Genomic DNA, 55,910 nt, shown 5'->3' on the forward strand with positions numbered 1-55,910 from the left:
CCACGCGCATGGGCCCCATCTCGAACCGCGCCCAGTACGACAAAGTGCAGCGCATGATCGAGACGGGCATCGCAGAAGGCGCGCACGTGGCGGCGGGCGGCCCGGGCCGCCCGTCCGGGCTCTCGCGCGGCTTCTACGCGCGGCCCACGATCTTCGCCGGCGTACACAACGACATGGCGATCGCACGCGAGGAAATCTTCGGCCCCGTGCTCGCGATGATTCCCTACGACGATGAAGAAGACGCCATCCGGATCGCGAACGACAGCCCCTACGGGCTTGCGGGCTATATCGCGACGAGCGATCCGCAGCGTGCGCGCAAGGTGGCGGCGCGACTGCGCGTAGGTTCGGTGCGCATCAACGGCGCGATGCTCGATGTGACCGTGCCGTTCGGCGGCTACAAGACCTCCGGCAATGGCCGCGAGTACGGCGCCGAAGGGCTGGCCGAGTTCCTGGAGTGCAAGTCGGTGACGATGTAAGCCTTAAAGAGAAACGGGACCGTTCACGGTCCCGCTCTTCCCGCACATGCTGGATCGAAGCCTTAGAACGTCGAAAGCGTCAGCGTGTTCTCCACCGTGGTCACGCCAGCCACGCCCTGGACGATCCGCGTCGCCTGATCGATCTGCGCCTGCTCCGGCACCCATCCCTCCAGCTTCACCGCCCCATTGCTCGCGCGCACGGTAATGCCGCCCGCGCGTAGTCCCTTCGCTTTCGCGAGCGCGTTCAGCACGCGCCGGCGCAGCGAGCGGTCGGCTGCCTTCTGCGAAGTCGGCGTTGCGCTGGTGGCTGAAGAAGAAGCTGCCGCGGCGGGAGCAGCGGGCGCGGAAGACGCCGCTCCGCTGTCCTGCGCATGAGCCTGCAAAGAGGCAGCAAAAAAAGCAGCAAAAAGCGTGGCCACGGCTAGCGCGCGGCCGTTGCGAATGACATCCATCCTGGTCCCTCCTCGTTGATTGCGAATTGCGGCCGCGCCGAAGCGCGGCGTTGCCTTGTCAGAAGCGATGCGTCATACCGAGCACCGCGAGCACCTGTTTCGTATCTGCGCTCGTGACCGCAACGCCTGGCCAGCTCATCGTCGCGGTGCCGTTGTTCTTCAGGTAGCCCGCGCGCATATAAAGCGACGTGCGCTTGGAAAGACTGTGGTCGTATCCGATCTGCACGCCCGGCGTGTTGTCGTGCGCGCCGCGCACGTTGCGCTCGATCCCGGCGATCTCGACCGTGTCGGCCGGCGAGGCCTGAATCGTCGCGCCGAACTCCATGACGCTCGACGACTTGCCCGCGCCGAGCAAGGCCGCGAACGAGTGCGCCGGCGCGTCGTGCGGTTTGTTGTACGAATAATTGAACTGCAGGTTGACGATGCCAATGCGGTAGCCAAGCGCGCCCGTGTAGTGCTCGGTGCCGAGCAAGTTGAGCGGGCCGGGCAACCCGGCGATCGTCTCCGTGCCGGGATGCTGATACTGGTAGGCGATGCCCGCGTAGAGCCCATAGGCCGAATACGAGAGACCAAGATCGAGGAAGTTGCCTGAAGTCTGCGGCACCGGTTGGGTGATGGTGGCCGAGAAGGCGTACATCGCGTACAGCTGCAGGCCCGCGAGATTCGGCGATTTGTAGAGGACCGAATTGCTCGTGCGGCCCGTGACAGACTGACTGGCGAGCGTATTGCGATCGACCGCGAGCACGGCGGCGGAAAGCGGCGAAAGCACTTCGTTGCCGCGAAACGGATCGGTCGGATAGACGACCCAGAAGGTCGGCTGATACTGACGCCCGAACGTGAGCGAGCCGTATTTGTCGTGCGTGAGTCCCACCCACGCCTGGCGGTAAAAGAGCGTGGTGGTATCCGCGAACAGACCGCCGTTGTTGATGTTGTATCCGGTCTCGACATCGAACGCGGCCTTCAACCCGCTGCCGAGATCTTCGTTACCCTTCAGGCCAAACATCGACCCGGTGTTCCCGCCGCTTCGCAGCGAATACGAATGATTGCCACCGTTATCCAGATATTGCACGAACGTATCGGCCACACCGTACAACGTCACGCTCGACTGCGCCGCGGCGCTACCCGCCACCACTGCCAGCGTTGCTCCGCAAATTCCCTTGCTGATAAAACGCATGCACGTCTCCTCATTATGATTGCCGCGTGCAACATGCGCGGCGAATGTGTAACCCGTTCGGCACCGCGAGCCACATGCGGCGCAGTTTTGCAGGGACATTCAGGGGGGCAACTACCCAAACGGAGTGGGGACGGGAATACCCCGAGCGGCAAGTGCTTCGCGGTTCATGACGCGAGGTGGCTGGAAACTGGCCACCCGCGCGGGGTGGGGACACCGCGCCGTGCGCCAGGCATCATCGCGATATCGCGCCTGTCGTTGCTCTGGCGCATTCAGGAGCGCAATCGCATGTCTCAAAATGCCACTGCAAGCGCGCCGCGCAAGGTGGCGCACGTGCGCCAGATCGTCTGCCCCGGGTACGCGCGCGAAGACGACCTCTACGCCATCGAAGCCCGCGTGACGGACACGAAAGGCCGTGACTCGGCCTTCCTGTTCAAGGACGTGGCAACTCGCGGCGCGATTCACGACATGTGGCTCCGGTCGATGCGAACCTCCTGATCCGTGCCGATGTCTAGCCGCTCTCGCCTGCACGTAACGCACCCCGTTGCGCTGCGACAAAACAGCACGGTTCGCCGGTCGCGCTCGCCCGCGTGGCCGCGCAAGCGCACGCGCTACAATAGCCCGATCCTCGTTTCGTCATCGGGCGTGCGCATTCATCGCGGCGCCAGGACTGCAAAGCGCACGCGAATATGCCGCAACGCTGGCCCGATTCCCCTTCCGTCGCTGCCGGCGCAGCGTCCCGCGTGATGGCGCCGCGCAGCAAAACACGCGTCGTCGCGCGCGAGCGCGTGGTCGGCCAGTTGATCGAGGCACGGCGCAAGCGCTGCATCGTGCTCCAGGGTCCTGCCGGCTGCGGCAAGACCACCACGCTCCTTGCCTGGCGCGAGGCGCTCCTGCCGCTCGGCTTCGACCTCGCCTGGCTCACCCTCGCGCCGGAAGACGACGACCTCTCGAGCTTCGTCGACGGTCTCGTGGCGAGCCTCGCCCAGGTCGATCCGGCCATCTGTCGCGAAGCCGCGATTCTCGGCGGCCGCGGCGCGGACGACGAAGCCGTCGAGCGCACCGTGATCGCGCTCGTGCGCGCCATCGCCTCCCGCTCCTGCGACCTCGCCCTCGTCATCGACGACCTCGATCACGTCACCAATGCGCGCAGCCATCGCGCGCTCCAGTGGCTCATCGACTACGCGCCGCAAAACCTGCACCTCGTGCTGGTGTCGCGCGGCAACGTTCCCGTGTCGCTCGGCCGCCTGCGCGACCAGGATCTGATGCTCGAACTCAACATGCGCGACCTGCGCTTCACCTTTGCCGAATCCGCGCAATATCTGCACGCGCAACTCGGCGAGGTGAGCGAGCGCGACGCGCGCGCAATGCACGAGCTAACTGACGGCTGGGTGGCGGGTCTGCAGCTCTTCGCCATCCAACTCAAGCGCCGGCGCACGACGGCCGGCGCGGCGGACGTCACGGCGTCGCTTGCGAGCACGCATCTGCACGACGCGCGTGCGTTCGGCGAGTACTTCGAAGGCGCGGTGCTGTCGCGTCTTTCCGCCAGCGAAGTCGAGCTGCTCGTGCGCACGTCGGTTTGCGCGCGGCTGTGCTCCTCGTTGTGCGTCGCGCTCGTTGGCGACGAGCAGCCTGCGAACGAAGTCCTCGCGCTGCTCGCGCGCCTCGAGACCGACAACCTCTTCATCGCGCAGATCGAACGCGTGGGCAACGAGACCTGGTACCGGCTCAACCCGCTCTTTCGCGAAACCTTGCTCGAGCGCCTGCGCACGCGCAGCGAAGCCCTGCAGCGCGCGGTGCATCACGCGGCCTGGTGCTGGTTCCGCGATCACGGCCTGCCCGAAGAAGCGGTGCGCCACGCGCTGCACGCCGGCGAATCGGCGGCGGCCGCCGACCTCGTGCTTGCCGTGGCGCGCGACCTGCAGATTTCCGGCGATTTGCGCAAGCTCGTCTCGCTCATGCACCTGCTGCCGCACGCCGAGATCGAGACGCGCGTGGAGTTGCGCCTGTGGCGCCTGCAGCTCGAACTGTATGCGCGCGACTTCGAAGCCTGCGCCACGACCCTCGCGCGCCTCGAAGCCGACATTCCCGAAGAGAACGCGCATGCGCGCTACCGGCTCACGCTGCTGCGCGCCGCCGTCGACGTACAGCGCGACGACGCCGACAGCGTAGCGGCGCGCCTGCCGCAGATCCTCGCCGCGCCCGCGGACGCCACCAGCATGTCGATCGGCGCGCGCAACAACCTGCTCTCCTGGCTCTACATGCGCCTGGGCGAATACGACGAAGCGCGCGCGTTCCAGACCGACGCGACGCGCCCGCTGCTCGCCGGCTCGCCGTTGATGGGCACCTCGGCCGGCGTGCTCAACGGCCGCTGCATGGCCGGCTTCAGCCACGCACTCGAAGGCCAGTTCCTGCAAGTCGAGCGCATCAGCCGCGACGTCCTCGCCGAGGCGGACGAGCGAGGCAGCAGCGCGGCGGAGCCCGCGTGTCTCGCGGCCGCGCAACTCGGCGAGGCGCTCTACGAATTCAACGACATCGCCGGCGCAAGACGCCTGCTCGAAGACCGCGTCGACGTGCTCGAGCGCGTGTCCATACCGGACTCCGTCGTGCGCGTGCTCACGGTGCTTGCGGCCGCGCATTGGGCCGAGGGTCATCGGCTCGACGCGTTCGCGTATCTCGAGCGGCTCGAGGAGTACGCGAGCCGGCACGGCCTGCCGCGCCTGCTCGCGCATAGCCTCGCCGCACAGGTCCTGCAACATCTGCAATGCGGCCAGTTCGACGACGCGGAGGGCCAGCTCGCGCGCCTCGACACGATCGCGGCGCGCCTGCGCCCCACGCGGCCGCACGCGTGGTACGACGTCCACGCGCTCGCGCAGCGCTCCCATGTGAACTGGTGCATCGCGCACGAAGACTTCGAGGGCGCGGCCCTGCGTTTGCCGGCGCTCATCGCGCTTTGCGGCGAACGGGGCTGGCAGCATCGCGTCGTCCAGCTGCGCATGCAGGCGGCTCTCGTGGACCAGCGGCGCAAGCGCGCAGACGCGGCACGCGAAAACGCGCTCATGGGCCTGCGCCTTGGCCACCGGCTCGGCCTCGTGCGCAGCGTGCTCGACGCGGGCCCGGACATCGTGACGTTCGCCGAACAGGTCGTGCGCGGGATGCCGGGAGTGTCCGCCGATCAGAACCCGCAGGAAAACGGCGGCGACCCGGTGCTGGCGTTTTACGTCGACCGGCTACGCGCGGCACAGGAATCGACCGCTGCGCTCGTAAGCACGACGAACGAAACGGCGCTTGCGCGAGGCGCGGCGCCGAACGTCGCCGAAACCCTCAGCGAGCGCGAAACGAAGGTCGTGAGCCTGCTCGCCCAGGCGCTGCCCAACAAGAAGATCGCCCGCACGCTCGGCATCTCGCCCGAAACGGTCAAGTGGCACCTCAAGAACATCTACGGCAAGCTCGGCGTGTCGAGCCGCGATGAGGCCGTCGCGCGCGTGCGCGACCTCGGCATCGACACCTGAGCAGCATGGCGCGGGCTCGCGCCCAGGCGCTACCCGGTTCGGGTGGTACGACCCGCCTCCCCACCCGCTATGCTTGTTTTAAGGGGTGGCGCCCAGCGGTACCCCTCCCGACAAGTTCAACGTAGTGCGCCCGCCAGGTCGCACACAAACGTTCAGGAGACACGGCTCAATGAGTACGCTCACGGCCAGTCATTCGCCGGCGGTCGCCGTCCGGCCGGTCTGCATGCCTCACCGCCAGACCCTCGTCGAGCGCCGCAATGACGGCAGCCTGATCCTGCGCTCGGCCAATCCGCCCCCCGCCATCACGCAAGCGAGCTTCGCGGACTTCATCGAAGACTGGGCAAAGACGCGTGGCGAGACGGCCGCCTTCTGCGAACGCGGCAGCGATGGCGCCTGGCGGTGCGTGAGCTGGCGCGAGCTGTGGCAGCAGGTCCAGTGCGTGGGCGCGGCGCTGCTCGAGATGGGCCTCGATCAGGCGCACCCGCTCATGCTGCTCTCGGGCAACTCGATCGAACAAGCCATCGTGCTGCTTGCCGCCGAATACGTGGGTATTCCCATCGCGCCGGTGTCTCCCGCTTACTCGATGCTCAGCCAGGACTTCGCACGCCTGAAGGCCGTAGTCGAACTGGTGCCGCCTGCCGCACTGTTCGTGCAGGATGCCGCGTCCTTCCAGCGCGCGCTCGCCGCGCTCGCTCATCTGGACGCACCGGTCATCGCCGTGCGCGGCCCCCGCGCAGATCAGATCGACTGGGCGACGCTCGCGCAGACTGAGCTGACCGAGCCGCGCCGTGCGGCCGTTGCCGCCGCGCGCGCGGCAATCGCACCCGAAGACACGGCGCGTGTGCTTTTCACGTCGGGCTCGACCGGCACGCCCAAGGGCGTCAACCTCACGTACCGCAATTTCAAGGCGGTGGCCTCCTATTTCGCGGACAACCTCGCCTTCCTGCGCGACACCGAGCCCGTATTCCTCGACTGGCTGCCCTGGCACCACGGGCTGGGCGGCGTGCTCAACCTGGGCCGCTCGATCCAGTTCGGCGCGACTCACTACATCGACGACGGCCGCCCCGTGCCCGGCATGATCGAGCGCACCGTGCGCAACCTGCGCGAGGTCGCGCCCACGATCTTCACGAGCGTGCCGTCGGCCTGGGCCGTGCTCGCGAACGAGATCGAGCACGACGCCGAACTCGCGGCGAACCTGTTCTCGAAAGTTCACTTCTTCGGCTACGGCGGCGCGAGCCTGCCCACCGAGGTCTGGGAACGCATCCAGCGCGTCGCGGTGAAGACCATCGGTCAGCGCATCGCCTTCGTGAGCGGCCTTGCCTGCACGGAAACGGCGGGCATGGGCACCTTCTGCGGCTGGCCCACGGATACTGTCGGCAACATCGGCACGCCGGTGCCGGGATCGGAAGTGAAGCTCGTGCCGCTCGAAGGCGAAGATGCACGCTACGAGATCCGCATGCGCGGCGCGAACGTGTTCGGCGGCTATATCAAGCATCCCGAACTGAGTGCAGCGGCGTTCGACGAAGAAGGCTTCTTCCGGCTCGGCGACGCCGTGCGCTTCGCAAATCCGGAAAATCCGTCCGAAGGCCTGCTGTTCGCGGGGCGGGTGGTCGAAGACTTCAAGCTCGCCAACGGCACGTGGGTGCGCACGGGCGCCATGCGGCTCGGCCTGCTCGATCGCTGCGCCCCGCTTCTCACCGACGCCGTGATCTGCGGACACGATCACGCATACGTCGCCGCCCTCGCCTGGCCAAACGTGGCCGCATGTCAACGTTTCGCGCCGGAGCTCGCCGGGCTCGACGCTGCCGCGCTCGTGCGGCACCCCGTTCTCATCGCCGCGCTGAGCGAGCGCCTGCACGGACAGCGCGGCCAGGGCGCTAGCGTTCACGTCGAGCGCCTCATGTTGATGGCCGAGCCGCCTTCCATGGACGCCAACGAAATCGCCGACAAGGGCTACGTCAATCAGGCCGTCACGCGTGCGCGCCGGGCCCACCTCGTCGAGGCGCTCTTTCACTCAGAACCCGCCGCGCATGTAGCACGCGCACGGTAATCCACCCTCGACTCATACTGCTTACGTTCACCGAATCCTATTAACGCTAAGGACTCCGATATGCATATCAACCGCAACGTCTTCCGCGACGACCACGAAATGCTGCGCACCACCGTGCGCCGCTTCCTGGAAAAGGAATGCGCGCCGAAGCAGGCCGAATGGGACAAGGCCGGCAAGGTCGATCGCGAGACCTGGCTCAAGGCCGGCCGCGAAGGCCTGCTGTGCGTCACACTGCCCACCGAATACGGCGGCGGCGGCGGCGATTTCGGCCACGCGGCTGTCCTCAACGAGGAGATCAACCGGGCCGGCGTCAGCGGCCTTGGCTTCTCGGTTCACTCCGACATCATCGCCCCGTATATCGCGCGGCTTGGCAACGAGGAACAAAAGCAGCGCTGGCTGCCGAAGGTCTGCTCAGGCGAATCTATCCTCGCCATCGGCATGACCGAGCCGGGCACGGGTAGCGACCTGAAGGCCGTGCGGACGACCGCCATCCGCGACGGCGACGACTATGTGATCAACGGCAGCAAGACCTTCATCAGCAACGGCCTGAATGCGGACCTCATCGTCATGGTCTGCAAGACCGATCCGGCAGCGGGCTCCAAGGGCGTGAGCCTGATCGTGGTCGAAGCGGACCGCGAAGGCTTTCGGCGCGGCCGCAAGCTCGAGAAGGTGGGCCAGCACGCGCAGGACACCGCCGAGCTTTTCTTCGACAACGTGCGCGTACCCGTATCGAACCGCCTCGGCGAAGAAGGCAAGGGCTTCGCCTACCTGATGGCCGAGCTGCCGCAGGAACGCCTCTCGATCGCCATCGGCGCCGCCGCGAAACTGGAAACCTGCCTCGAGCACACGCTGAACTACGTGAAGGACCGCCGCGCGTTCAACCAGACGGTGTGGGACTTCCAGAACACCAAATTCAAGCTCGCGGACATCAAGGCCCAGGCCGTTGCGGTACGGCTCATGGTCGATCACTACTTGTCCGAACACGTGCGCCGCCGTCTCACGCTGGAAGAAGCCGCCGTTGCGAAGCTCTTCGCGACCGAGGCGCTCGGCAAGGCGCTCGACGAGATGGTGCAGTTGCATGGCGGCTACGGCTACATGCTCGAATACCCGGTGGCCCGCGCATTCGCCGACGCGCGCGTGATGCGCATTTACGGCGGCACGAGCGAAGTGATGCGTGACCTCATCTCGCGCAAGCTCTAAAGAATTTCCACTTTCTCAGGACTACTGATATGACTAAAAACGTATATGTCGCCGGCGTCGGCATGATTCCCTTCAAGAAGCCCGGCACGAGCGACACCTACGACACGATGGGCGCCACCGCGATCCGTCAGGCGCTCAGCGACGCAGGCCTCGACTACACCGACGTGCAGCAAGCCTACGCCGGCTACGTCTATGGCGACTCGACCTGCGGACAGAAAGCGCTCTACCACGTCGGCATGACGGGCATTCCCGTCATCAACGTGAACAACAACTGCGCGACCGGCTCGACCGCGCTATTCCTCGCGCGTCAGGCGGTGCAAAGCGGGGCCGTGGACTGCGCGCTCGCCGTCGGCTTCGAGTTCATGGGCCCGGGCGCCCTCAAATCGGTGTGGACGGACCGCTCGAGCGCGCTCGAGCGCGCTAACGTCATCGTCGACGAACTCGTCGGACGCCAGGAAGGACTCAGCAACGCCATTCGCCAGTTCGCGGGCGCGGGCATGTCGCACATGAAGAAGTACGGCACGAAGCTCGAAACCTTCGCGAAGATCCGCGCGAAGGCGAGCCGCCACGCGGCGCGCAACCCACTCGCCGTGTTCCGCAACGTCGTCTCGACCGAAGACGTGATGGCCGCGCCCATGCTCTGGGAGGGCGTCCTCACGCGCCTCATGGCCTGCCCGCCCACCTGCGGCGCGGCGGCCGCGCTCGTCGTCTCCGAGGCGTTCGCGAAGAAGCGCGGTCTGCGCACCGATGTGATCATCGCGGGCCAGGCGCTCACCACCGACACGCCGAGCACGTACGACGCGCGCGACATGATCCGCGTGGTGGGCTTCGACATGACGCGCTCGGCGGCGAAGAGCGCCTATGAGCAAGCTGGCATCGGACCGCGCGATATCGACGTGATCGAGTTGCACGACTGCTTCGCGCAGAACGAGCTGATCACCTACGAAGGGCTTGGCCTGTGCGCGCAAGGCGAAGGCGAGAAGCTCGTCAACGACGGCGACAACACCTATGGCGGCGAATGGGTCGTCAATCCTTCGGGCGGCCTGCTCTCGAAGGGCCATCCGCTCGGCGCAACGGGGCTCGCCCAATGCTACGAACTCACGCATCAGTTGCGCGGAACCGCGAGCGAGCGCCAGGTGGACGGCGCGAAGGTCGCGCTGGCGCATAACGTGGGGCTGGGCGGCGCGTGCGTCGTCACGGTCTACAAGTCCGATCGAGCTTAAGCATGGCTAACGATATGGAGCGATCCTCATGATCGACAGGCAACACATCGGCAGGACGCTGCCCGCATTTCGCGCGGTGGCCGAAGCGGGCCGGCTGCGCTTCTTCGCTAAGGCGATCGGCGAAACGAACCCTGTGTACTTTGACGAATCGGCAGCCCGCGACGCGGGCCATCCGGGCCTACCGCTGCCGCCCACGTTTCTCTTCTCGCTCGAATTCGAGCAGCCCGATACGTCGTGGCGCGACGAAATCGGCATCGAGCTGCCGCGCATCCTGCACGGCGAGCAGTCCTTCACATATCACCGGCTCGCCTACGCTGGCGACGTGCTGCTGTTCGAATCTCGCCTTGCCGACATCTACGAAAAAAGGGGCGGCGCGCTGGAGTTCGTCGTGCGTGAGACGCGCGTGACGAACCAGCGCGGCGAACACGTGGCCGATCTGCGCAGTGTGATCGTGCAACGCAACGGCTGAAGGGAGACCGCGAATGACTATCCAATACGACACGATTCAGGTGGGCGATACGCTTCCCGCGCTCGAACTGCCGCCCGTCGACCGCAAGACGCTCGCGCTCTTCGCGGGCGCTTCGGGCGACCACAACGCGGTGCATATCGACATTGACTATGCGCGGCGCGCAGGCATGCCCGACGTGTTCGCGCACGGCATGCTCTCCATGGCGTGGCTCGGACGCCTGCTCACCCAATGGGTCGATCAGCGCCAGTTGCGCGAGTTCGGCGTGCGCTTCGTGGGTATCACGCATATTGGCCATCGCATCGTCTGCACGGGGCACGTGGTCGAAAAGTTCGAGGCTGAAGGCGAGCGCCGGGTGCGCCTCGAAATCCAGAGCGCCAACCAGTATGGCGAGCCGCGTGTCGTGGGCGACGCCGTGTTTTCACTGTAAGCAATCCGAATCAAACAATCGAAGGAGATAGCAACATGGGTAAGCTCGATGGAAAAGTGGCGCTCGTCACCGGTTCGGGACGTGGCATTGGCCGCGCGATCGTGGAAAAACTCGCCAGCGAAGGCGCGCGCATCGTCGTGAACGACCTCGATGCCGATCCGGCGCACGAGACGGTCGAAGCGCTGAAGAAAACGGGCGCCGAAGCGGTGGCCTGCGTGGGCAACGTCACGGCGCCTGACTTCGCCGAGCGTTTCATCAACACTGCGATGGGCGCGTACAAGGGCATCGACATCGTCGTCAACAATGCCGGCTACACGTGGGACGACGTGATCCAGAAGATGACGGACGAGCAGTGGTACGCAATCCTCGACTGCCACATGACCGCGCCGTTCCGCATTCTGCGTGCCGCATATCCGCACGTGAAGGCGCTGCATGCCGCCGATGTCGCCGAGGGGCGCGAGGTGTATCGCAAGATCGTGAATATTTCGTCGGTGTCGGCGCTCAACGGTAACGCGGGGCAGATGAACTATTCGTCGGCCAAGGCGGGTGTGATCGGCATGACGCGCGCGCTCGCCCGTGAATGGGGGCGCTTCAACGTGAACGTCAACGCCGTGGCGTTCGGCCTGATCCACACGCGCATGACGACGGCAGACGCGAAGGCCGGCGCGACCGTGAAGATCGAAGGCCGCGACATCCGCGTGGGGCTGAACCCCGAGTTGCTCAAGACGCATGCGCAGCGCAATCCGCTTGGCCGCGGCGGCACGCCTGAGGAAGCGGCGGGCGGCGTTTATCTCTTCTGCACGCCTGAGTCGAACTACATCACCGGGCAGACGGTTGCCGTGGCTGGGAATCTTCAGTAAAGCGAAGAAAACAGTTGGTCATAGCGGGAAAACCCGCCATTGCGCGGGTTTTCCTTTTTCGGCCTGAATTGGGACCTGCCTCGGGTCCTGCGCGCCCTACTCGCCGCCAGCGTCGAGGCCGATGCCGCGCGCCATGCCCGTCGCCGCGATCACCATCACGACGAGCAGCAGCGTTTGCCATCTGCCGATGCGCGCGTATTTCGGCGCTCCGGTGAGATCCGGCACGTCGCCACGCCGCACGGCGAGGCGCCAGCGCAGGAGCGCCATCATGGGTGCGATTTCGAGCAGAAGGATCAGCACGAGCGCACCCATCTTCACGAGAAAGAGCGGTTCGTGGATGTAGTACGGGGCGCCCTTCTCGAAACCGCCGAACGCACGCATCGCGCCCGTCACGATCAGGACAACCGCCGAGCCGCCCCAGCCGTTGTCGGCGCTGAAGATCATCGGCAGGTCTTCGGTGGAAGTGCAACGGCGCAGGCCGCGCGTGCGCCGCAGGATCGACGCGAGCGCGAAGCCGAAGGCGAGCAGATGAACGGCGGCGAGCAACCAGCGTATCAGCATTGCGACTCCTTCGAGTGGACGACAGGAACGGCAAGCAACGGTAAAGCGGCTCAAGCGCGGACGCGGCGCGTCTGCGAGCAGTGCGTCAGACCTGCTTCAGCGCGGCGTCGAGCGCGCGCGCAGCCGTGCGGTCGCCTTCGGAGGCGAGCCGCGCGCGAAACACAGTCTGACGGTTGTGGCCCGCAGCAGCCGGTGAATCCCAGAGCAATTCGATCTTTGGCCGGCGCGCGGGCTTGTCCCCATGCGGCGCCGCTGATCCCACGGCATCCGGCCGCGCCGCGGCAGATGCAACGGGCTCAGGCGTGGCCGCAGACTGCGCAGTCCCTTGATCTGCGGTGGAATCCGAAGAATTCGAAGCGGCAACCGTTTCGGCAACGTCAGTAGCGCTCGCAGGAGCGTCGGCCTGCACCGGCGCGGGCAACAGCGCGGGGCCGGGCGCAATCGCCCCGCCCTGCGGCGCCCCGGAGAGCCAGCGCACCGACAACTCGCGTGCATCGTACTGCCCGACCTTGCGGCTCTCCCGCCAGACGACCGTCGTGCGCGTGGCCGCATCGATCGACACGGCGAAGCGCCCGATCGCGAAACGCCGCGCCGCGAAGTTGCTGCGCCAGAGCGCGCGCGGCCGGCAAATCCAGACTACGGCGGCGTAGAGCGCGGGCGCGGCAACGAGCCAGCCGTTGGTATCGGCCACGGCGTGGAAGGTGCGCCGCCAGCCGGCGGTCCAGACAAACACGCCGATCGAGCCGATCGCGAACAAAAAGCCGAGCACGCCGAAAAAGCGCAGCGCCTGGCGCAGCCACTGCGGCAGCGGGTGAAACGGCCGCTCGACGCGCGCCTTGGCGCCCGGCAGCACGATCAGCAGAAACAGGAAGACGAGATTCAGGCTCGCCGCGGGCGACGACGCCATGCCTTCGAGCGCGGTAAGGAAATTCATTTGCGCCATGGAGTGCAGCCAGCGCGCCAGGATCACGAGCCCGATCGCGCGCAGCGCGAAAAGCGTCCCGGCACCGGGTACGGTGACCGTGGGCGTCGGTCGGGTTCTGGCCAAGGGACTACTCCTCATCTCGCTTGCGTGGGCGCCGCGGATTTTACGGCACGGCCATTATAGGGACATTAAGCGTGCGCCTCACTTGCCGCCGCCGCGAATGTGACAACGCCCCGGTGCACGGGCATCGGGGCGTTGGGGAAAAGCGGGAAAAGGGCGCGCCGCAGCGCGTCCGTTTTCAGTACATACCTTAGCCGGCGTTGACTTCGCGCAGCACGGTGCGATGCTTCTGACGCAGCAGATCTTCGTACACAGCCACGTAGTTGCGCGCCATCACCTTCGACGAGAAGCGCGCTTCGAACGCGGCGCGCACCTTCTCGCGCGACAGCGTCGACAGGCGCTTGACCGCTGCGACGGCGCTGATTTCGTCTTCGACGACGAAGCCCGACACGCCATTCTCGATGACTTCCGGCACCGAGCCGCGCTTGAACGCGATGACCGGCGTACCGCAGGCCATGGCTTCGATCATGACGAGGCCGAAGGGCTCCGGCCAGTCGATCGGGAACACCAGTGCATGCGCATTGCCAAGGAACTCGCGCTTTTCGTGCTCGCCGATTTCGCCGATGTACTCGACGTGCGGCAGCGCCATCAGCGGCTTGATGACTTCTTCATAGTAGGCACGGTCGGCCTTGTCGATCTTGGCGGCGACCTTGAGCTTCATGCCTGCCTGCCCGGCGATGCGGATCGCGCGGTCAAGCCCCTTCTCCGGCGAGACGCGGCCGAGGAATGCGAGGTAGCCGGGCTCGACGTTCGGAATCGGCGTGAGCACGTTTTCCGGCAGGCCGTGGTAGACGGTCTGCTGCCAGTTGGCTTGCTGCAGCGGAATGCGCTGGTTGTCCGAGATCGAAACGACCGGCACGTCGTTGAACGCGTTGAACACCGGCTGCAGTTCCGGCAGATCCAGACGGCCGTGCATGGTCGTGACGAACGGCACCGGCTGGCGCTGGAACAGCGAGAACGGGTAATAGTCGATGTGGAAGTGCAGCACGTCGAATTCGTCCGCGCGGCGGCGAACTTCTTCGAGCAGCAGCATGTGGGGAGCCATCACGTCGCGAATCGTGGGGTCGAGGCGCAGTGCCTGCGGCCAGAACGCTTCGAGCTTTGCCGAGGTGATCGAATCGCCGCTGGCGAACAGCGTGACATCGTGGCCCTGTTCGACCAGCGCTTCGGTCAGGTAGGAGACCACCCGTTCCGTGCCGCCGTACAGCTTGGGAGGAACCGCCTCGTGCAACGGAGCGATTTGAGCGATTCGCATAGTGGTGAACTCCTTCCTCGTAATAAATCGGGCAATAGACTGCAAATTTGACAATCGACCTATGCAGGCTGCGGCTTCCTTGTCGCCACGCGCCTTACAGGCGTTCCGTACCGCTAACCGCGCCGGAAATCCGGACACAGAGCCGACGCAGTTGTGAAGCGGCAAGAGAGCGCACACGCGGCGGTTCAGGCGGTAAACGCGCAGGGTTCGCGGCCGTTGACACAAAAGCTGTCAAATTCCCTACGCCGTCCGAGTCGGCATTATCCCGGTCCAGGGTAAATGCCGGCTAGATCATTTCAAAGTCTTTACGTTGTTACAAACCGGAAACACTCCGCAACCCATTGTTTTCCAAGAGAGTTCTAGATTGGGGGCTGCGCTGCGGAAAACAACTGCGGGCGATTGTCGCGGCACGGTGCGCATCAAACGATCGCGCTCGTACGGTTCCTGATTCGCTACCGGCGGACAGCGCGTGGCGAGCGAGCACAGCGGCGCTTTTCCGAATGCAATCCGTAATTCTATCTCTAAAACACCCATCTCTAAAACGGTCCACGATTCCTGTTGAACCTCCGCTGCAACAACGTGTCCCCAATCTGTATCCCGCGCTATCGTGTCGCGATATGATGCGCGTCCGCCGGGCACAGGCGGTGCGCGAGGCGCATGGGGTGTTTACAATGCGGTAAGTCCGCCTTCGTTGCCGCGCGCCCGAAGCGTTCGTCACCGTAGCGCGCCAGCTATCTTTCTTTGAACTTGCACGGACGAAGTTCCGTCAGACCGACCACCCGATCAATTGGAACATCTGACCACCGCCCAGCGTAACGCCCACAACGCAAAGCTCGCGAGCTATGCGCGGCGCCCGCTCGCGTTCCTTTTCAGCTACATCAAGCGCCATCCGTTCGCCCACAGCGTGGTGCTCGCCAGTGTGTTCGCGGCCGTAGGTTGCGCGCTTGCGTCGCAGTACGCCATCAAGCATCTGATCGACGTGCTCGGAGCCGGACGCCATCATCCGGGCCCACTGTGGACCGCTTTCGCCATCCTCGTCGGCCTGATCGCCGCCGACAACCTGCTCTGGCGGGTCGGCGGCTGGTTCGCCGCGCACACCTTCGTCACCGTGACGGGCGACCTGCGGCGCGACCTCTTCCAGTACCTGAGCGGCCACTCGCCCACTTACTACGCCGAAAAGCAGCCCGGCACGCTCGCCAGCCGCATCACCGCGACATCGAACGCCGTCTACACGGCCGAGAACACCACCGCGTGGAACGTGCTGCCGCCCTGTATCGCCGTGGCCGGCGCGATCGTCATGATCATTGCGGTCAACCCGCTCATGGCGGCGGGCCTCCTGCTCTGCTCGGCCATCCTTTCGGTGATCCTCTTCAAGCTGGCCGGGCGCGGCTCGTCGCGCCACCACACCTTCGCCTCGAAAGCGGCCGCGGTGGACGGCGAGCTCGTAGACGTAATCGGCAACATGGCGCTCGTGCGTGCCTTCGGCATGACGTTTCGCGAGCAAAAGCGCTTCGGCTCGACCGTCAAGGCCGAGCTCGACGCCCGCCGCTCGAGCCTGCTCTACCTCGAAAAGCTGCGTCTGCTGCACGCCGTGATCACGGCCATGCTGTCCGCCGGCCTGCTCGGCTGGGCGCTGTGGCTCTGGGATCAGGGCAAGGCGACGTCAGGCGACATCGTGCTCGTGAGCTCACTCGGCTTCACGATCCTGCACGGCACGCGCGACCTCGCTGTGGCGCTCGTGGACGTGACCCAGCACGTGGCGCGCCTTGCCGAGGCCGTGCAAACGCTGCTGGAGCCGCACGGCATGCCCGACCGCGACGACGCCAAGGAACTCATCGCCCAGGGCGGCCGCGTCGACTTCGAGGGTGTGACCTTCGCGTATCCGCACCGCAAGCCGATCCTCGATCATTTCGACCTGCGCATCGAGGCCGGTCAGCGCGTGGGTCTGATCGGCAAATCGGGCGCGGGCAAGACGACGGTGCTCGCGTTGCTGCAGCACTTCTACGACACGCAGGGTGGCGCCATCAAGATCGACGGCCAGGACATCGCGCATGTCACCCAGGACAGCCTTCGCCATGCCATCGCGCTCGTGCCGCAGGACATTTCGCTGCTGCACCGCTCGATCTACGAGAACATCGCCTACGGCCGCCCCGAGGCGAGCCGCGAGGAAGTGGTCGCTGCGGCCCGCGAGGCGCGCTGCGCCGAATTCATCGAGGCGATGCCCGAGGGCTACGACACGATCGTGGGCGACCGCGGCGTGAAGCTGTCGGGCGGCCAGCGCCAGCGCATCGCGATCGCGCGCGCCATTCTCAAGAATTCGCCGATCCTGCTGCTCGACGAAGCCACCTCGGCGCTCGACAGCGCGTCCGAAGAGGCCATCCAGCAGGCGCTCGACCGGCTCATGGTGGGCCGCACGGTGATCGCGATCGCCCACCGCCTCTCCACACTCAACAACTTCGACCGCATCATCGTGATGAGCACGGGCAAGGTGATCGACGACGGCACCCCCGAAGAGCTGCGCAACCGTCCGGGACTCTACCGCGACCTCCTCGCCAAGCAGTACGGCAAGCACTCCACGCTGCATCTGGGCAGCAAGAAGGCCGACGAAAAACACGTGGCCTGACACCGCCCGGGCGGGCGCCTCGCCCGCCGCGTTTTGCCGCAGACACCCGGACGTAAAAAAGCCGCTTCAGTGCATCGACTGAAGCGGCTTTTTTCGCTCTCGCCCAGGCGCGCGAGGCGTGGGCGCTCAGCCCTGCGCGCGCTCGAGTGGCGGCAAACTCACTCCTTGCCGCACGCTGACCTGCCCGAGATCGCGCATGAAGCGATCGCGCCAGACCGAGACGTTGTTCTCGCGCAACTGGGCCATCATGTCCTGATAGCGCGCGAGCCGCTCGGCGAGCGGCATGGAGAGCGCGGCACTGAGCGCGTCGGCCATGCCGTCGATATCGAGCGGATTGACGATCAGCGCGCCAGAAAGCTCCTGCGCCGCGCCGGCGAAGCGTGAGAGCACGAGCACGCCCGGATCTTCGGGGTTCTGCGCCGAGACGTATTCCTTGGCGACCAGATTCATGCCGTCGCGTAGCGGCGTGACGTAGCCGACGTTCGACGCCCGGAACAGCGCGGCCAGCACCGCCCGCTCGTACTGGCGGTGGATGTACCAGATCGGTGTCCAGTCGAGTTCCGCGTAACGGCCGTTGATGCGCCCCGACTCCGCCTCGAGGCGCAACCGGATGTCCTGATACGCGTGCAGGTCGGCGCGGGTAGGCGGCGCGATCTGCACGAACGAGACCTTGTTGCGCTGCGCCGGCGCGTGGTCGAGCAGGCGTTCGAAGGCGCGAAAGCGCTCCACGAGCCCCTTCGAGTAGTCGAGCCGGTCAACGCTCATGATGACCTTGCGCCCGTGCAGCGTGGCCTTGAGCGTGCGCACCGGCTTGCCGCGCTCGCCGGCTCGGGCGAGTTCCGCGATCTCATCGGGATAGACGCCGATCGGGTAATCGCCTGCGCAGAGCGTCTGCCCGAACGCTTCGATGCGCGTGAGGCCGTCCGGCTGCATCGCAGTCGTACCGCCTGCCTCGTTCACGATGTAGTCGCAGAACGCACGCAGATCGGGCCTGGTCTGGAAGCCGAGCAGGTCGAACGCGCATAGCGCCTGAACCAGCTCGCGATGCGGCGGCACCGCCAGCAGCACCTGCGAGGCCGGAAACGGAATGTGCAGGAAGAAGCCGATGCGGTTCTTCACGCCCGCCGCGCGCAGCGCCTGGGCGAACGGAATGAGGTGATAGTCGTGGACCCAGATCACGTCGTCTTCGCGCAAAAGCGGTACGAGCTGCTGCGCGAGCCACGCGTTCACGCGGCTATAGCCCTCGTACTCGTGGCGGTCGTACTGGACGAGATCGGCGCGGTAGTGGAACGCGGGCCAAAGGGTTGCGTTCGAGAAACCGCGATAGTACTGGTCGTAGTCACGCCGCAACAGGCCGATGGTGGCGAACGTCACGGGTCCGCGCTCTTCGAGCGCGATCTGCGGCTGGCCGGAGGTGAGGACGTCCCCGCTCCATCCGAACCACATGCCGCCGGTTTCCTTGAGCGCGTCGTACACGCCCACCGCAAGGCCGCCCGCGGCCGGACCGCCCTCGGAAATCGGCGCGACGCGGTTCGACACGATGATCAATCGGCTCATGAGGGGCGGGGTCCGTACAGGAAATCGGGAAGGCGTGGCGCGCGCGAGGCACCGCCTCGCGTGATGCAATCTACGTGGGGAGTGAAGCGAGGCATGCGCGCGGTCACCGGGCGCCCGGCATCGCCGCGACGAGCGATGCGAGCCAGCCGATCAGCGCGTCGACCGAATCGACCCGCGTCTGCGCGATGGTGTCGCCGCCGCCGACCTTGATCGACAGCCCGCCCAGCGCATTGACGACGGCGAAGCCCTTCTCGTCAGTCAGATCGTCGCCGGCGAACACCGGGCGGCGCCCCGCGAACGGCGGCTCGTCGAGGAACGCGCGCAGCGCGCGGCCCTTGTCGACGTCCTTCGGCTTGATTTCGTAGACCATCTTGCCGGGCTGCAGCACGTAGGCGTCAGCGTAATCGGCGGCGAGGCGCTCGGTCGCGGCGCGCGCGGTACCCTCGTGTTCCGGGGCGTTGCGGTAGTGCAGCGCGAGCGACGCGCCCTTGATCTCGAGCAGCATGCCCGGATGCGTGCGCACCACCTCCGCGAGCACCTGCTCTATGTGCAGCAGACGCTGATCGTTAAAGCCGACACGCTGCGTGTCGCCGTTGGCGTCGCGCCGCTCGGCGCCGTGCAGGCCCGCCACGGGCAGATCGGGCATGCCAAGGAAACCGTCGATGCTCTCGATGCCGCGCCCCGAGACGATCGCCACGGCGCCGTGCGTCACGCGGCGCAACTCGCGCAGCAGCGCGAGCATGTCGGGGCGTACGAGCACGCCGTCGGGCGTGGGCGCGAGATCGACGAGCGTGCCGTCGAAATCGAAGAAAAATGCCGTCTGGTCAGGCGGCAGGACTGCCGGAAGTGCTTGCATTGCGTTCTTTTCACCCATCGGCCCGCTGGCCGGGTATGGCCCCGGGCTGCGCCCAGGGAAAGTGTGCGAATCTTACCGCGCCTTGGATCGATTATCGAGAAAGTAAGGGGCTGACCGGCTGCACAGGCTTGGCCGGACTCGAATCGACTTGTCTGCGGTCCGATTTTTCGAGAGTTGGACACTCCGCCAGGGCGGCCATTCAGCCGATGCGGCATATCGACGCGTGCGATCCGCACGACCGGGGCGCTCGCGACGGAGCGGACCCAATTTTGCTACAGTCGCAGCGACAAGCCGAGCCCAGTGGTCTGATCGAGCGCGGCCAACGTAATCCAATCGAGTCGACGAGATTGCCTTTGTTCCTCACCTTCGGGCCCACGCTGCGCATGTTCCACGCCCGCCTCTGCGGCGGTGCGCGCAGCCTGCGGCACGCGGCGCTCGCGGCGGCTGCCTTGCTGCTCGTGGCATGCTCGCACCCGGGCGAGCCGTGGCAGCTGACGAACGTAAGCGGCCACTTGCCCGACCTCGACTTCGCGCTCACGGCCGACAACGGCCAGCCCGTGACAGGCGCGAGTTTTCGCGGACGCACGACGCTCGTCTACTTCGGCTATACGCATTGCCCGGACGTCTGCCCGGAGACGATGGCGCGCCTGATGCAGGTTATAGCGAAGCTCGGCCCCGATGCGCAGAAAGTGCGGATACTCTTCATCAGCGTCGATCCGGCGCGCGACACGCCGCAGGCCTTGCACGCCTACGTCGGCGCATTCGATGCTCAGCATGCGCGCGGCCTGACCGGCAGCGACGGCCAGATCGAGTCGCTCGCGCGGCGCTACCGCGTGGCCTACCAGATGGAAAAGCGAGACCCGGACGGCAGCTACGAAGTCACACACAGTTCGGCCGTCTACGTGTTCGACGCTCAGGGTCACGCGCGCCTGCTCGCCACCGACCACGACACACCGGACGCGATCGCGCATGACCTGCGCCGCGTCATCGACGACACGGCGTGAACGCACGCCGCCTCGCGGGTCCAATCCTCGAGTCTTGACGAAACAGCAATCGCAACAGGAAACCTTATGACGAAGAACCTCAAGTCCCTCACCGTCTCGCTCGGCTGCGCGCTGAGCACCTTCGGTGCGCTCGCCGTATTCGCGCCCGCCGCAAACGCCGCCGCCGGCGCGCTGAGCACGCAGGACGCGTGGGTGCGCTGGCTGCCCAACGACCTGCCGGCCGCGGGCTATGTGACGCTCAAGAACGATGGCGACCAGCCGGTCGATCTCGTGAGCGTATCGAGCGACGCTTACGGCATGGTCATGCTGCATCAGACGGTCTCGAATGGCTCGACGCAAAAGATGGTCATGGTGCACAAGGCGACGGTGCCTGCGCACGGCACGCTTGCGATCGCACCGGGCGGCTACCACCTGATGCTGGAAAAGGCGAAGCACAAAATCGCGCCGGGCGACACGGTGAACGTGAAGCTGCAGTTCTCGGACGGCGAGACGCTCGACACGCCGTTCGCAGTCAAGTCGCCCTCGGGGCAGTAACGCCGCAGCAAGACAAACGCGCGCATTCTCTGTGGTTGCGCGCGCAAGCATGTTGAATCCGCGATGAGGCCGCCGCCATGCTCGCGATGACCCTGCTCTACTGGCTCCAACCGTGGGAGCCCTCGCCGACCGTGATGATCTGCACCCTGCTCGCGGCGGTGCTGTTCGTGCGCGGCAAACGGCACGCGCGGGTGTCGCTCGCGCGCCAGATCTCCTTCTGGTTCGGGCTCGGCGCGCTCTACGTCGTGCTGCACACTCGGCTCGACTACTACTTCGAGCACGAGTTCTTCATGCATCGCGCGCAGCACCTCGTGCTGCATCATCTGGGGCCGTTCTTCATCGCACTCGCCTACCCGGGCGCGGCGCTGCGCGCGGGCATTCCGTTCAAATGGCGGCAGCGCTTCGTGCGCCCCGTGCTCGCCGCGCGGCCCGTGCGCGTGGCGCTCGACATCGTCATGCACCCCGTCGTCGCGGTCGGACTCTTCGTCGGGCTCATCTACTTCTGGCTCTTTTCGCCGATCCACTTCATCGCGATGCTCGACTGGCGCCTCTACCGCGTCATGAACTGGAGCATGGTGATCGACGGGCTGCTGTTCTGGTGGCTCGTGCTCGACTCGCGCCCCGCGCCACCCGCGCGCCTCTCGCCGGGCAAGCGCGTGCTCGTCGTGATCGCGGCGATTCCGGCGCAGATCGTGCTCGGCGCATTCATCTTCTTCACGCCGCGCGAGCTTTATCCGGTCTATTCGATTTGCGGCCGCGCGTTCACCTGGCTTTCGCCCATCCGCGACCAGCAGATCGGCGGGCTGCTGCTGTGGATTCCGGGGTCAATGATGAGCGTAATCGGCGCGCTGGTCGCGCTGCGCCACTGGATGCGACTATCCGCGCGCGGACGTTTGCAGCAGGACCGGCGCGCCGGCGTGCGCGCCGCAGAGGGTGCGCCCCCGAAGGAAGGGCGCACGCTGCGCACATGAATTCCGGCGCAACCTGCGACAAACATCGAATCAGGCCAAGCGCATCCACACATGAGGAATGCCGTCTTCGTCGTGAATCCCGCCAACGGGTGAAAAGCCGAACGCGCCGTAGAACTTCTGTAGATGCGCCTGGGCGTGCAGACGCATCGCGACGTCCGGCCATTGGTGCACGATCTGCGCGATGACGCGTTCGAGCAGCGCGTTGCCGAGCTTGATGCCGCGATGGTTCTGCGACGTCACCACGCGGCCGATACGCACGTCAGCGTCCTGCGCGTCGGGCAGCAGCACGCGCAAATAGCCGGCTAGCTCTCGCTCGCCGCCCTGCTCGCTCCATGCGAACAGATGCCACGCGCCGAAGTCGAGACCGTCGATATCGCCATACACGCAGTTCTGCTCGACGACGAACGCATCGGAGCGCAGTTTGAGCATGGCGTAGACTTCACGCGCGTCGAGCGCATCAAAAGCTTTCCATTGCCAGTCGAATTGGGGCGGCGGCAAGGCGGTGGACTGCACGGTCATGGTCTGTGATTTCCATCTAAACATCGTGAATGGCCACGATTATGCCGCGCGCCGCGCGCGCCACAAAACCGCCACTCAGGTAGCACTCAGGTACCCCTCACTTTCGCCGGCGCGGTTGCTCGTATTTGCGCCAGTACTGGAACGGATCTTCATGCAGATCGATGTCGAGATCGACGATGCGCGCCTGCATGCTCTCCTGCGCGTCGGCAATGGCCTTGTTATAGACCGCCGGCGCGATCTCTTCGAGAAAGAAGCCCAGCAGCGCGCCCGCCGCGACGTTGCCGATCGGCTCTTCCATGTTCGCGTCGAAATAGCGCTGGATGGAGGCGATCGCTTCGCTGCGCGCGTCTTCGGGGAGTTCGATGGACATGTCGGGAAACCGGAGAGGATGGGTTCCGGCTATTTTGCGCCGCGTGCGCGGGCACGTAGCCAAAAACGCAGCAATCCGGCCGCAAAAAACAAAAGCCACCCGAAGGTGGCTTTTGTTTTGCATCTGGAGGCGCGAGCCGGAGTCGAACCGGCCTACACGGCTTTGCAGGCCGCTGCATAACCGCTTTGCTATCGCGCCAGAAGCGGACTGACCGGAATGAAGCAAACATGACGCACACTGCGTGCGCCCGCAACGACCGGACAGATTTGTTTGATGGCTTTGGGATGGCTATATACGCTGATCAAAGCCTGCCAAACAAAAAGGGAAGCGCTGCTTCCCCTTGGCATTTGGAGCGGGAGACGAGTCTCGAACTCGCGACCTCAACCTTGGCAAGGTTGCGCTCTACCAACTGAGCTACTCCCGCAAATGTCCTGCTTTACTGCGATTTTCCTGCTTCGGCGCTTCGTTTTTCTCTACTGCAAAAACGCCGCACCTTAAATTCTGGAGCGGGAGACGAGTCTCGAACTCGCGACCTCAACCTTGGCAAGGTTGCGCTCTACCAACTGAGCTACTCCCGCATATTTGCTTCAGACTTCGCCGAATTTGCACCTAACTTCAGCTTATCTTCTGCTATCTCCACCGCATCTGCCTGTTTGCTACTGCGTCGTGCAGCGGAGAAGTGAGATTATGTATAACCCTCAGAATCGTGTCAACCCCTTCGTGTGATCTTTTTGGAAAAAGACGCATGGGGTTCACAGCAGTCTGCTCACAGACTTCCCCGTTCGCGGATCTGGGGCCAAGCGAGCTTCATGTAATAGAGCATCGACCATATCGTGAGGAACGCCGCGACGTAGATGAGCCACGCGCCCCACACACGCGAGTCGAACAGCGTCACGCCGCCGAGCGTAAGCGGCGCGTAGAACAACAGCATGGGAATCGCGATCATCTGGCACGCGGTCTTGAACTTGCCGAGCGAATTCACGGCCACGCTCTTCGACGCGCCAATTTGCGCCATCCATTCGCGCAGCGCCGAAATCGCGATTTCGCGTCCGACGATCACGAGCGCGATTACAGCGTCGAGCCGCTGCAGATGCACGAGCACGAGCAGCGCCGCGGTCACCATCAACTTGTCGGCAACGGGATCGAGGAATGCACCGAACGAGGACGTCTGATTCCACTTGCGCGCGAGAAAACCGTCGAACCAGTCGGTGAGCGCCGCCAGCACGAAAAGCAGCATCGCCAGCACGTTCTGCTGCATCGGGGAAAGCATCGTCTGCGGCAGATAGAACACGCCAACCACGAGCGGAATCGCCAGGATCCGCAGCCAGGTCAGGAGAATCGGAATATTGAACGGCATCGGCTGGCGCTATCTGTCGGGGGAGATGCAATTATGGGAGATGCAATTGTGCCGCGTCGCCGCACCTGCCACAAGCAACCGTAAGGATTGGCCGGGCCGGACCCGGCCTGCGAGGCCGCCGCATCAGTGAAGCTGCTGGTAGATCTGCTCGGCGAGCGAGTGCGAGATCCCCTCCACGCTCGCCAGATCCTCAACGCTGGCCGCCATCACGCCGCGCAGGCCACCAAAGCGCGCGAGCAGCCGCTGGCGACGCTTCGCCCCCACGCCTTCCAGTTCTTCGAGCCGCGAAGTCTGGCGCGTTTTGCCGCGCTTCGCGCGCATGCCCGTGATGGCGAAGCGGTGGGCCTCGTCGCGGATCTGCGCGACGAGCATGAGCGCAGCGCTCTCCTTGCCGAGTTCAAGCGGCGCACGGCCATCGGCGAACACGAGCGTTTCGAGACCGACCTTGCGCCCCTCGCCCTTCGCCACGCCCACCAGCATCGAGGGATCGAGACCCAGTTCGGTGAACACCTGACGCGCGATCTCGACCTGCCCCTTGCCGCCGTCGATCAGCACGATGTTGGGTAGCGTGCCGCCGGGCGGCGGGGCTTCGAGGGCCTCGACGGCCTCGTTGGCTTCCACGGCGTCCGACGCTGCATTCGGGTCAGCGGGATCGGGCGCCGGGACGGGTGGCGGCGCCTCAAGGCTTTCAGCGCGCGCCGCTTGCGCGACCATCTTCTCGTAACGGCGCGTGAGCACCTGGCGCATGGCGGCGTAGTCGTCGCCGGGCGTGATGCCGGTGATGTTGTAGCGGCGATATTCGGCCGACTGCATCTTGTGATGGTGATAGACCACGCATGACGCCTGCGTCGCCTCGCCCATCGTGTGGCTGATGTCGAAGCACTCGATGCGCAAATGCGCGAGATCGTCGAGCTCGAGCCCGAGCAGTTGCGCAAGCGTGCGCGTGCGAGCCTGCTGCGAACCCTGCTCGGAGAGCAGGCGCGCGAGCGCGAGCCGCGCGTTCTGCTCGGCCATCGCGAGCCATGCGCGCTTCTGACCTTGCGGCTGACGCAGCACCGTGACCTTGTGCCCGGCTTGCTCGCTCAGTACATCGACGAGTTCGCGGTTTGCGGGCGGATGACTCACGACCAGCACGGGCGGCACGCGGTTGCCGAAATAGTGCTGCGCGATGAAGGCGTCGAGCACTTCGGATTCGATGCCGATCTCACGCTTCCTGCGCGAATCCGCTTGCGGCTCGAGCGCGGGCGTGGCGGCGGGTGGATCGGATTCGGCATCGCCTGCATCGTCGCTTGCATTGTCTTCATCGTCCGCGAGGTCGGCCGCGATGGCGAGCGGATCCGCTTCGAGCGCCGCATCGTCTCGCGCGTCGGCCTCTTGCGCTTCCTCGACATAATCCTCCACTGTCTTGCGCGCAAGCGAAGGCAACGACTTCAGCGCGCTCGCCGCGACCACGGTATCGCTGTCGATTTCCTCGGCAACGCCGCCCTCTTCGTCGGTGAGCGCGCGCTCCACATGCGCCGGGAAATACGCCTTGTCGCCCAGATGCCGGCCGCCGCGCACCATCGCAAGATTCACGCAGACGCGCCCGCCCAGCGCCACCACGGCAAGAATGTCGACGTCGCTCTCGCTACCCGTTTCGATGGCCTGCTGGTGCAGCACGGTCGATAGCGAACTCATCTGGTTGCGCACCGATGCCGCCTGCTCGAACTTCAGCTCCGAGGCGAACGCATGCATCTTCGTCTCGAGCTCCTTCATCACCTCGTTCTGACGGCCGAGCAGAAAGCGCGAGGCGTTGTTCACGTCGCGCGCGTAATCCTCTTCGCCGATCGCACCCACGCAAGGCGCCGTGCACCGACCGATCTGATGCAGGAGGCAAGGCCGCGTGCGGTTGTTGAACACCGAGTCCTCGCAGGTGCGCAACTGGAACACGCGCTGCAGGATCTGGATACTCTCGCGCACGGCCGAGGCGCTAGGAAACGGCCCGAAGTACTGGTTGTTGCGATCGACTGCGCCGCGGTAGTACGCCATGCGCGGGAACGTGTGCCCGGTGATCTTGAGAAACGGATAGGACTTGTCGTCGCGAAACAGGATGTTGTACCGCGGCGTGAGTGCCTTGATGAGATTGTTCTCGAGCAGCAGCGCCTCGGCCTCGGAACGCGTGACCGTGGTTTCGATGCGCGCAATACGCGTGACCATCATCGCGATGCGCGGCGAAAGCTGCGTCTTGGTGAAGTAGCTCGACACGCGCTTTTTCAGGTCGCGCGCCTTGCCGACGTAGAGGACCGCGCCTTGCGCGTCGTAGTAGCGATACACGCCCGGCAGATGCGGCAACTGCGTGAGCGCCTTTTTCGGGTCGAAAACGTCGGTGTCGGTCATCCAGTTTCGGGGACGGGAGTTGCGTCGAGATAGGTGAGACGTTGCAGAGCGCGCCGCCGTCGCGACGCGTTCATGGCTGTGTCCTAAAATCGCAATTTTAGATCATTCCATGCCGCACGGAATCAGTGCCGAACTTGCCAGCCGGGCGTTCTACGCCCGCTTGGGGCATGGCAGTCATGTTTCTGCGCGTCGCGCGCCACCCCACGCTACCCATGACAGAAGCTCACACTCCCGCCGCCGCTGACGATAGCACCATCGCCTGCGACCTCTTTTGCGCCGTCATCGACAATTTCGGCGACATCGGCGTGTGCTGGCGGCTCGCGCGCCAGCTCGCGCATGAGCACGGCTGGCAGGTGCGTCTGTTCGTCGACGACTTGCACGCGTTCCAGAAGCTCTGCCCCGCGCTCGACGCGAGCCGCGCCACGCAATCGGTCGAGGGCGTGCTCGTCGAGCACTGGCACGAGCCCGGGCATGCGGGCGACACGCTGCAGATCGCCGATGTCGTCATCGAAGCGTTCGCGTGCGAGCTGCCGCCCGTCTACGTCGCGGCGATGGCCGAGCGCGTGCGCAAACCCGTCTGGCTCAACCTCGAATATTTGAGCGCAGAAGACTGGGTGGCCGATTTTCATCTGCGACCCTCGCCGCACCCGCGCTACGCGCTCGCCAAGCACTTCTTCTTTCCCGGCCTTGGGCCCGGCACGGGGGGCGTGCTCAAGGAGCGCACGCTCGACGCCGCGCGCGCGGACTTCGAGCGCTCGCAAGACGCCCGTGCTGCGTGGTGGCAGCGCGCCACGGGCGGCCCGCCTCCCGGGCCGGAAGCCACCGTGATCTCGCTTTTCGCCTACGAGAACCCAGCCGTCGATCACTTGCTGGAGCAATGGCGCGACGGCCCGGCGCCGGTGGTTCTGCTCGTGCCGGAGGGCCGGATCTCTGGCGCGCTCGCGCGCTTTTTTGGGGAGCCGGCGTTCCGCGCGGGCTCTCAGGCCAGGCGCGGCGCGTTGCACGCGCACGCGCTTGCGTTCACCGAGCAGCGCGGTTACGACCCTTTGCTCTGGGCGAGCGATCTGAACTTCGTGCGCGGCGAGGACTCGTTCGTGCGCGCACAATGGGCCGCGCGACCGTTTGTCTGGCACATCTACCCGCAACCCGACGACGCTCACCTGCCAAAGCTCGACGCTGCGCTCGCGCACTACGGCCGCACGTTGCCAGAGGCGCCGCGCGCCGCGCTCGAGCGCTTCTGGCATGCGTGGAATGGCCGCGGCACGCCAGACTGGGCCGAGTTCGCGCAACATCTGCCCTTCTACGCGGCGCGCGCGAACGCCTGGGCCGCCGAGCTCGGGCAGGTTGGCGATCTCGCCGGAAATCTCGCCGGATTCGCAAAAAGTCAGTTAAAATAAGCGGTTATCCGACGGCAGCCGTCTCAAGCGCTTCGCGTTTCGCGCCCTCGTCGTTCATACGCGAATGAGGGTCGCAGTAACTGCACCAGCAGCACCAACCGAATCCGCTTGCGACGTTTGCCGTCGAGCACACTCGAAGCTACTTAAATCTGGACAGGACAGTTTTTTACTATGAAGACCGCACAGGAACTCCGCGTCGGCAACGTCGTGATGATTGGCAGCGACGCCATGGTCGTGCAAAAGGCCGAGTACAACAAATCGGGCCGTAACTCCGCCGTCGTGAAGATGAAGTTCAAGAATCTGCTGACCGGCGCGGGCATGGAAACCGTGTACAAGGCCGACGACAAGTTCGAAGTCGTGATGCTGGATCGCAAGGAAGTGACCTACTCGTACTTCGCCGACCCGATGTACGTGTTCATGGACGCCGACTACAACCAGTACGAAGTCGAAGGCGAGATGATGGCCGACGCCCTGAACTACCTCGAAGACGGCATGGGCTGCGAAGTCGTGTTCTACAACGAGAAGGCCATCTCGGTCGAACTGCCGACCGTGCTCGTGCGCGAGATCATCTACACGGAACCGGCCGTCAAGGGCGACACGTCGTCGGGTAAGGTCCTGAAGACCGCCAAGCTGAACACCGGCTTCGAACTGCAAGTGCCGCTCTTCTGCAACATCGGCGACAAGATCGAAATCGACACGCGTACGAACGAGTACCGCAGCCGCGCCTAAAGCCCTCTGCTGGCCACTGCGGTCTACTGCAGCGCAAGGACGCCTGCCCCGCTGCCCTCGCGGCAAAGGCGGCAAGCGTCGTGAAAGCGCCCCTCGGGGCGCTTTTTCTTTTTTTGCTGAACGTGTATGTTTGAGAGTGCTACGGAAAACCTTACCGGTTATGCCTAACGAATTGCGTACTTGCCGCCTTCAGCAAGCAGGCGGCGAGCAAACGCAGCGCGCACCGGTCAGAGTGACTCCCGCGGCACGGTTTCTGCTGCAAGGTGAGAGAGCATGCGTTCCACACTCTTTCCCCCTTATCAGGAGAAACACAATGAACAACGACATTGCTGAAGGCAAGTGGAAGCAGTTGATCGGCAAGGCCAAAGCGGCGTGGGGCGAGTTGACGGACGACGAACTCGCGAAAGCCGAAGGGCGCGCGGATCGGCTCGCCGGGCTAATCCAGGAACGTTACGGCAAGACGCGTGACGAGGCAGAACTGGAGGTGCGCCGCTGGTTCGACGCACACCGGCCGCTCGACTGACGTACCGTCCGCGGCATGGCCGGTACGGTCGCCGCCCACTTGCAGGCAAACAGGGGGTTGCACGCACGCCAAAGCGCCAGGCGCTTCGGGCTTGCGTTGCTGCCCGGCCGCCACGCTGCCGGGCAACGCCGTCGCGCCCCCGCTCTGGCGCAGCACAACTGGGAGGACCGGAACTGAACACCCCGCTTCGAGACATCTCCGTGGTCTCGGTGAAATCTTTCGCATCGTGCCGCGCTTACGCGCGCCGCGCGGCTGTCTGCCGGGGCGCGCACGCTACCCCGCGCGGGCAGCGCCGGCGCGCATGCGCTCATCCGTAAGCTGCTACCGCCATGCCACACGCCCTGATTGTCGAAGACGATCCCAATAGCCTGTCAGGTCTCTCTGCGATCCTGACGGCCGACGGGTTCTCCGTCGACACCGCCGCCACGCTCGCGCAAGCGCGCGCCGCACTGGCGCGCTTCATTCCTGATGTCGTACTCGTCGATCTGAACCTGCCCGACGGCGGCGGTCTCGAACTGCTGCCGCACTTGCCCGCGCAGCCGCCAGGCGGCGCGCTGCCCGTGATCGTGATGACCGGCAACGCCACGGTCGAAAGCGCGATCGAAGGCCTGCGCCACGGCATCTGGGACTATCTGCTCAAGCCCGTCAACATTCCACGCCTGCGCAGCCTGCTCGCACGCATTCCGCGTCCCTACGAGCTGACTGAGGAAGTACGCACGCTACGCACCACGCTGCGCCAGATGGGCCACTTTGGGCCAATGCTCGGACGCAGCAGCGCGATCCAGCATGTCTACGACACGCTCGAACAACTCGCGCCCACCGAAGCGGCGCTGCTCGTGCACGGCGAAGCCGGCACGGGCAAGGAAGTCGCCGCGCGTACGCTGCATCAGTTGAGCCGCCGCCGCAAGGGGCCGTTCGTCGTCTGCGACGCGCGCTCGCTCGTGGCAGAGGCGGCCGCTGGCCGCCCACTCGCGAGCGTGCTGTTCGGCCATGAGCGCGGCGCGTTCACGGGCGCGGAGCAGCGCGAGCCGGGGCTCGTCGATCAGGCGAGCGGCGGCACGCTCTTTATCGACGAGCTGACCGACCTGACACGCCAGCAGCAGGAAACGCTGCTGCGCGCGCTCGATTCGCAGACCTTCATGCGCGTAGGCGGCAACAGCGAGGTGGGCACCGATTTCCGCCTGATTGCCGCCACCCGTGCGATCCCGCGCGAAGCTGTCCAGCAGGGCGCGCTGCACGACGATCTATGGCTGCGCCTCGATGCCGCGGCGATCCCGCTGCCGCCGCTGCGCGAGCGCGACGACGACGCCGCCCTGCTCGCGCTCGCCTGCATTGACGAACTCAATCAGGAAGCCCAGGCGCGCGGTCTGGCCGGCGCGACGCGGCTCGTCGCGCCAGCGTTCATCCGCGAGTGCCTGGCGTATGACTGGCCGGGAAACGTGCGCGAGCTGCACGAACGCGTGAGGCGCGCGTGGCACGCCTCGGGCGAGGTGCTGGAAACCTTGCAGGCCGAGGAAAGCAGCGGCGCGGGGCCGCGCGACATGAACGGCGGCCGCGTGCAGGTGACCGTGGGCACGCCGCTCGCCGACGTGGAAGAGATGCTGATCCGCGCGACGCTCGACGCCGTAGGCGGCACGCGACACCGCGCCGCGTCGTTGCTCGGCATCAGCCCCAAGACGCTCTACAACAAGCTGCAGCGCATGCGGATGAACTGAGTCCGCGTGAAGTCCACTAAGCACGCCCGGCATGTTAAAAGGCGGCCCTTCGTTTCCGAAGGACCGCCTTTTTCGTTTTGCCGGCGCGGCAATCAGGGCATCAAGGCAACACGCTGCGCAGCAATGCCTGCGCCTCGATGTACCCCGGATCCGCCACCATCTTGTCCCAGCGCAGCGCCTTGCCGCGCGCGCGCATGCGCTTGATGCGCAGGCCCGAAGCCTTGGCGGCGCGGCGCGGCTCCATGGTGCGCAAGGCGTCCAGCACCTTCTCGGCCTCGTGCGGCTGGTTGCAGATCAGCACCATGTCGCAGCCCGCTTCGAGCGCGGCGCGTGCGCCCTCGGTGAGCGTACCGCCCTGGCGCGCGGCCTCCATCGAGAGATCGTCGCTGAAGATCGCGCCCGTGAAGCGCAGCCGCTTGCGCAGAATCTCCTCGACCCAGGTGCGCGAGAAACCCGCGGGCTTCGAATCGACCTTCGGATAAATCACGTGCCCCGGCATCACCGCCGTGAGCGAGAGCCCGAGCCAGTCGTAAGGCAGCGCGTCTTCGCCGAGGATCGCCTCGAGCGGACGCTCGTCGACGGGCACCGCGACGTGCGAGTCCGCCGTCGCGAAGCCATGACCCGGGAAGTGCTTGCCGCAATTGGCCATGCCCGCAAGCGATAGCCCGTGATTGAGACTCTTGGCGAGCAGCGTGACGACGCGCGGGTCGCGATGGAACGCGCGGTCTCCCACCACCTTCGACTGGCCGTAGCCGAGATCGAGCACCGGCGTGAACGAGAGATCGATTCCGCACGCGCGCAGCTCGCTCGCGAGGATATAGCCCACGGCCGTCGCGAGCTTCGTGGCGAGCAGCACGTCCTTGTCCCACAACGCGCCGAGGCGCCCCATGGCGGGCAGCACCGTGAAGCCGTCCGTGCGAAAACGCTGCACGCGGCCGCCTTCATGATCGACGGCGATGAGCAGGTCCTCGCGCACCGCGCGAATGGCGTCGGTCAGCGCGACGAGCTGCGCGCGGTTCTCGTAGTGGCGCGCGAACAGGATCACGCCGCCGGTCATCGGGTGCGCGAGGCGGCGCACGTCGTCGTCGTTCAACGTGGTGCCCACCACGTCGAGCATGACTGGCCCGGGATTATTCTTCATCGATGAGTTTTGTGTAGATGCCGCGCGACGCACGGCGATGGATATCAGCCGTTGACTGCGACGTTCACTTCCGCGATCACGAACGACACCGCGTAGTCGTGCTCGTCGGTGATGCTCACGCGCGCTGTGATGCCGCGTTCGTCGAGCCACTGCGCGAGTCCGCCCGAGGCGACGATCACAGGCCGGCCGCCGGGCTCGTTGAGGGTCTGCATGGCGCGCCAGGTCATCGGCATGCGCATGCCAAGGCCAATCGCTTTCGAGAACGCCTCTTTCGCGGAAAACCGCGTGCACAGGTACGCGAGGCCTCGCACTTCCGAGCGCGCCTTGCGCGCCTCGTAGACGGCGAGTTCGTCCGGGCCGAGCACGCGCGGCGCGAAGCGCCCGTTGGTGCGCTCCATGACTGCCGCCACGCGGCTCACCTGGATGATGTCGGTGCCGATACCGTAGATCGCCATGAGATTCCCGTCGATAGATGTCGATTGCGTGTGCGCGACGCGTGGGTTTGCAATCCGTGCAATCAGCCGCGTGTGCCGAGGCGCGCCGCGACCATGATCGCCTTCATTTCGCGCACCGCGTTCTCCCAGCCCGCGAAGATTGCGTGCGCAACGATCGCGTGGCCGATATTCAGCTCGACGATGCCGTCGATGGCCGCGATCTGCTGCACGTTCGTGTAGTGCAGGCCGTGGCCGGCGTTCACCTTCAGTCCGAGGCTGTTGCCGCAGTTTACGCCCGTCACCACGCGCTCGAATTCGCGTTCCTGCTCGCCCGCATCGTGCGCCTCGGCGTAGCGCCCCGTGTGCAGCTCGATCACGGGCGCGCCCGTTTCGTGCGCCGCGCGGATCTGCGTTTCGTCCGGGTCGATGAAGAGCGAGACGCGGCAGCCCGCATCCGCGAGCTGACGGCAGGCGGCGGCAACGGCGTCGAAGTGGCCCGCGACGTCGAGGCCGCCTTCGGTCGTCAGCTCCGCGCGCTTTTCGGGCACGAGGCAGACGTCGTGCGGCTTGATTTCGCACGCAATGTCTAGCATCTCAGCCGTCACCGCGCATTCGAGATTCATGCGCGTTTTCAGTTGCGGGCGCAGCGCATGCACGTCGGCGTCGACGATATGGCGGCGATCCTCGCGCAGATGCAGCGTGATCACGTCGGCGCCCGCCTCTTCGGCGAGAAGCGCCGCGCGGATCGGATCGGGATAAGCGGTGCCGCGCGCGTTGCGCAGCGTAGCGACGTGGTCGATATTCACGCCGAGGTCGATCACATTGGGCGAAGTGAGAAAGAAGCTCATAGGTTCTGCAAGTCGATCAGGATCTGGCGCGTCGCGAGCGGCGTGCCGCCAAGGTAAGTGTTCAGCAGGAAGCGCATGAGCGCCTTGCTCTGCGCAACCGTCTGGGCTCGATGGTAATCGTCCTCTTCCATGTCGAGCAACGTCTGGCCCGAAAGCCGGGGCCATTGTGCGGGCCATTCGTCCGATGCTTCGCGCACGCCGCGTTCCGGATCGAACACGTAGCGGCCCTCGGCCACCACGGCCTTGCGGGTCACGGTGCGGTTGAGCGCGAGCGCGTAGCCCGCCTCGCGCAGCAGCACGCGCTCGAACGAGCGCAGTACCTGCACGGGTGGCTCGTCGTGCGCGAGGCGCGTGAGCGTGACGACGTAGTGGCGAAAGAGTTCGGGGTGCGGGTCTTCGCGCGCGATGAACTTCACGAGCAGCTCGTTCACGTAGAAGCCGCACAAAAGTGCGTCGCCGGTCAGCGGTAACATGCCGCCGACCCACTCGGCGCCCGTGAGCGTGCGTACCTCGCCCTTGCCGGTCCACGAAAGCGCGAGCGGCTGGAACGTTTGCAGCACGCCGCGCAACGCCGAGTGCGGACGCTTCGCGCCCTTCGCGACGAGTGCCACGCGGCCGTGATCGCGCGACAGTACGTCGATGATGAGGCTCGTCTCGCGGTACGGATAGCTGTGCAGCACGAAAGCCGGCTGCTCGGCGATGCGGTAGTCGGGGGTCGTGCTGCGTGAAGCGCGCGGCAGTTGTGAGCGCGCGGTGGTCTTACGGGCCGGCCGCGGTTCGGCGCGGCCTTCGAGCGTGGCGTCGGCGCCCTCGGTCATCGCGTGGCGCGTGACGGCGCCTTTCGTCACCTTCGTGCTTCGCGTGCTCGTCGTGCTTTTCGTGGGCGAGCGCCGCGTGCCGCGGGAATCGGACGCTTCGCCCGGTGCGAATGCCTCGTCGGCCTGCGCTTCGTCGTGCGCGGGCCAGTCGTCGTGCAGGGTTCCGGCTGCGCCGTCACTCATACGCGGTGCCCGTTGTGCTTACTCGTAACCGTAGGCGCGCAGCCCGGCTTCGTTGTCGGCCCAGCCGCTCTTCACCTTCACGAAGGTTTCGAGATAAACAGGACCGTCGAAAAGCTTCTCCATGTCGAGGCGCGCCTCAGTGCTGATCTGTTTGAGCTTCGCGCCCTTCTGGCCAATCACCATCGCCTTCTGCGTGTCGCGCTCGACGAGAATCGTCGCGAAAACGCGCCGCAGCCGCCCTTCCTGCTCGAACTTGTCGATCAGCACCGTGCTCGTGTACGGCAGTTCATCGCCGGTCCAGCGGAACACTTTCTCGCGCAGGATTTCGGCGGCGAGGAAACGCTCGCTGCGGTCGGTGAGATCGTCTTCGCCGTAGATCGGCTCGCCTTCGGGCAGATACGGCTTGAGCGTCGCGAGCAGGCGCTTGATGTCGTCGGGGTTTTGGGCGGAGAGCGGCACGATCTCGCGGAACTCGCGCAGACCCTGCACCTGCTGGATGAACGGATACAGGGTGCCCTTGTCGCTCACACGGTCGATCTTGTTTGCGATCAGGATCGTGGGCGCATTCGGCGGAATCAGGTCGAGCACCCTCTGATCGTCGGGGCCGAACTTGCCGGCCTCGATCACGAACAGCACGGCATCGACCGAGCTGAGCGTGGAGGTCACCGCGCGGTTGAGGGAACGGTTGAGCGCCGTGCTGTGGCGCGTCTGGAAGCCGGGCGTATCGACGAAGATGTACTGCGCGTCGTCGATCGTGTTGATGCCGGTGATGCGATGGCGCGTCGTCTGCGCCTTGCGCGACGTGATGCTGATCTTCTGGCCGACCAGTGCGTTCATCAGCGTCGATTTGCCAACGTTCGGACGGCCGACGATCGCGACCATGCCGCAACGGAAACCGGCAGGAGTGGAAGTGGGAGCGTTCATGATCGGACCGAAATAGAAAAACGGGAGGCGCGCCCGCGGCGCGCCTGGGTGGAATCAGTGGCCGGCATCGGCCGCGCGCACGGGGATGGCCGTACTCGCTTCGGCATGCGTCTCGGCATCGGCGCTGGTGCCGCTGCTAGTCGCGGTTTGCGCGCGCTCGACGGTGCGCAGCGCCGATTCGGCTTTCACGGGGGCCGAGCGGTGGCCCATGGAGGCGGCGCTCGGAACGGCATCGAAGCCCGCCGCTTTGTCGGCTGGCTTGTCGCTCACTTTGTCCGCACCGCGTTCGGCTTTCTCCGCGGGCTTTTCAGCCGGCTTGTCCTTCTCCGCCACGCGCTCCTGCACGTGCGCGGCACGGATCACCGCGAGCGGCGCACCTTCGGCCGTCGCGGTTTGCGCCGGACGCTCGGTACGCACCGAAAGTCGCTCACGGCGCTCCGGTGAACGCAGATCGAGCGCGCCCTGCACGCCCGTCACGCCTGGAACGACCTCCGGCTCTGGCTTGGGAGCACGCGCGCCCTTCGAGCGGCGCGGCTTCGCAACCAGCGCCGGCGCCGCGGCCATGACTTCGTCGAGCGCCTTTTTCGCCGCGGCCTGCTCCGCCGCGCGGCGGCTCGCGCCCGAGCCCGACACCTTCACGTCCAGCTTCGGCACCGTGCATTCGACTTCGAACTGTTGATTGTGCGCCGCACCATGCGTCGCAACGACCGTGTAGGTCGGCAACGCGATCTTGTGGCCTTGCAGGTACTCCTGCAGCAGTGTCTTCGAATCCTTGCCGAGTGTGCGCGGATCGATGTGGTCGAGGATCGGCACGTAGAGGCGCTTGATGACCGTCTGGGCGGCGTCGAAGCCGCCGTCGAGGAAGATCGCCCCAAAGATCGCCTCCAGCGCGTCCGCGAGGATCGACGGGCGGCGGAAGCCGCCGCTGCGCAGCTCGCCTTCGCCGAGACGCAGGCCGTCGGCAATATTGAGGGCCTGAGCGATCTCGTAGAGCGACTGCTGCTTGACCAGATTCGCGCGCACCCGCGAGAGGTCGCCTTCGTCCAGCTTGCCAAAACGTTGGAACAATAGGGCAGCCACCGCGCAATTCAGAACCGAATCACCGAGAAATTCGAGGCGTTCGTTATGCGTGGCACTGTGACTGCGGTGAGTTAAAGCCTGACGCAACAATTCCGCATTGCGAAATTCGTAGCGCAAACGGCTTTCCAACGGAGATTGGGGCATGGGGAGAGTATAACGCGCCCGCCGCCCCCGGCGAAAACGGGGGGCGGCAGGCGAAAAACCGTGATGAAGCGACGTTACCGAGGATTCTTCAAGTAGCGCGCGAAGATGCAAGGCGAGTTGTGCGAGCAAGACTCGTGTTCGCGCATACGCTTTTTGTTGCTGCCTCTATGGCTCCTTCGCGCGGCGTGATCAACGTGCATCGCACGTCGATCAAACACACGTTACTCGAACGAACCGATGCGACGCAGGTTGCTGAAGTTCATCCAGATGAAGAACGCGCGGCCCACGACGTTCGCGTCGGGCACGAAGCCCCAGTAGCGGCTGTCCGCGCTGTTGTCGCGGTTGTCGCCCATCATGAAGTAATGGCCTGCCGGCACCTTGCAGATCACGCCGCGTGCGTTGTACTGGCAGTTATCGCGATACGGATAATCCTCTGCGCCCACGATGAACGGCGGCACCGCGGGGTTGTTGAGGATGTTGTTCTTGCGACCGTTGCCGAGGTCTTCCGTGAACTGTTTCGCGTACCCAATGCGCTCTTCGTCGAAGAAGTCGCTTTGCGGCACTTCAGGCACCGGCTTGCCATTGATCGTGAGCTGCTTGTCCTGATAGGACACCACGTCGCCCGGCAAGCCGATCACACGCTTGATGTAGTCGACCGACTCATCCTTCGGATAGCGGAACACGACCACGTCGCCGCGCTCGAGCGGCCGGCCCTGCGTGATCTTCGTGTTCGTGATCGGCAGGCGGATGCCGTAGTCGAACTTGTTCACGAGGATGAAGTCACCCACGAGCAGCGTGGGCACCATCGAACCCGACGGGATCTTGAACGGCTCCACGACGAACGAGCGTACGAGGAACACGACCAGGATGACGGGAAAGAAGCTCGCCGTGTACTCGAGCCACCACGGCTGGCGCAGCTTTTCGTTGCGCAGGTTCTGACGCGTGACAGGCGCGTTTTCATCGGCAAAACGCTCGCCGATACGCTCCTGCTGACGGTCGAACTCCGCGACCGCCGCATCGGCGGCGAGGCGCCGGCGCGGCATGAACACCAGTTTGTCTGCAACCCACGCAACGCCCGTCAAGATGACGAGCACAAAAAGTATCAGCGCAAAATTCATGTAGAGATCCGTTGTCCGGCTTATTTGCGTTACTTATTTATCTTCGACACGAAGGATGGCGAGGAAGGCCTCTTGCGGAATCTCGACCGAGCCGACCTGCTTCATCCGCTTCTTACCTTCTTTCTGCTTTTCGAGCAGCTTCTTCTTACGCGTGATGTCGCCGCCGTAGCACTTGGCCAGCACGTTCTTGCGCAACGCCTTGATGTTCTCACGCGCGATGATGTGCGCGCCGATCGCGGCCTGAATGGCCACGTCGTACATCTGGCGCGGAATGATCTCGCGCATCTTCGCCGCCACTTCGCGGCCGCGGTACTGCGACTGCGTGCGGTGCACGATGACGGACAGCGCATCGACCTTGTCGCCATTGATCAGCATGTCGACCTTCACGACGTCCGAGCTGCGGTACTCCTTGAACTCGTAGTCCATCGACGCATAACCACGCGACACCGACTTCAGACGGTCGAAGAAGTCGAGCACGATCTCCGCCATCGGGATTTCGTAGGTGAGTTGCACCTGGCGGCCGTGGTACTGCATGTTGATCTGGCTGCCGCGCTTTTGCGTACAGAGCGTGATGACCGAACCCACGTAGTCCTGTGGCATGTACAGGTTCACCGTGACGATCGGCTCGCGAATCTCGCCGATCTTCGAGGGCTCCGGCATCTTCGCCGGGTTCTCGACCTTGATCAGGGTGCCGTCCGCCTGCACGACTTCGTACACCACGGTCGGCGCCGTGGTGATGAGGTCCATGTCAAACTCGCGCTCCAGACGCTCCTGCACGATTTCCATGTGCAGCAGACCGAGGAAGCCGCAGCGGAAACCGAAGCCCAGCGCCTGCGAAACTTCCGGCTCGTATTGCAGCGAAGCATCGTTGAGCTTCAGCTTTTCGAGCGATTCGCGCAGCGCGTCGTACTGGTTCGCCTCGACCGGGTAAAGGCCCGCGAACACCTGCGGCTTCACTTCCTTGAACCCCGGCAGCGGCTCGGGTGCCGGCTTCATCGCGTGCGTGACGGTGTCGCCCACCTTGGTCGAGGCGAGCTCCTTGATACCGGCGATGATGAAGCCCACCTGCCCCGCCGAAAGCTGCTCGAGGTCGCGCGACTTCGGCGAGAACACGCCGACGTGCTCGACCGGATACTGCGCGCCGGTGGCCATCAGCTTGATCTTGTCCTTCGGACGCAGCGTGCCGTTGACGATACGCACGAGCATCACGACGCCCACGTAGTTGTCGAACCACGAGTCGATGATGAGCGCCTGCAGCGGCGCTTGCGGATCGCCCTTGGGCGGCGGCACCTTGGCGATGAGCGCTTCGAGCACGTCCTCCACGCCGAGGCCGGTCTTCGCGCTGCAGCGCGTGGCGTCGGTCGCGTCGATACCGATCACGTCCTCGATCTCTTCGATGGCGTTTTCGGGGTTGGCGGCGGGCAGGTCGATCTTGTTGAGCACCGGCACGACTTCGACGCCGAGTTCGATCGCGGTGTAGCAGTTCGCCACCGTCTGCGCCTCGACGCCCTGGCTCGCGTCCACCACGAGCAGTGCGCCCTCGCATGCGGAGAGCGAGCGGCTCACCTCATACGAGAAGTCGACGTGCCCTGGCGTATCGATCAGGTTCAGGTTGTAGACCTTGCCGTCACGCGCCTTGTACGAGAGCGCGGCGGTCTGCGCCTTGATCGTGATGCCGCGCTCGCGCTCGAGATCCATCGAGTCGAGCACCTGCGATTCCATTTCACGGTCGGACAGGCCGCCACACAGCTGGATGATGCGATCGGCGAGCGTCGACTTGCCATGGTCGATGTGCGCAATGATCGAGAAGTTACGAATATGATCCATTCAGTACCGATCAAGCGAAAAAGGCGCGCCCCAAACGATAGCTGGGCACGCCTCGTAAACAGATGAAAAACCGGACTATTTTAGCCGAAAAGGGGTCCCACAGGCGAACCGTCCGGGACGTATTGGAAGTCTCATGGCGCGGGTGCACGTCACGCGGCGCACCGCACGCGCGTTTCACGCACCGCTCGGCGCCTGCGGCAGCGCGCTCGGTGCGTCGGCGCCCAAGCCCAGCGTAGCGCGCACGCGCGCCTCGTCGAGATGGTAGTGGCACAGCTCGATGCCGTCGCAAAGGAGCACCGGCACGAGTTCGCCGTAACGCGCCTCCAGCGCGGGGTCGGAATCGACATCGACGAGGTCGAGCCGCGCGCCCGCCGCAGCGGCGAGCGGCTCGAGCGCCACGCGCATCTCCTCGCACAGATGACACCACGCGCGCCCGTACAGCACGAGGTGCGCGCTCGCACGCTCGAGCGCGCCCGGCGCTGCCGACGAATACCGCAAGGGCGGGCGCATCGGCGTTACTTCTGCCCCGGCGCGCGCGGGCGCAGCGGCACAAACTGCGTGTTGTCGCCGCGCCGCACGAGCACCGCCACCATCTTCTGCGGGTCGAGGTGCGAAGTCACGTCCTGGAACTGTTTCGCGCCCGTGATATCCGTGTCGCCCACGCGCAGGATGATGTCACCCTTTTGCAGGCCGGCGCGCGCTGCCGGGCCGTCCACCGCATCCACCATCGCACCGCCCTTGATCTTGAGCTGGGCGAGCTGGTCGGCGGGGATATCGACCACCGCGATACCTAGCGCGTTCAACGCGCGCGGCTTGGGCTCGGGCACCTTTTTCGGGTCGGCCTTCGCGCTCTTGTCGGTCTGCATCTCGGCGATCGTGATCGGCAGATCGCGCGTCGCGCCCTTGCGCCAAACCGTGACGGTCGCCTTGGTGCCCGGCTTCGTATCGCCAACCATGCGCGGCAGGTCGGTCGCGGCTTCGACGCTCGTGCCGTTGAACTTCAGGATGATGTCGCCCGGCTGGATGCCCGCCTTGTCGGCCGGGCCGCCCGGCTCGACGCTGGAGACGAGCGCGCCTTGCGCCTTGGGCAAACCGAGCGAGTCGGCCACGTCCTTCGTCACCTCGCCGATCGCCACGGCAATGCGGCCGCGCGTGACCTTGCCCGTCGACTTGAGTTGATCCGCCACGCGCATCGCCTCGTCGATCGGAATCGCGAACGAAATGCCCATGAAGCCGCCAGTGCGGCTATAGATCTGCGAGTTGATGCCGATCACCTCGCCTTGCATGTTGATGAGCGGCCCGCCCGAATTCCCGGGGTTCACGGCCACGTCGGTCTGGATGAACGGCAGATAGTCGCCCGTGTCACGCCCCTTCGCGCTCACGATGCCCGCCGTCACGGTGTTCTCGAGGCCGAACGGCGAACCGATCGCTACGACCCACTCGCCCACGCGCACCTTGTTCGAATCGCCCATCGTCACGGCCGGAAGATTCGCGGCCTGGATCTTCACCACGGCAACGTCCGTGCGATCGTCCACGCCGATCAGCTTCGCCTTGAATTCGCGCTTGTCGGTCAGCGTCACATAGATGCTGTCCGCGTCGTCGATCACGTGCGCGTTGGTCATCACGTAGCCGTCGCTCGAGAGGATGAAGCCGGAGCCGACGCCGCTGTTCTGTTCAGTGTCGTTGCCGCTGTCCGGGCCCGAGTCCGAACCGCCGCCGCCCTGGCTTCCGCCTTGACCGCCGCCGCCTTGCCCCCCGCCTTGACCGCCGCCTTGTCCACCCTGCGGCCCTTGCGGAAGCGGGATGCCAAAGAAGCGGCGGAAGAATTCCGACATGTCGCCTTGATCCATGCCCGGCGGGAGTCCGCGCTGGGCCGTGGAGACTCGCGTGGTGGTGCGGATATTGACGACCGACGGCCCCACTTTGTCTACGAGGTCGGCGAAGTCGGGCAAGTTGGCGGCCGGCGCCGCCGATGCCACGTGCGGTGCGAACGGCAGGCACGCCGCCACGACCGCGGCCGCGAAGAATTTGCGCAGCGGGAGAATCGTCATATCGAAGTCAGCCGAAGGAAGGAGTTACCTGGGAGCCTTGTATTCTATGGCAGACGCGAACTGCTGCAACGTGGTCTGGGGCACTTCGCCAAGCAACGTGATGAAGTAATCGCCGTTGCGCTTCACGAGCACGTGGGTTGCGCCACTGCTGCCCGAGCCTTCCTTGCGACTGTTGTTCTTGACCGGTTCGATAAAGACCGAAAGCGTAGACAGTCCGTCAGAGAATACGGCCTGATCGACCGGAATAGGCGGTTCGCTCGCGTCGCGTGCGGCCATGGGCCGCCGCACTTCGCGAACCTTCTGAAAGCCCGGTGCGGTCTGGCCGAATGACCAGCCCTGTGCTTCGATGTCGACCGGCTGGAGCGGCGGGCGCACCACGTTCCAGCCCTCGATATTGCGCATGCCGTTCACGATAGGCGTCTTGTCGACGGGACCACCGATGCGCACTTGCGTGAACGCGAGCTGCTGGAGCACCTGGCCATTCGAAGGGTCGAGCATCTGCGAACGCAGCAGCAGACCGGTTTTCGCGTCAGCCCACAGCTTGTAGGCGAAGCGGAAATTGTCCTTCGGGTCGAGCTGGATCACCTGGCTGTCGAGGCCCGCCACGCGGTCGTTGCCGAGCATCTTCGGCTCGTAGACGCTGAGCACCTGGTCACCGCTCGTGGAAAGGAGCGCCGGGAAAGCGTCCTTGTTCTGGCGCTTTTCGACGACGAGCAGCTTGCGCTCGGGCACGAAGGTATAGAGGTCGTCGTTGTGGCGCAGCATCGTGCGCGGCTTGCCGTCGAGGCTTTCGAGCTTCTCGAACTCGCCGTCCTGTTTCGAGGCGTAGTGCGTGATACGCGAGGACTGTACGAACTCGCCGCGCTGATAAACGAAGGTGCCTTCGTAGCTTTGCTGCTGGGCGGCCTGCTGGATGCGGTCGAGCAACTGTGCCGCGCTCTGGCGCGTGGCGGCATCAGCCGCGGACGGGCCTTGCGCGTGGGCACGCGGGGCGACAGACAGAGCGGTGAACATCACGGCTGCGCAGCACAGGAATGCCGGCAACCGCCCCCAGATCGTCTTTTTATTCAACCGCAATGTCTGCATCAAACTTATTGGCCTTGCGTGGTAAGAGCGGCTGAGCGGATGTACGGCATGGAATCCGATATAACCGGCTGCTGCGCGAACTGCTGATGCGCCTGGAGATATTCGTCGAGGCGCGCGTCGCGGATGATATTACCGTCCTGAGCCCCCGCGACTGGCGCCGGCGTGGTGTTCAACGCCACGCGCTGCACACCGTCGCCCTGCGACTGAACGGCGGCGATTTGCGGCGCGCCGGCCATGCCCACGCCGCGCATTTGCGGCATGACGATCCACGTGAGCGTGGCAGCCGCGGCAGCCACGGCCAACGACGGCATCACGCGGCGGCGCAACGCCAGAATACGGCCCACGCGCTCATTGCGGCCAGCCTGCGCCTGCGGCAGCGCGGCGGGCGCGAGCAGATGCGGCTCCGCTTCGAAGCGCGCGGCGAAACCCGTCATGAAGGCGCGGCTTGCCGCCTGACTGAGTGCCAGATCGTCCGAGCGCAACACGTCGCCGATCAGGTGGTACTCCGACCAGGCTGCGCGCCCTTCGCCGTCGAGTTCCAGATAATTTCCGTTCAGATGCTCCTGCGCCGACGCTTCACCGTCGACGAAGGCGGACAGACGCTCGCCGCGCGAGCTTGATACCGATTGCATCGAGACCGAACCCATGATGCTCCCCATTCCCTAACAGACGTCCCTGGTGACACCAACTCATTCTGGTGAATCGCATCGCCGCCCGGGGCGACGCTGGTTGTTCTTCTTACCAGCGCTTGCCTTCCGGAGTGTCCAGCAGCGGACGCAATTTTGCCGCAATGGCTTCCCGAGCGCGGAAAATTCTCGATCTGACGGTGCCGATCGGGCACCCCATCATTTCGGCGATTTCCTCGTAGCTTAGGCCTTCTATTTCCCGAAGCGTAATGGCGGTGCGCAACTCTTCCGGTAAAACCGCCATTGCAGCATTGACCGTCTGTGCGATCTGCTTGCTCATCAACATCGACTCGGGCGTATTGATATCCCTTAGTTGATCGGCGTCCGAGAAAGTTTCCGCTTCTTCAGCATCCGCCTCGGTAGATGTCGGTGCGCGTCTTCCCTGCGTCGCAAGGTAGTTCTTTGCCGTATTGACAGCAATTCGGTACAACCACGTATAGAAAGCCGATTCGCCACGAAACTGCGGAAGTGCGCGGTAAGCCTTGATGAAGGCGTCCTGGGCCACGTCCTCGACCTCGGCGGGATCCCGCACGAGGCGCGAGATCAGCCGGATGATCTTGCGGTGGTACTTCGAGACCAGGAGCTCGAACGCGGCCTTGTCGCCTTTTTGCACGCGCTCGACCAGAACCTGATCAATTTCTTTTTCGCTCACCTGAAAAATCCGTTAGCACATGAAGGAGACGTGGGGGCACCATTGTAGCGTCCCCGCCACGGTCTCACGTTACGCGAGTAACAGCGGTTACAAGCTTTACAGCGAAAGGAAGCTCAGCGACCGGCCGCGCTGCGGGCGCGCACGGCGAGTGTACGGAAGATATCTGCCGGAACGGCGTCGGCGGTAACGAGAATCGTCGCGCGGCGTGCGCCCTGCTCCACGACGAGTGCGAGCAGCCATGCGCCCCATTGCGACGCGCCGGCGAGCCGCCCGGCCGCGAGGCAGGCGCCATCACGCGAATACGCCGCGAGGAAATCTGACCCGATTTCGATGAACGCCGGTTGCTTGCGACGCCAGGCCGCAGCCGCAAGACCACCGGTCGCGAGGAATGCCAGCGCGACAGGCAAGGCTTGCCAGACGCCGAGCCACGGCGCAAGCGTCGTGTAGACGGCGGCCGTGGCCACGCCCAAGCCCGCGGCAACGAGGCATTGCAGCGCGAGAGACGGACGCAGGGAAAGAAGCGGCGCGCCCGCGCGCCGCGAGGGGAAAGCAGGAACGCGGCCGGCCGACGGAGTCGGCGCGGCCGCTGTCTCGTCGTGCGGAATCAAGCGTGACGCTTGAAGACGAGCGTGCCGTTCGTGCCGCCGAACCCGAACGAGTTCTTCAGCGCGACGTCAATCTTCATGTCCCGCGCGGTGTTCGCGCAGTAGTCCAGGTCACATGCCGGATCCTGGTTGAAGATGTTGATCGTCGGCGGCGACACCTGGTTGTGCACGGCCAGCACCGTGAACACTGATTCCAGGCCGCCCGCGCCACCCAGCAGGTGGCCCGTCATCGACTTGGTGGAGTTCACGACGATGTCCTTCGCATGATCGCCAAAGGCGCGCTTGATCGCCGTGGTTTCCGCGAGGTCGCCCAGCGGCGTGGACGTGCCGTGCGCGCTCAGCCAGTTCACTTCGTTGGCGTTGACGCCCGCGTTCTTCATCGCGGCGATCATGCAGCGGCGCGCACCATCGCCATCTTCCAGCGGAGCGGTCATGTGATACGCGTCGCCGCTCATGCCGTAGCCGCCGATTTCCGCGTAGATCTTCGCGCCACGTGCCTTCGCATGCTCGTACTCTTCGAGCACCATCACGCCGGCGCCCTCGCCAAGCACAAAGCCGTCACGGTCCTTGTCCCATGGACGGCTCGCCGTCGCCGGATCGTCGTTGCGCTGCGAGAGAGCGCGCGCCGCCGCGAAGCCGCCGATGCCGAGCGGCGACACGGTCGATTCCGCGCCACCCGCGATCATCACGTCGCAGTCGCCGTATTCGATCAGACGCGACGCTTCGCCGATGCAGTGTAGACCGGTCGTGCAAGCCGTAACCATCGCCAGATTCGGGCCCTTGAGGCCGTACTTGATCGACAGATGGCCCGAGATCATGTTGATGATCGAGGCCGGCACGAAGAACGGCGAAATGCGGCGCGGACCGCGATTGAGCAGTTCGGTTTGCGTGACTTCGATCATCGGCAGACCGCCGATGCCCGAGCCTACGTTCACGCCGATCCGTTCCGCGTTCGCTTCGGTGACTTCGAGCCCACTGTCCTTGATCGCCTGGATACCCGCAGCGATGCCGAAATGGATGAACGTATCCATATGGCGCGCTTCTTTTGCCGGCATGTAGTCTTCGACGTTGAAGCCCTTCACTTCGCCGGCAAAACGGGTCGAGAAGTTCGTAGCGTCGAACTTCGTGATGTTGGCGATGCCGGACTTCCCGGCGACCAGATTGGCCCAGCCGTCGGCAACATTATTGCCAACAGGCGAAATCAGCCCCAGGCCTGTAACAACAACTCGACGACGGCTCACGGTAACCCCTTATCCATAGATGACAAAAACAAAAGCCACAGAGGCCACAGGAAATGCTCCTGTGAGCCCTGTGGCTAGTTGACCGGCAGATGCCCCGCAGCGAGTGCGGCAGGCGTATGCGGTTTCACGGGCGAGCGTCCTCGCGGGCCGCCAGCGCGCATGCGTTGCGCGGCCCACGCGGGAATCGGGCGCTTAGGCCTTGACGTTCGCGCGAGCGTAGTCGATCGCTTGCTGAACCGTCGTGATCTTCTCGGCTTCCTCGTCCGGGATTTCCATGCCGAACTCGTCTTCGAGAGCCATGACCAGTTCGACGGTGTCGAGCGAGTCGGCGCCCAGATCGTTCACGAACGAAGCTTCGTTCTTGATTTCAGCTTCGGCGACGCCCAGTTGCTCGGCGACGATCTTCTTGACGCGCTGTTCGATGTTGTCCATTACCCCTCCAAGGGAAAAAAGTTAGCTCATGAATGCGAGTGCGCGCATTTTATCAGGTTTGACCTGGCTGAAAAGCGGCGCTCAAGGTTCCGGAATGGCTATCCGCGACGGCGCTTGAGCAAGGTTTTTGCATCAAGCGCATCAAGGCGCGGATAGTACCTGAATCCGGTTAAGACATATACATGCCGCCGTTCACGTGCAACGTCGTGCCCGTGATATAGGCCGCCTGCGGCGACGCGAGGAATGCGACCGCGTGCGCGATGTCGTCCGGGCTGCCGAGGCGGCCCAGCGGAATCTGCTGCTTGAGCGCGGCTTGCTGCTCCGCCGGCAGGTCCTTCGTCATGTCGGTGTCGATGAAACCCGGCGCGACGCAGTTCACGGTGATGCCGCGGCTACCGATCTCGCGTGCGAGCGCGCGCGTCATGCCCGCCACGCCGGCCTTGGCAGCCGCGTAGTTGGCCTGACCCGGGTTGCCCGACGAGCCCACCACCGAAGTGATGTTGATGATGCGGCCGCCTTTGGCCTTCATCATCGGGCGCAGCACGGCGCGAGAGAGGCGGAACACCGACTTCAGGTTGGTGTCGATGACCGAATCCCACTCGTCGTCCTTCATGCGCATCGCCAGGTTGTCCTGCGTGATGCCCGCATTATTGACGAGAATCGCGAGACCGCCGAATTCCTTGACCGTTGCGTCGATGAGCGCTTCCGCCGCAGCGGCGTCGTTCACGTTCAGCACGGCGCCGCGGCCCTTCAAGCCCGCTTCTTCGAAGGCGGCCGAGATCGCCTGTGCGCCGGCTTCGCTCGTTGCCGTGCCGATCACCGTCGCGCCCTGGCGCGCGAGTTCCAGCGCGATCGCGCGGCCGATGCCACGCGTGGCGCCGGTCACGATTGCGGCTTGATTGTCGAGAGTCTTTTCCATCGTTTGAATCCGTTAGCGGTGGTGGCGAGGCGCTTACGCCTTCACAAGCGCGAGCGCTTCATCGAGCGACTTCGGATCGAGCACCGAGGCGCCGACCAGGTTGCCGTCAATACGCTTCGTGAGGCCCGCGAGCACCTTGCCCGGACCGCATTCGACCACGTGCGTCGCGCCTTGCGCAGCGATGGCCTGCACGCATTCGACCCAGCGCACGGCGCCAGCGGCCTGGCGCACGAGCGCGTCGCGGATCTTCGCAGGGTCGGTTTCGAAGGCCACGTCGACGTTGTTCACCACGGGAATTTGCGGCGCGTTCAGCGTGACGTTCGCGAGGTAGTCGCGCAACTGATCCGAAGCGGGCTTGAGCAGCGACGAGTGGAACGGCGCCGACACCGGCAGCGACAGCGCGCGCTTGGCGCCCTTCGCCTTGGCGATTTCACAGGCCTTCTCGACCGCGCCCTTGTGGCCTGCGATCACGACTTGCGCCGGCGCGTTGAAGTTGACGGCTTCGACCACGCCGCCGCTTTCGGCTGCGGCTTCGGCGCAGACTGCACGCACCGTGTCGTCGTCGAGACCGAGCACGGCGGCCATGCCGCCTTCGCCCACCGGCACCGCGCTTTGCATGGCCTGGGCGCGAAAGCGCACGAGCGGCACGGCGTCGCGGAACGCGAGCACGCCGGCGGCGACGAGCGCTGTGTATTCGCCGAGGCTGTGGCCCGCGACGATGGCCGGCGCCGGGCCGCCCGCCTGCTGCCACGCGCGATAAACAGCGTAGGCGGCGGTAAGCATGACCGGCTGCGTGTTGGTGGTGAGGTTGAGTTCTTCAGCAGGGCCTTCGGCGATCAGCTTGCCGAGGTCCTGGCCGAGCGCGTCGGACGCTTCTTGCAGCGTCTCGCGCACGGTGGCGTTATCGGCGAAGGCGTCGAGCATGCCAACGGCCTGCGAGCCTTGCCCAGGAAAAACGAACGCAAATTTCATAACGTCCCCAAATTCGATCAATACGGGTGGGCAATGCGCTCGGATGAACCGCCGCTGGCTGCGCACAACGTGCATGTCGTACGTACAGCCCGGCTGCGGGAGCGCGAAAGCCCGCTCAGGATGCCTAGAAGCGGATGACGGAGGCGCCCCAGGTGAAGCCGCCGCCCACGCCTTCGATCAGCACGTGCTGGCCGCGCTTGATGCGGCCATCGCGCACCGCGACGTCAAAGGCGAGCGGGATCGAGGCCGCCGAGGTGTTGCCATGCTCGCCCACCGTCACCACCATGCGCTCGGCGGGCAGGCCGAGCTTGCGGCAGGTGCCCTGCATGATGCGGATGTTGGCCTGGTGCGGAATCAGCCAGTCGACCTGGTCGGCGGTGAGTTGCGCCTTGTCGAGCGCCTCGATCGCGACCTTTTCGAGCACGTTCACGGCGAGCTTGAACACGGCCTGGCCGTCCATGTGCAGGAATGCGTTGCCGGCGATCACGCCGCCATTCACGTTGCCAGGCGTGCACAGGATGTGCGCGTAGCTGCCGTCGGCGTGAAGCGCGCTCGAAAGCACGCCCGGTTCGCTCGACGCCTGCAGCACGATCGCGCCTGCGCCGTCGCCGAACAGCACACAGGTGGTGCGGTCGTTGAAGTCGAGAATACGTGAGAAGGTTTCCGCGCCGACCACGAGCGCCGTGCGGTGCTGGCCACTGCGGATCAGGCTGTCGGCCACCGAAACGGCATACGCGAAGCCCGAACACACGGCCTGCACGTCGAACGCCGCACCGTGATTGCGGATGCCGAGCTTGTTCTGCAAGAGGCAGGCCGTGCTCGGAAACACGAAATCGGGCGTGGAAGTGGCAACGATGATGAGGTCGATCGACTGCGGATCGACATCGGCCGCCGCGATCGCGCGCTGCGACGCCGCAAGCGCGAGATCGCTCGTGGTGACGTCGGGCGCGGCGAAGTGGCGTGCGTGAATGCCCGTGCGGGCCACGATCCACTCGTCGCTCGTCTCGACGCCTTTCGCGGCAAGCCGTTCGGCCAGTTCCTGGTTGGTGACGCGATCAGGCGGAAGATAGCTGCCCGTGCCGATCACGCGGGAATAGAGAGTCGATTGAGCCATTATGCCTTCGAGGATGATGCGGCGCCGGGTGGTACCTCGCCCGCTGCCTGGCTGGGCGCGCTAGTAGCCTGCCCCGCCTGCGCGGCTTGCACGTTCTGGGCGCCGCCGGGCTCGTCTGCCGCCTGTTCGAGCGAACCGGCGTTTTCTTCCATGGCGCGAGCGAGGCGCTCCAGCACGCCATTTTTGACGGCATCATACCCGCGATTGATCGCACACTCAAACGCGTAGGCATCGGCCGAGCCGTGGCTCTTGATGACGAGACTCTTCAAGCCGAGCAGCGCCGCGCCGTTGTACTGGCGATGGTCCACACGCTTCTTGAAGCGCATCAGCACGGGCAGCGCGGCAATCGCCATGAGCTTCGTGAGCCACGAGCGGCCGAACTCTTCCTTGATCATGTCGTTGAGCATCTGCGCGAGGCCCTCCGACGTCTTGAGCGCGACATTCCCAACGAAACCATCACAGACAATGACGTCGACGGTGCCCTTGTAAATGTCGTTACCTTCGACGTTGCCGCGGAAGTTCAACGTGCTCGCGCGCAGGAGCTCGCCCGCGCGCTTGATGGTCTCGTTGCCCTTGATGACCTCTTCGCCGATATTCAGGAGCCCGATGGTTGGGCGATCCTTCCCCTCGAGCGCCGCGACGAGCGCATGACCCATCTCCGCGAACTGCAGCAGATGCTGCGGCTCGCAGTCGACGTTCGCGCCGAGGTCGAGCATCGTCGTATAACCGCGCGGATTGGGCAGAGCAAAGGCGATAGCCGGGCGTTCGATGCCAGGCAGCGTCTTGAGCACATAGCGCGAAACGGCCATCAGCGCGCCGGTGTTGCCGGCCGAGATGCAGGCTTGCGCCTCGCCCTCTTTCACGCGATTGAGCGCGACGCGCATCGACGAATCTTTTTTCTTGCGCAGGGCGACTTCGACTGGATCGTCCATTTCGACGACCTCAGTGGCGGGCACGACGGTAAGCGCGGGATGGTCCGCCGCCTTCAGCTTTTTCAACTGGGCGCGAACCGCCGACTCGACGCCCACGAGCATGAGATGCGCGTCGGGGTGCGAGCGGACGAAATGGACTGCGGCAGGCACCGTCACAGACGGGCCGTGGTCGCCTCCCATGCAATCTATCGTGAGCGTAACAGTCATGGAATGCGACGGATTTCAGGCATAAAAAAGCGGCAGTTAAATGCCGCCTTTTTGCCGAGCCGAAATATGGTCAAGCGAACGGAATCGTCAGATGCGACGCCAGGCTGGAAGCCACGCGCCGCAAGCTGGAACGATTAGTCGTTCTTGGTCTTGACGACTTTCTTGCCGCGGTAGTAGCCGTTCGGGCTGATGTGGTGACGCAGATGCACTTCACCCGTGCTCGGCTCGACGGCCAGCGGCGCGCCCGTGAGGAAATCGTGCGAGCGGTGCATACCGCGCTTCGACGGCGACTTCTTGTTTTGTTGAACTGCCATGATAACTCCTGAAAATTTTCCGAATTCTAACACAGCCCGATCCGGCCGCCGCCACCCTTGGGTGGGTGGCCGGACTCCGGGCTCAGGCCCACGCGTCTGATACTGCCTGTCCCACGCAGCCGCCTAAGGCTTACCTTAGTGCTTGCTGCCGGGACCGTCCTTCTTGAGCGATTCGAGCGCCGCAAACGGGTTGACGCGCTCTTCCGGCTCGATTTCCTGCTCCGGCACGTCGTCCACGGAATCCACGCCCTCCGCGCCGTCGGGGCCCGAGGCGAGACTTTCGTGAATTTCCGGACAGACTTCGTGCTTCGGCACCAGCGGCAGCGAGAGCAACAGCTCCTCTTCGATCAAGTCGACGAGATCGAAATGGCGCGAGCCCACGATCACTTCGACTTCATCGTCGTCGAGCGGCAACTCGTCCGCCTCTTCTTCCGTCTGAACGATACGGAAGGTCGCACCCGCATTGAATGCCTGCTCGTACGGAGCGAGGCACCGCTGGCACGTGAGCCACGCGCCACCGTGAACGGCGAGGCGCAGGTATGGCTGCGGCCCTTCGGTGCCGTTGTCCTGCAATTCCTGCTGGATAAAGCCCGCAGCCTGCCAGGTGAACGCGGTATCGCGATCTGGCGCCTCGGCCGGGACTTCGTTTAACATGCGCGGCAGTTGCGAGACGCGCACGACGCCTGCTGCCTCGCGCTCGCTGCGCGCGAATTCGAAGATATCGAAGTCGCGCGGGTTCAGTTCAGCGCCAGCAGGCTTACCAGTTTGTTCGGTCATGTGCGCTCTCCTGCTTCAAGGCTTGGGCGACCGGCGAGCGATGCGCGAAAGCCGACAGTGGCTCGCAGCAATCCAGCTTGCACCGGCCCGCACTGGCCTGCATTGACCATCGGCACGCTACTCTCGGCAAGACCTTTCGAGCCTTTCGCGTCGCTTTTCATGTCGTAACGCCGGAAAATACAGGCGCCCACACAAGACGTGCGACGAGAGCATACCGATGAAAAGCCCAAAATCATATCGCCTTTATCTTTGTGAGTCAAACACTTAAGCTCGCGTACGCAAGTGTCTGTGCGAGCGCGGTTTTCCGGCGTCCCTGACGGCGCTTTGCGGGAAATCCGTCCCCGTTTTCGAGACAAAATCGACCCGAAAACCCCAAACCACAGTCGCCCATTCCAGTCACGTCAGTCACATTCGGCAGCCGTTTTCATACTTCGATCGAACATGCAGGATTCTCCCTCGCAGGCCCCGCGCACGGGCCGCCCTACTCTCATCCTCGCCTCCAGCTCGCGCTACCGGCGCGAGCTGCTCGAACGTCTGCGCATTCGTTTCGAGACTGCCGTACCCGCCATCGACGAAACGCCGTATCCCGGCGAAACGCCTGAGGCGACGGCGCTGCGTCTCGCCGCTGCGAAGGCCCGCGCCGTGGCCGCCGCCCTGCCCGCGGGCGCCGCGCGCACGCTCGTGATCGGCTCCGACCAGGTCGCCACCTTCGATGGCCGCCAGATCGGCAAGCCCGGCACGCACGAACGCGCGCTCGAACAGCTGCAGGCCATGCGCGGCCGCGACGTGTTGTTCCATAGTGCCCTGAGCCTGCTCGACACGGCTACTGGCCAAACGGATACCGTCGATATCGTCACGAAGGTGCGCTTTCGCGACTTGCCCGATGCGGCGCTCGACGCCTATCTGCGCACCGAAACGCCGTATGACTGCGCGGGCAGCGCGAAATCGGAAGGGCTCGGCATCGCGCTGCTCGAAGCGATCGAATCGGACGATCCCACCGCCCTGATCGGCTTGCCGCTCATCGCGCTCACGCGCATGCTGCTCGCCGCGGGCTATCCGCTGCTGGAGACGCAAGTATGACGAACGCAACGAGGGGCACCCTCTATTTGATCCCCAACACGCTCGGCGAAGGCGACGATGCCGCGCTCAACGCCGTCCTGCCCATGCCCGTACGCGAACGGGCGGGCGCGCTCGCAAGCTACATCGGCGAAAACGCGAAGACCACGCGCGCCTTCCTCAAGCGCGTGGGCACGACGCGTCCGATCCAGGACATCGAAATCCGCGAACTGAACGTCAACACGCCCGCAGGCGAAGTCGACAAGCTGCTCGCGCCGCTCGTCGCGGGCATCGACACGGGGCTCGTTTCCGAGGCGGGGGTGCCCGCAGTCGCCGATCCCGGCGCGCTGCTCGTGCGGCGCGCGCACGAGCGCGGCATCAAGGTCGTGCCGCTCGTGGGCCCGAGTTCGATCCTGCTCGCGTTGATGGCGTCGGGCCTGAACGGCCAGAGCTTCGCGTTTCACGGCTACCTGCCCGTCGACGCGAACGAGCGCGTGAAAAAGCTGCGCGAGCTGGAGCAGATCTCGCGCAAGGGCAAGCAGACGCAGATCTTTATCGAGACGCCCTATCGCAACCGCACGCTGCTCGACGCTCTGCTCGCGACCTGCGCGCCCTCCACGCTCGTGTGCGTCGCCGCCGATCTCACGCTGCCCACCGAGACGATCGTGAGCCGCGCCGTGTCCGACTGGAAGAAGAAGCCCGCACCCGAATTGCACAAGCGGCCGGCGATTTTCCTGCTGCTCGCGAACTGAACTCGCTTTCGTGCAGAAAAACGAATCGGCCGCTGCGCAACCATCGCGCAACGGCCGATTTTTCTTGACGACGAGCGCAAGCCGCAGTGCCGCCAGCGCTCAGTGCATCGACAGCTTGCCGCCCATCAGCAGCGAATGCACGGCCGCGGAGCCGATGTTCGCGCCCACGCGCTTCGCCACGCGATCGGTGAGGCTCTGCTTGACCGTGTAGTCGACGACGTCCGGCGCCTTGATGACTTCGCGCGCCACGTAATCGGTGTCGCCGTAGCCGTCGGCGAGACCGAGCTCCACGCTCTTCTGCCCGGTCCAGAACAGGCCCGAGAAAATATCCGGTGAGTCCTTCAGGCGCTTGCCGCGACCCGCCTTCACGGCGTCGATGAACTGCTGGTGGATCTGGTCGAGCATCTCCTGGGCGTGCGCGTCCATTTTCGGCGTGTCGGGCGAGAAGGGATCGAAGAAGCCCTTGTTTTCGCCGGAAGTGCGCAGGCGCCGCTGAACACCGAGCTTGTCCATAAGTCCGGTAAAGCCGAAACCATCCATCAGCACGCCGATCGAGCCCACGATGCTCGCCTTGTTGACGTAGATCTTGTCGGCGGCGGCCGCGACGTAATAGCCCCCCGAAGCGCACATGTCGCCCACCACCACATACAGCGGGATGGCCGGGTATTTCGTGCGCAGACGGTGGATCTCGTCGTTGATGATGCCGGCCTGCACCGGGCTGCCGCCAGGGCTGTCGATGTGCAGGATCACGCCCGCAGTGCCGTCGTCGTCGAAGGCGCTGTCTAGCGAGCTGATGATGTCGTCGGCGTTCGCCGAAGTGTCGGAGCCGATTTCGCCGTCGAGCGAAACGAGCGCCGTATGACGCCCTTCACTCTCCACACGCGCGCCAGAAAGATCGAGGATCGCCCACGCGATCACCACGAACACAGCGAGAAACGCGAAGCGAAAGAAGATGCGCCAGCGCCGCGCCGCGCGCTGTTCGGTGATCGCCGCGAGCGCGATGCGTTCGAGCGCCTCGCGCTCCCAGCCAGGCGCGCCGCGGTCTGACGAAGCCGCGCGGGGCGCTTCGTTCGATTCAGGGGTCGGATTATCGGACATGCGAGCGGGTAACGGGTCGAAGGTCGAAGGTCAGGTTGGGGTCGGACGCAAAGCATCGTCCGGCAGCCAGAATACCGCACGGCCCTCTGGCGTGTCGCGTTCCTCGACTCGCACAGGGCGCAAACGGCCGCCGCGGCACGGGCCGCCCACGCACTTGCCTGTGTCGGGCTGGTAGATCGCGCCGTGCGTGGCGCACATCAGATAGAGCCCCGACGACTCGAAGAACTGGCCCTCGACCCAGTCGAGTTCCATCGGCACGTGCGCGCAGCGGTTCAGGTAGCCGTACACCTCGCCGCCGTATCGCACGAAGAACACCACGGCATCGCCGCCCGCATAGGTCGCGTTCATGCGCCGCCCCTCGCCGCCCTCGGCGAGTTCTTCGGCCGCGCACACGCGCACCGGTTCGGGCGCCGGGGCCTGCGGCGCCGTGCTCATGCGTTCTCCCGCAGCCAGCCGGCGAGCGCGGCCACGTCCTGCGCGACGAAGCGCGGCTCGAGCTTTTCGAGCGCGCCGGACGCATGCGCCCCATACGCCACGCCAATGGCCGCCGCGCCCGCGTTGATCGCCATCTGCAGGTCATGCGTCGTGTCGCCGATCATCACCGTGCGGCCGAGATCCTGCCCCAATTCACGCGTGAGCTCCTGAAGCATGGCCGGATGCGGCTTCGAGAAGGTTTCGTCGGCGCAGCGGGTGCCGTCGAAGAGGCTGGTGAGCCGCGAATCCGCCAGCGCACGGTTCAGCCCCACCCGACTCTTGCCCGTCGCCACGGCGAGCAGGTAGCCGGTGTCGCGCAGTTCCGTGAGCATCTCGCGCACGCCTGCGAACAGCTCGGTTTGCTGGTCCTTCAGCAAATAATGGATGCGATAGCGCTCCACGAGCCGCGGGTAGTCGGCTGGATCGAGCGTGGGCGCGGCAATCTGCAGCGCCTCGCGCAGGCCGAGGCCGATCACATAGCTCGCCGCCTCATCGCCGGGCACGGGCAGGCCGAGGTCGCGGCACGCCGCCTGGATACTGCGCGTGATATGGGCGGTCGAATCCATCAGGGTGCCGTCCCAGTCGAACACAATCAGGTCAAATAACTCTCGAGCCATGCAGGACTTCTCCAAACGCTGTCAGATTCAGTGTCATTCGGGACGCTCCGCGTCAGGCCGGGCGGCGTTAGGCCGGGCTGCCGCGGTGGTGTCTTCGCCAGCGCCACCCTCGCGCTGCGCGCGCAACGCGTCGACGAAGCCGCGGCAATCCGGCGGCAACGGCGCCTCGAACTGTA

General features: G+C 65.1%; 56 protein-coding genes and 3 tRNA genes (2 of these 59 running past the window's edge). 19 read left to right on the plus strand and 40 right to left on the minus strand.

The annotated features are described in order from the left end of the window. On the plus strand, positions 1-476 hold the 3' end of the coding sequence (locus JMY28_RS22750) for an aldehyde dehydrogenase family protein (RefSeq protein ID WP_201698165.1). The gene continues 955 nt to the left of window position 1, outside the view; the window shows 476 of its 1,431 coding nt (coding positions 956-1,431); its start codon lies off the left edge, out of view; it ends in the stop codon at positions 474-476. Positions 477-538: 62 nt separating this feature from the next. Here JMY28_RS22750 and JMY28_RS22755 read toward each other — a convergent pair whose 3' ends face one another. Next, positions 539-928, minus strand: a complete 390-nt coding sequence (locus JMY28_RS22755; RefSeq protein ID WP_201698166.1) for a BON domain-containing protein — start codon at positions 926-928, stop codon at positions 539-541. A 58-nt stretch (positions 929-986) separates the two neighbouring features. Then, the gene (locus tag JMY28_RS22760; RefSeq protein WP_201698167.1) at positions 987-2,102 is read right to left on the minus strand and encodes a porin; all 1,116 of its coding nucleotides are present in this window, start codon (positions 2,100-2,102) and stop codon (positions 987-989) included. Positions 2,103-2,387: 285 nt separating this feature from the next. On the opposite strand from JMY28_RS22760, the gene JMY28_RS22765 reads away from it, so the two are divergent. From JMY28_RS22765 to JMY28_RS22800, 8 genes are all read left to right on the plus strand, one after another. After that, complete coding sequence (locus JMY28_RS22765; protein ID WP_201698168.1) at positions 2,388-2,597, plus strand: DUF2889 domain-containing protein; 210 nt, start codon at positions 2,388-2,390, stop codon at positions 2,595-2,597. A gap of 191 nt (positions 2,598-2,788) precedes the next feature. Then, complete coding sequence (locus tag JMY28_RS22770; protein ID WP_201698169.1) at positions 2,789-5,611, plus strand: LuxR C-terminal-related transcriptional regulator; 2,823 nt, start codon at positions 2,789-2,791, stop codon at positions 5,609-5,611. 169 nt (positions 5,612-5,780) lie between these two features. Continuing rightward, entirely contained in the window at positions 5,781-7,661 is a 1,881-nt protein-coding gene (locus JMY28_RS22775) for a feruloyl-CoA synthase (protein WP_201698170.1), read from the plus strand. Positions 7,662-7,721: 60 nt separating this feature from the next. After that, entirely contained in the window at positions 7,722-8,861 is a 1,140-nt protein-coding gene (locus tag JMY28_RS22780) for an acyl-CoA dehydrogenase family protein (protein ID WP_201698171.1), read from the plus strand. Positions 8,862-8,890: 29 nt separating this feature from the next. Continuing rightward, the gene (locus JMY28_RS22785; protein ID WP_201698172.1) at positions 8,891-10,084 is read left to right on the plus strand and encodes a lipid-transfer protein; all 1,194 of its coding nucleotides are present in this window, start codon (positions 8,891-8,893) and stop codon (positions 10,082-10,084) included. Positions 10,085-10,112: 28 nt separating this feature from the next. After that, entirely contained in the window at positions 10,113-10,553 is a 441-nt protein-coding gene (locus tag JMY28_RS22790; protein WP_201698173.1) for a MaoC family dehydratase N-terminal domain-containing protein, read from the plus strand. A 13-nt stretch (positions 10,554-10,566) separates the two neighbouring features. Beyond that, positions 10,567-10,980, plus strand: a complete 414-nt coding sequence (locus tag JMY28_RS22795) for a MaoC family dehydratase (RefSeq protein WP_201698174.1) — start codon at positions 10,567-10,569, stop codon at positions 10,978-10,980. A 35-nt stretch (positions 10,981-11,015) separates the two neighbouring features. Continuing rightward, positions 11,016-11,840, plus strand: coding sequence for an SDR family NAD(P)-dependent oxidoreductase (locus JMY28_RS22800; protein ID WP_201698175.1), 825 nt, complete (start codon positions 11,016-11,018; stop codon positions 11,838-11,840). A 96-nt stretch (positions 11,841-11,936) separates the two neighbouring features. Here the strand turns inward: JMY28_RS22800 and JMY28_RS22805 are convergent, their stop codons facing one another. The 3 genes from JMY28_RS22805 to JMY28_RS22815 form a co-directional block, all read right to left on the minus strand. Next, a complete protein-coding gene (locus tag JMY28_RS22805; RefSeq protein WP_201698176.1) occupies positions 11,937-12,401 on the minus strand; it encodes a DUF2214 family protein in 465 nt (154 codons plus the stop codon). Positions 12,402-12,486: 85 nt separating this feature from the next. Next, positions 12,487-13,449: a hypothetical protein gene (locus JMY28_RS22810; protein WP_201698177.1), complete on the minus strand. Its 963-nt coding sequence runs from the start codon at positions 13,447-13,449 to the stop codon at positions 12,487-12,489. Between the two features lie 187 nt (positions 13,450-13,636). After that, positions 13,637-14,701 (minus strand): glycosyltransferase family 4 protein, encoded by a 1,065-nt coding sequence (locus tag JMY28_RS22815; RefSeq protein ID WP_201698178.1) that lies wholly within the window; start codon positions 14,699-14,701, stop codon positions 13,637-13,639. Between the two features lie 787 nt (positions 14,702-15,488). On the opposite strand from JMY28_RS22815, the gene JMY28_RS22820 reads away from it, so the two are divergent. Beyond that, positions 15,489-17,324 carry an ABC transporter ATP-binding protein gene (locus tag JMY28_RS22820; RefSeq protein ID WP_201698179.1) on the plus strand — a complete coding sequence of 612 codons (1,836 nt, stop codon included), beginning with the start codon at positions 15,489-15,491 and terminating at the stop codon, positions 17,322-17,324. 126 nt (positions 17,325-17,450) lie between these two features. Here the strand turns inward: JMY28_RS22820 and otsA are convergent, their stop codons facing one another. Both otsA and otsB read right to left on the minus strand, forming a co-directional pair. Next, positions 17,451-18,881 carry an alpha,alpha-trehalose-phosphate synthase (UDP-forming) gene (otsA, locus tag JMY28_RS22825; protein WP_201698180.1) on the minus strand — a complete coding sequence of 477 codons (1,431 nt, stop codon included), beginning with the start codon at positions 18,879-18,881 and terminating at the stop codon, positions 17,451-17,453. 103 nt (positions 18,882-18,984) lie between these two features. Then, on the minus strand, positions 18,985-19,737 hold the full coding sequence (gene otsB, locus JMY28_RS22830; RefSeq protein WP_201698181.1) for a trehalose-phosphatase: 753 nt from the start codon (positions 19,735-19,737) through the stop codon (positions 18,985-18,987). 383 nt (positions 19,738-20,120) lie between these two features. Here otsB and JMY28_RS22835 point away from each other — a divergent pair, with 383 nt between their 5' ends. The 3 genes from JMY28_RS22835 (at position 20,121) to JMY28_RS22845 (ending at position 22,246) form a co-directional block, all read left to right on the plus strand. Beyond that, positions 20,121-20,741, plus strand: a complete 621-nt coding sequence (locus tag JMY28_RS22835; RefSeq protein WP_201698249.1) for an SCO family protein — start codon at positions 20,121-20,123, stop codon at positions 20,739-20,741. A gap of 66 nt (positions 20,742-20,807) precedes the next feature. Continuing rightward, positions 20,808-21,275 (plus strand): copper chaperone PCu(A)C, encoded by a 468-nt coding sequence (locus JMY28_RS22840; RefSeq protein WP_201698182.1) that lies wholly within the window; start codon positions 20,808-20,810, stop codon positions 21,273-21,275. 86 nt (positions 21,276-21,361) lie between these two features. Then, positions 21,362-22,246 (plus strand): cytochrome c oxidase assembly protein, encoded by an 885-nt coding sequence (locus JMY28_RS22845; protein WP_201698250.1) that lies wholly within the window; start codon positions 21,362-21,364, stop codon positions 22,244-22,246. Positions 22,247-22,276: 30 nt separating this feature from the next. Here JMY28_RS22845 and JMY28_RS22850 read toward each other — a convergent pair whose 3' ends face one another. The 7 genes from JMY28_RS22850 to uvrC form a co-directional block, all read right to left on the minus strand. Then, positions 22,277-22,765 (minus strand): GNAT family N-acetyltransferase, encoded by a 489-nt coding sequence (locus JMY28_RS22850; RefSeq protein ID WP_201698183.1) that lies wholly within the window; start codon positions 22,763-22,765, stop codon positions 22,277-22,279. A gap of 97 nt (positions 22,766-22,862) precedes the next feature. Continuing rightward, positions 22,863-23,135 carry a DUF2164 domain-containing protein gene (locus JMY28_RS22855; RefSeq protein WP_201698184.1) on the minus strand — a complete coding sequence of 91 codons (273 nt, stop codon included), beginning with the start codon at positions 23,133-23,135 and terminating at the stop codon, positions 22,863-22,865. A gap of 124 nt (positions 23,136-23,259) precedes the next feature. Further along, positions 23,260-23,333 (minus strand) — tRNA-Cys (locus JMY28_RS22860). A 150-nt stretch (positions 23,334-23,483) separates the two neighbouring features. Further along, positions 23,484-23,559: transfer RNA gene (locus JMY28_RS22865), tRNA-Gly, on the minus strand. Between the two features lie 78 nt (positions 23,560-23,637). Further along, positions 23,638-23,713: transfer RNA gene (locus tag JMY28_RS22870), tRNA-Gly, on the minus strand. Between the two features lie 188 nt (positions 23,714-23,901). After that, a complete protein-coding gene (pgsA, locus tag JMY28_RS22875; RefSeq protein WP_201698185.1) occupies positions 23,902-24,492 on the minus strand; it encodes a CDP-diacylglycerol--glycerol-3-phosphate 3-phosphatidyltransferase in 591 nt (196 codons plus the stop codon). A gap of 123 nt (positions 24,493-24,615) precedes the next feature. Continuing rightward, positions 24,616-26,868: an excinuclease ABC subunit UvrC gene (uvrC, locus tag JMY28_RS22880; RefSeq protein ID WP_201698186.1), complete on the minus strand. Its 2,253-nt coding sequence runs from the start codon at positions 26,866-26,868 to the stop codon at positions 24,616-24,618. Positions 26,869-27,080: 212 nt separating this feature from the next. On the opposite strand from uvrC, the gene earP reads away from it, so the two are divergent. The 4 genes from earP (at position 27,081) to JMY28_RS22900 (ending at position 31,232) form a co-directional block, all read left to right on the plus strand. After that, positions 27,081-28,265: an elongation factor P maturation arginine rhamnosyltransferase EarP gene (gene earP / locus JMY28_RS22885; protein WP_201698251.1), complete on the plus strand. Its 1,185-nt coding sequence runs from the start codon at positions 27,081-27,083 to the stop codon at positions 28,263-28,265. Positions 28,266-28,436: 171 nt separating this feature from the next. Beyond that, a complete protein-coding gene (efp, locus tag JMY28_RS22890; protein ID WP_201698187.1) occupies positions 28,437-28,994 on the plus strand; it encodes an elongation factor P in 558 nt (185 codons plus the stop codon). A 313-nt stretch (positions 28,995-29,307) separates the two neighbouring features. Beyond that, a complete protein-coding gene (locus JMY28_RS22895; RefSeq protein ID WP_201698188.1) occupies positions 29,308-29,517 on the plus strand; it encodes a CsbD family protein in 210 nt (69 codons plus the stop codon). 329 nt (positions 29,518-29,846) lie between these two features. Next, positions 29,847-31,232, plus strand: coding sequence for a sigma-54-dependent transcriptional regulator (locus tag JMY28_RS22900; RefSeq protein WP_201698189.1), 1,386 nt, complete (start codon positions 29,847-29,849; stop codon positions 31,230-31,232). 100 nt (positions 31,233-31,332) lie between these two features. Here the strand turns inward: JMY28_RS22900 and nagZ are convergent, their stop codons facing one another. From nagZ to JMY28_RS23010, 22 genes are all read right to left on the minus strand, one after another. Beyond that, entirely contained in the window at positions 31,333-32,373 is a 1,041-nt protein-coding gene (gene nagZ, locus JMY28_RS22905) for a beta-N-acetylhexosaminidase (RefSeq protein ID WP_201698190.1), read from the minus strand. Positions 32,374-32,417: 44 nt separating this feature from the next. Further along, positions 32,418-32,828, minus strand: coding sequence for a holo-ACP synthase (gene acpS / locus JMY28_RS22910; protein WP_201698191.1), 411 nt, complete (start codon positions 32,826-32,828; stop codon positions 32,418-32,420). Positions 32,829-32,890: 62 nt separating this feature from the next. Then, a complete protein-coding gene (gene pdxJ, locus JMY28_RS22915) occupies positions 32,891-33,655 on the minus strand; it encodes a pyridoxine 5'-phosphate synthase (RefSeq protein WP_201698192.1) in 765 nt (254 codons plus the stop codon). Further along, a complete protein-coding gene (gene recO / locus JMY28_RS22920) occupies positions 33,652-34,656 on the minus strand; it encodes a DNA repair protein RecO (protein ID WP_236596992.1) in 1,005 nt (334 codons plus the stop codon). The genes pdxJ and recO overlap by 4 nt, the downstream gene beginning before the upstream one ends. Positions 34,657-34,674: 18 nt before the next feature. After that, entirely contained in the window at positions 34,675-35,580 is a 906-nt protein-coding gene (era, locus tag JMY28_RS22925; protein ID WP_201698193.1) for a GTPase Era, read from the minus strand. Between the two features lie 54 nt (positions 35,581-35,634). Next, positions 35,635-36,804, minus strand: coding sequence for a ribonuclease III (gene rnc, locus JMY28_RS22930; protein WP_201698194.1), 1,170 nt, complete (start codon positions 36,802-36,804; stop codon positions 35,635-35,637). 221 nt (positions 36,805-37,025) lie between these two features. After that, the gene (lepB, locus tag JMY28_RS22935; protein WP_201698195.1) at positions 37,026-37,922 is read right to left on the minus strand and encodes a signal peptidase I; all 897 of its coding nucleotides are present in this window, start codon (positions 37,920-37,922) and stop codon (positions 37,026-37,028) included. A gap of 33 nt (positions 37,923-37,955) precedes the next feature. Further along, the gene (lepA, locus tag JMY28_RS22940) at positions 37,956-39,749 is read right to left on the minus strand and encodes a translation elongation factor 4 (RefSeq protein WP_201698196.1); all 1,794 of its coding nucleotides are present in this window, start codon (positions 39,747-39,749) and stop codon (positions 37,956-37,958) included. Positions 39,750-39,923: 174 nt separating this feature from the next. Continuing rightward, positions 39,924-40,259, minus strand: coding sequence for a glutaredoxin family protein (locus JMY28_RS22945; protein WP_201698197.1), 336 nt, complete (start codon positions 40,257-40,259; stop codon positions 39,924-39,926). A 5-nt stretch (positions 40,260-40,264) separates the two neighbouring features. Then, positions 40,265-41,800: a DegQ family serine endoprotease gene (locus JMY28_RS22950; protein ID WP_201698198.1), complete on the minus strand. Its 1,536-nt coding sequence runs from the start codon at positions 41,798-41,800 to the stop codon at positions 40,265-40,267. Positions 41,801-41,824: 24 nt separating this feature from the next. Continuing rightward, positions 41,825-42,886: a MucB/RseB C-terminal domain-containing protein gene (locus JMY28_RS22955; RefSeq protein WP_201698252.1), complete on the minus strand. Its 1,062-nt coding sequence runs from the start codon at positions 42,884-42,886 to the stop codon at positions 41,825-41,827. 5 nt (positions 42,887-42,891) lie between these two features. After that, on the minus strand, positions 42,892-43,533 hold the full coding sequence (locus tag JMY28_RS22960) for a sigma-E factor negative regulatory protein (protein WP_201698199.1): 642 nt from the start codon (positions 43,531-43,533) through the stop codon (positions 42,892-42,894). A gap of 91 nt (positions 43,534-43,624) precedes the next feature. Next, positions 43,625-44,224: an RNA polymerase sigma factor RpoE gene (gene rpoE / locus JMY28_RS22965; RefSeq protein WP_027795258.1), complete on the minus strand. Its 600-nt coding sequence runs from the start codon at positions 44,222-44,224 to the stop codon at positions 43,625-43,627. A 113-nt stretch (positions 44,225-44,337) separates the two neighbouring features. Then, entirely contained in the window at positions 44,338-44,832 is a 495-nt protein-coding gene (locus tag JMY28_RS22970) for a hypothetical protein (protein WP_236596993.1), read from the minus strand. Next, the gene (gene fabF, locus JMY28_RS22975) at positions 44,829-46,070 is read right to left on the minus strand and encodes a beta-ketoacyl-ACP synthase II (protein WP_201698200.1); all 1,242 of its coding nucleotides are present in this window, start codon (positions 46,068-46,070) and stop codon (positions 44,829-44,831) included. The genes JMY28_RS22970 and fabF overlap by 4 nt, the downstream gene beginning before the upstream one ends. Positions 46,071-46,262: 192 nt before the next feature. Continuing rightward, positions 46,263-46,502 carry an acyl carrier protein gene (gene acpP, locus JMY28_RS22980; RefSeq protein WP_004197638.1) on the minus strand — a complete coding sequence of 80 codons (240 nt, stop codon included), beginning with the start codon at positions 46,500-46,502 and terminating at the stop codon, positions 46,263-46,265. Between the two features lie 169 nt (positions 46,503-46,671). Then, positions 46,672-47,421 carry a 3-oxoacyl-ACP reductase FabG gene (gene fabG, locus JMY28_RS22985; protein WP_133183608.1) on the minus strand — a complete coding sequence of 250 codons (750 nt, stop codon included), beginning with the start codon at positions 47,419-47,421 and terminating at the stop codon, positions 46,672-46,674. A 33-nt stretch (positions 47,422-47,454) separates the two neighbouring features. Continuing rightward, positions 47,455-48,393 carry an ACP S-malonyltransferase gene (gene fabD / locus JMY28_RS22990; protein WP_201698201.1) on the minus strand — a complete coding sequence of 313 codons (939 nt, stop codon included), beginning with the start codon at positions 48,391-48,393 and terminating at the stop codon, positions 47,455-47,457. Between the two features lie 124 nt (positions 48,394-48,517). Then, a complete protein-coding gene (locus JMY28_RS22995; RefSeq protein WP_201698202.1) occupies positions 48,518-49,507 on the minus strand; it encodes a beta-ketoacyl-ACP synthase III in 990 nt (329 codons plus the stop codon). Next, on the minus strand, positions 49,507-50,646 hold the full coding sequence (gene plsX, locus JMY28_RS23000; RefSeq protein WP_201698203.1) for a phosphate acyltransferase PlsX: 1,140 nt from the start codon (positions 50,644-50,646) through the stop codon (positions 49,507-49,509). Before plsX ends, JMY28_RS22995 begins: the two co-directional genes overlap by 1 nt. A gap of 134 nt (positions 50,647-50,780) precedes the next feature. Beyond that, positions 50,781-50,960, minus strand: coding sequence for a 50S ribosomal protein L32 (rpmF, locus tag JMY28_RS23005; RefSeq protein ID WP_018441573.1), 180 nt, complete (start codon positions 50,958-50,960; stop codon positions 50,781-50,783). 135 nt (positions 50,961-51,095) lie between these two features. Next, positions 51,096-51,737, minus strand: a complete 642-nt coding sequence (locus tag JMY28_RS23010; protein ID WP_201698204.1) for a DUF177 domain-containing protein — start codon at positions 51,735-51,737, stop codon at positions 51,096-51,098. A 441-nt stretch (positions 51,738-52,178) separates the two neighbouring features. Between JMY28_RS23010 and JMY28_RS23015 the strand changes: the two genes are divergently transcribed. Beyond that, a complete protein-coding gene (locus tag JMY28_RS23015) occupies positions 52,179-52,817 on the plus strand; it encodes a Maf-like protein (RefSeq protein WP_201698205.1) in 639 nt (212 codons plus the stop codon). Further along, positions 52,814-53,545 (plus strand): SAM-dependent methyltransferase, encoded by a 732-nt coding sequence (locus JMY28_RS23020; RefSeq protein WP_201698206.1) that lies wholly within the window; start codon positions 52,814-52,816, stop codon positions 53,543-53,545. The genes JMY28_RS23015 and JMY28_RS23020 overlap by 4 nt, the downstream gene beginning before the upstream one ends. Positions 53,546-53,644: 99 nt before the next feature. Here JMY28_RS23020 and JMY28_RS23025 read toward each other — a convergent pair whose 3' ends face one another. The 4 genes in view from JMY28_RS23025 to JMY28_RS23040 are tightly spaced (at most 33 nt apart) and all read right to left on the minus strand, a layout consistent with a single transcriptional unit that may run on beyond the window. Continuing rightward, the gene (locus JMY28_RS23025) at positions 53,645-54,643 is read right to left on the minus strand and encodes a S49 family peptidase (RefSeq protein ID WP_201698207.1); all 999 of its coding nucleotides are present in this window, start codon (positions 54,641-54,643) and stop codon (positions 53,645-53,647) included. A gap of 30 nt (positions 54,644-54,673) precedes the next feature. Then, on the minus strand, positions 54,674-55,078 hold the full coding sequence (locus JMY28_RS23030) for a Rieske (2Fe-2S) protein (RefSeq protein WP_201698208.1): 405 nt from the start codon (positions 55,076-55,078) through the stop codon (positions 54,674-54,676). Further along, positions 55,075-55,734: an HAD-IA family hydrolase gene (locus tag JMY28_RS23035; RefSeq protein ID WP_201698209.1), complete on the minus strand. Its 660-nt coding sequence runs from the start codon at positions 55,732-55,734 to the stop codon at positions 55,075-55,077. Before JMY28_RS23035 ends, JMY28_RS23030 begins: the two co-directional genes overlap by 4 nt. Before the next feature lie 33 nt (positions 55,735-55,767). Continuing rightward, a protein-coding gene (locus JMY28_RS23040) for an RluA family pseudouridine synthase (protein ID WP_201698210.1) crosses the window boundary here: on the minus strand, positions 55,768-55,910 show its 3' end. Its footprint extends 925 nt past the window's final position; only the last 143 of its 1,068 coding nucleotides appear in the window; its start codon lies beyond the right edge, outside the window; it ends in the stop codon at positions 55,768-55,770.

The organism is Paraburkholderia hiiakae, assembly GCF_904848665.1.
Taxonomy (GTDB): Bacteria; Pseudomonadota; Gammaproteobacteria; order Burkholderiales; family Burkholderiaceae; genus Paraburkholderia; species Paraburkholderia hiiakae.

Bases quoted from the DNA above. Each gene is read 5' to 3' on its own strand.
- JMY28_RS22900 (WP_201698189.1), top strand. From the start codon at position 29,847: ATGCCACACGCCCTGATTGTCGAAGACGATCCCAATAGCCTGTCAGGT.
- JMY28_RS22995 (WP_201698202.1), bottom strand. From the start codon at position 49,507: ATGGCTCAATCGACTCTCTATTCCCGCGTGATCGGCACGGGCAGCTAT.
- acpS (WP_201698191.1), bottom strand. From the start codon at position 32,828: ATGGCGATCTACGGTATCGGCACCGACATCATCCAGGTGAGCCGCGTG.
- uvrC (WP_201698186.1), bottom strand. From the start codon at position 26,868: ATGACCGACACCGACGTTTTCGACCCGAAAAAGGCGCTCACGCAGTTG.
- JMY28_RS22790 (WP_201698173.1), top strand. From the start codon at position 10,113: ATGATCGACAGGCAACACATCGGCAGGACGCTGCCCGCATTTCGCGCG.
- JMY28_RS22770 (WP_201698169.1), top strand. From the start codon at position 2,789: ATGCCGCAACGCTGGCCCGATTCCCCTTCCGTCGCTGCCGGCGCAGCG.
- acpP (WP_004197638.1), bottom strand. From the start codon at position 46,502: ATGGACAACATCGAACAGCGCGTCAAGAAGATCGTCGCCGAGCAACTG.
- recO (WP_236596992.1), bottom strand. From the start codon at position 34,656: ATGAGTGACGGCGCAGCCGGAACCCTGCACGACGACTGGCCCGCGCAC.
- JMY28_RS22855 (WP_201698184.1), bottom strand. From the start codon at position 23,135: ATGTCCATCGAACTCCCCGAAGACGCGCGCAGCGAAGCGATCGCCTCC.
- earP (WP_201698251.1), top strand. From the start codon at position 27,081: ATGACAGAAGCTCACACTCCCGCCGCCGCTGACGATAGCACCATCGCC.
- lepA (WP_201698196.1), bottom strand. From the start codon at position 39,749: ATGGATCATATTCGTAACTTCTCGATCATTGCGCACATCGACCATGGC.
- JMY28_RS22960 (WP_201698199.1), bottom strand. From the start codon at position 43,533: ATGGGTTCGGTCTCGATGCAATCGGTATCAAGCTCGCGCGGCGAGCGT.
- JMY28_RS23020 (WP_201698206.1), top strand. From the start codon at position 52,814: ATGACGAACGCAACGAGGGGCACCCTCTATTTGATCCCCAACACGCTC.
- JMY28_RS22835 (WP_201698249.1), top strand. From the start codon at position 20,121: ATGTTCCACGCCCGCCTCTGCGGCGGTGCGCGCAGCCTGCGGCACGCG.
- lepB (WP_201698195.1), bottom strand. From the start codon at position 37,922: ATGAATTTTGCGCTGATACTTTTTGTGCTCGTCATCTTGACGGGCGTT.
- rpmF (WP_018441573.1), bottom strand. From the start codon at position 50,960: ATGGCAGTTCAACAAAACAAGAAGTCGCCGTCGAAGCGCGGTATGCAC.
- fabG (WP_133183608.1), bottom strand. From the start codon at position 47,421: ATGGAAAAGACTCTCGACAATCAAGCCGCAATCGTGACCGGCGCCACG.
- pgsA (WP_201698185.1), bottom strand. From the start codon at position 24,492: ATGCCGTTCAATATTCCGATTCTCCTGACCTGGCTGCGGATCCTGGCG.
- JMY28_RS22950 (WP_201698198.1), bottom strand. From the start codon at position 41,800: ATGACGATTCTCCCGCTGCGCAAATTCTTCGCGGCCGCGGTCGTGGCG.
- JMY28_RS22755 (WP_201698166.1), bottom strand. From the start codon at position 928: ATGGATGTCATTCGCAACGGCCGCGCGCTAGCCGTGGCCACGCTTTTT.
- JMY28_RS22795 (WP_201698174.1), top strand. From the start codon at position 10,567: ATGACTATCCAATACGACACGATTCAGGTGGGCGATACGCTTCCCGCG.
- JMY28_RS22895 (WP_201698188.1), top strand. From the start codon at position 29,308: ATGAACAACGACATTGCTGAAGGCAAGTGGAAGCAGTTGATCGGCAAG.
- JMY28_RS23035 (WP_201698209.1), bottom strand. From the start codon at position 55,734: ATGGCTCGAGAGTTATTTGACCTGATTGTGTTCGACTGGGACGGCACC.
- otsA (WP_201698180.1), bottom strand. From the start codon at position 18,881: ATGAGCCGATTGATCATCGTGTCGAACCGCGTCGCGCCGATTTCCGAG.
- JMY28_RS23015 (WP_201698205.1), top strand. From the start codon at position 52,179: ATGCAGGATTCTCCCTCGCAGGCCCCGCGCACGGGCCGCCCTACTCTC.
- JMY28_RS23025 (WP_201698207.1), bottom strand. From the start codon at position 54,643: ATGTCCGATAATCCGACCCCTGAATCGAACGAAGCGCCCCGCGCGGCT.
- JMY28_RS22845 (WP_201698250.1), top strand. From the start codon at position 21,362: ATGACCCTGCTCTACTGGCTCCAACCGTGGGAGCCCTCGCCGACCGTG.
- JMY28_RS22775 (WP_201698170.1), top strand. From the start codon at position 5,781: ATGAGTACGCTCACGGCCAGTCATTCGCCGGCGGTCGCCGTCCGGCCG.
- JMY28_RS22815 (WP_201698178.1), bottom strand. From the start codon at position 14,701: ATGCGAATCGCTCAAATCGCTCCGTTGCACGAGGCGGTTCCTCCCAAG.
- pdxJ (WP_201698192.1), bottom strand. From the start codon at position 33,655: ATGAGCTTCTTTCTCACTTCGCCCAATGTGATCGACCTCGGCGTGAAT.
- JMY28_RS22785 (WP_201698172.1), top strand. From the start codon at position 8,891: ATGACTAAAAACGTATATGTCGCCGGCGTCGGCATGATTCCCTTCAAG.
- nagZ (WP_201698190.1), bottom strand. From the start codon at position 32,373: ATGAAGAATAATCCCGGGCCAGTCATGCTCGACGTGGTGGGCACCACG.
- JMY28_RS22800 (WP_201698175.1), top strand. From the start codon at position 11,016: ATGGGTAAGCTCGATGGAAAAGTGGCGCTCGTCACCGGTTCGGGACGT.
- JMY28_RS22760 (WP_201698167.1), bottom strand. From the start codon at position 2,102: ATGCGTTTTATCAGCAAGGGAATTTGCGGAGCAACGCTGGCAGTGGTG.
- JMY28_RS22850 (WP_201698183.1), bottom strand. From the start codon at position 22,765: ATGACCGTGCAGTCCACCGCCTTGCCGCCGCCCCAATTCGACTGGCAA.
- rnc (WP_201698194.1), bottom strand. From the start codon at position 36,804: ATGCCCCAATCTCCGTTGGAAAGCCGTTTGCGCTACGAATTTCGCAAT.
- JMY28_RS23030 (WP_201698208.1), bottom strand. From the start codon at position 55,078: ATGAGCACGGCGCCGCAGGCCCCGGCGCCCGAACCGGTGCGCGTGTGC.
- JMY28_RS22780 (WP_201698171.1), top strand. From the start codon at position 7,722: ATGCATATCAACCGCAACGTCTTCCGCGACGACCACGAAATGCTGCGC.
- JMY28_RS23010 (WP_201698204.1), bottom strand. From the start codon at position 51,737: ATGACCGAACAAACTGGTAAGCCTGCTGGCGCTGAACTGAACCCGCGC.
- fabD (WP_201698201.1), bottom strand. From the start codon at position 48,393: ATGAAATTTGCGTTCGTTTTTCCTGGGCAAGGCTCGCAGGCCGTTGGC.
- JMY28_RS22955 (WP_201698252.1), bottom strand. From the start codon at position 42,886: ATGCAGACATTGCGGTTGAATAAAAAGACGATCTGGGGGCGGTTGCCG.
- JMY28_RS22840 (WP_201698182.1), top strand. From the start codon at position 20,808: ATGACGAAGAACCTCAAGTCCCTCACCGTCTCGCTCGGCTGCGCGCTG.
- JMY28_RS22805 (WP_201698176.1), bottom strand. From the start codon at position 12,401: ATGCTGATACGCTGGTTGCTCGCCGCCGTTCATCTGCTCGCCTTCGGC.
- plsX (WP_201698203.1), bottom strand. From the start codon at position 50,646: ATGACTGTTACGCTCACGATAGATTGCATGGGAGGCGACCACGGCCCG.
- otsB (WP_201698181.1), bottom strand. From the start codon at position 19,737: ATGCAAGCACTTCCGGCAGTCCTGCCGCCTGACCAGACGGCATTTTTC.
- JMY28_RS22765 (WP_201698168.1), top strand. From the start codon at position 2,388: ATGTCTCAAAATGCCACTGCAAGCGCGCCGCGCAAGGTGGCGCACGTG.
- era (WP_201698193.1), bottom strand. From the start codon at position 35,580: ATGAACGCTCCCACTTCCACTCCTGCCGGTTTCCGTTGCGGCATGGTC.
- JMY28_RS22945 (WP_201698197.1), bottom strand. From the start codon at position 40,259: ATGCGCCCGCCCTTGCGGTATTCGTCGGCAGCGCCGGGCGCGCTCGAG.
- efp (WP_201698187.1), top strand. From the start codon at position 28,437: ATGAAGACCGCACAGGAACTCCGCGTCGGCAACGTCGTGATGATTGGC.